The following is a 57,671-nucleotide window of genomic DNA, read 5'->3' as shown; positions in this document are numbered from 1 at the left end:
CGACACCGACATTGCGAACACTGCCTGTTCGCAGTCCCTCCATCGTATCCGACACCAAATCCCAGGGTGCCAAAGGAATTTGCGAGATGGCCTGACGCACAATATTGTAATCCCGCTCTCGGTCTAACCCCGCCAAGCCATATTGAGTAAACGCAATATCGGAATAAGTCAACTTCGCCGCTTGCAGCGCTAAATCAATCGACTCCTTGATATGCATGGCAGCTTTGTCGATGCCGATCACTTGATGATTGCATGACCCGGATATACCGCTGCCAATTTTGTCGCCATTGCTATTCACAATGACTGCATATGTTTTGGAACCACCGCCATCGACACCGAGAATGTAGGTATCGCTGCTCATTCTTTCACACCTCCGGCCGTTACGCCGCCGATAATATATTTGTATAGGAACAACGAAATAATGACGGGAGGCAATGAAGCTAGGAATCCTCCTGCTGTCATAGCACCCCAATCAATACTGTGCTTGCCGACAAATTCAGCGATCATGACTGGCAATGTTTTGGACGCATAGGTTTGGGTGAAGGCATTGGCAAAAAGGAATTCATCCCAAGCATTCAAAAAGGCAAAAATAGCTGTCGCCGCAATCCCCGGCATGGATAATGGCAAAATAATGCGAAACATCGTGCGAAGTCTATTACAGCCGTCCACATAAGAGGCCTCTTCCAGCTCCTTGGGGATCGTCTGAAAATATCCAGCCAGAAGCCATACGACGTAAGGCAAGCTGAACGATGTATAAGAGAAAACCAAAGCCCAGACGGAATCAAGCAGCGGCGGCGTTTGGAATAAGACAATTCCGGTGAAAGGAATATCGATCTTAATACCATCGCGAATGATGATGTAAAGCGGCGTAATAATACTAATGGATGGCATGATTTGCACAGCCAATACGACGAACAATCCCGTTTTGCGAAACGGAAATTTAATACGAGAGAACGCGTATGCCGCAAATACACCGACGAAGATAGAGATCAACGTAACCAACACGGATACGACAACGCTGTTTTTTAACGCACTGGCAAATACAACCGCATTGCTGCCTGTGAGCAAGCCGATATAGTTTTTCAACGTTGGCGCATGCGGGAAAATATGCCCGTTAATTAGCTCAATTTCTAAGGACAACGAGGATGAGAACAAGTATACGAAAGGGCCGAGCGTACAAATCGTCAATATAATCAAGCCAAGCCACAAATAAAACGGCGAAAATAAATCGGTACTGGAGGCCTTGAACAACTGCTTCCATTTCTTATTTTTCGGTTGCATGCTTTCACCTCCGAGCAGCTAGTCTTCTTTTTTATTCAGCAAACGTATATAAATGATAGCCAGTATGAGAATGACGATCGAAGTCATCCACGCCATGGCCGATGCCTTTCCGAGAAAGAAATAGCGAAATGCATTATTAAAGGTTAAGTAAGAAACGGAAGTGGTCGCATCTCCGGTGAAAACCGTCAGTACATCGTATACTTTAAAAGCACCCATTGTCCGCAGGACTAGAGCCATCATTAATGAAGGGATAAGTTGCGGAATAGTAATAGAACGAATTTTCTTCCAGAAGCCTGCTCCATCAAGCATTGCCGCTTCGTATAAATCAGAGGAAATAGACTGCAGTCCCGCTAGCAAAATAATCGTAATAAAAGGCGTCATTTTCCAAACGTCTGCAAGGACGACGAAATAAATCAGATGACTGGAATCTGCCAGCCAAACCGGATTCACATCCGGAGCAAGGAGATGAAGCTGATGCAAGATTACCGTTAAGCCCCCGTAATTAGGCGTTAGGATCCATTGCCACGTCAGACCGTTAACCAACGTCAACAATGCCCAAGGGATAATGATAATCGCTCTAAAAAACGATCTTCCCTTAAAAGTCTGATTCAGCAGCAGTGCGCTAACGAAGCCAAAAAACAGTTCCAACACAACGGACAATAATGTGAATATTAGCGTTCGATTCATCGAAATTTGGAAATCGGCGCTTTGCAGAACATCCAAATAGTTTTTGAACCCGACAAAATAAGAGCCTGTGCCGTCCATCGGATTGTAGTGATAGAAGCTCCAAACGACGGTTTGATAGACAGGAAAAACAAATGTTTTTACGAGTAAATACGCAGTAGGCAAAATGAATAAAAGCGCCAATAGCACGTTTTTCTGATCATGATTTAACGCCTTTTTTTTGCTGTTGAAGGTTTTATTCATAGATCCTCCCTATGGAGAATTGCACGGGCAGCCCTCTATCGGAGAGCACGCCCGCTCAATCTCGTTTATCATTTTGTAGATTCAGCAATCGCTTTCTCGATTTTCTGAGCAGCATCATTCAATGCGTCTTCCGGTGTCTTTTTGCCTAATAGTGCCTCATGCAGATCTGCTGCCAAAATGTCGGACCAGTTGACATAACCAGGTGCATTCGGACGATCGTGGCCGTATTTATATTGTTCGGAAATTTTTCCAATCGTTTTGGTCGAATCCGCCGCGATAAGCTCTGGATCTGTGTACAAGCTTTGCAGAACCGGATATTGCCCTTCGATTTTAAACTCGTCCAGTTGATATTCTTTTTCGCCAATCCATTTCAGGAAAGCCAAAGCTGCCTGTTTGTGCTTGCTGCTCTTCATTAGAGCCAAGCCCTCAGAGCCTGTTACAGCGGAAGAAACGACATTTCCTTGACCAGGCATTAATCCGACATCCGTCTTATCCACCACATTGGATTTCGCCGGGTCATTCAAATCCGGATAACGGCCCTCCCAAGCGCTGATCATCGCCAGCTTGCCAGCCGAGAATGCACGCGTAACATCTTCTTCCGACCACTGGAGACTTGCAGGATCAACGGTTTTATCTTTATTAAGGATATCAACCATATATTTAAGCGCGTCTAGAGCGCCGCCTTTATTGAAGGATGGCTTGCCGTCTTTATCGAAGAATTGACCGCCAAACGCATAGGCCAAGCTGACATAATCCGTAATTAAAGCCTCGGACTGTTTCCAAGACCAACCCGATGCATAGATGCCATTAGCCGTAAGTTTCTTGGAAGCCTCGCGGAACTCGTCATACGTTTTGGGAGCATGATCGATGCCTGCTTTGGTCAAAAGCTCCTTGTTCCAGTAGAAATGCTTCGTTCCGGAATACCAAGGCATCGCCACGAGATGTCCATCATAAGAAACTGAACTAAGGGACGATTGCGTAAATTGACTTTGTACTTCTTTAGGAACGACATTCGTTAAGTCTTCAGCCAGATTTCCTTTGAAAAATTGTCCCGCCCATATCGTATCCATTTCCACAACATCAAGATCTGCGGAGTTCGACATCGCGGAGATCGTGATTTTGGAATATAAGGAGTTATAGTCGACACCCATAATATTAACTTTAATTCCCGTCTTATCCGTGAATTTCTTCACCATATCGACACGTGGACTTTCTGCGCCCTTGGATACCGCCCAAAGTACATTAATCTCTTGACCCTTCAACGAAGCATCGCTCGTTTTGCTCCAATCCAGCACGTTCGCAGCCTGTGTGGCTCCGCCATTTCCTTTGTCTGTACTTTTGGCAGGAGTCCCAGCATCAGGTGTACCCGAACAACCAGCCAGCAGCACCAAACTCATCGCAGTAACCGTCAACACTTTCCATTCTTTCTTCATACGTACACCTCCGAATGTTATTATTGCCCATTTTGATTTCTAAACGGTAAATGACAAGGAAAAACACTAAACGGCGATGAGCACTTCCCTCGACCAACACAAATTCACTAAATTCATATTGTTGTTATTACAAATTTACCCAGTATGCTTCTCTAATTTTGAAGTTCCCCCCGAAATTTTTTCTTAGCAGCCTTGAAATCTTGATATAAATCGGTATAATTCATATCGTTGTAGTAACAAATTTAGATACAAATTTTCTTGTAATTTGGCTGCCTTGATAAATCGAGTATAGTATGGTTCGAAAAATGTGTCAACAATAATCACACAAAATATTTTATGAAAATGATGAAAACGGTGTCTTTACTGGTTTTTTTAAGTTTGTGTTATGTTTCATGACATTACTACCTCTTATTTCATGGAATATACCTAAACCACGATAAAAGATCCATTTTAACAAATTCTTTAAATCATATTGTTGTTGTAACAAATATCATGGTATGATATGAGCAATACGTTTATATTCGGAGGTTTTCTTCATCATGAAAAAAGATGGCATTGCGCTTTATTATACAGTCAAGGAAAAGCTTCACGAAATGATTGAAGATGGGAACTACGCGCCAGGGCAGCAACTGCCAACAGAATCAGATCTTTGCGAGAAATTCGGCGTCAGCCGCACGACGATTCGACTGGCATTAAATCAGCTCAAATTAGAAGGACACATTTATCAGATCCAAGGAAAAGGCACCTTTGTCTCTTTACCCAAAATCGAGCAATCGGTCGCTCCCTATCGCAGCTTCAAAGAGCATTTAAAAGGCCGCGGCCAACAAATTGAAACAAAGGTGGTCGAACTTACCGTCGTTTCTGCGGATAAGCGTCTCGCCAAAAAGCTGCAAATCTCTGAGCAGGATGCTGTCTTCCGGCTTGAGAGAATTCGCTATGCAGATGGTCTTCCCTTGCTGTTCTCCATCACCTATATTCCCTGGAAGGTTACCCCAGGACTTACGAAGGAAGAGTGCTCTGGTTCGCTGTATGAATTAATTAGAAACAAATTTTCCATTCAGCTGTCGCATTGCGCGGAATCCATCGAACCTATTTTACTCGATGAGACCATCTCAAAGCATTTGGATGCACCCATTGGCGCACCTACCTTTCTGCTAAATACAGTTACGTACTCGACGGATAATATACCCGTAGAATATTCACATGAAATATTCAGAGGAGACCGTGCGAAGTTTACCTTCGAGCGCAAGCTGTAATAAACAGGATTGCACGACAAAAAGCCCTTACACAGGGCTTTTTGTCGTATATCGGGGGCAGAGAGACGGCAGGCTCGGTTGGCATTTCACGTGGAATTGCCTCTTCCACCAGCTGAGACTGCCTCTTTCGCACGCTCGGAGCGGCTTGGACGGCTTTCACCCGTTGAGACTGCCTTTTTGGTAGGCTCGGCTGACTTTTCGTGGGGATTCCCCTCCTTCACGAGCTGAGACTGCTTTTTTCGCAGGCTCGGAGCGGCTTGGACGACTTTCACCCGTTGAGACTGCCTTTTTGGCAGGCTCGGCTGACATTTGCGGGAATATTGCCTGCGAACAAATATTTTTACAAATTCTCAACTTTCACATATAATCAAATGATTATATACTAATTTCACATTAAGCCTGATACAAACAATTTGAATCTGTTTAATAGAGGAGGAAAAAAGTTTGATAGATATCGAGAAGTTATCGGATGTATGCAAGCTGCTCGGGGATAAAATGAGACTCACGATCCTTTCCCTTCTGCGGGAACGCGAGCTATGCGTTTATGAGCTTGTTGAAATTCTGCAAACGAGTCAACCCAATGTGAGTCAGCATATGCGAAAGCTCAAAGATGGCGGTTTGGTGAAAGAAGCCAAGAAAGGCCAGTGGGTATTTTATTCGCTGAATATTAACGATAAACCATATTTGCATGAGTTATTTCAACATCTGCCTTCTCAGAAGAAGGAAGTGGATGCCGTTTCTTGTGAAAAGCTTAATTGTTGCGACTAGGAGGAAGTCATGGTTTTTTTAGCAATCAGTATTTTCTTGCTTACACTCTTTTTTGTCATCTGGCAGCCCAGAGGCTTAAGTATCGGATGGTCTGCTTCGGCAGGTGCCATTCTCGCCCTTCTTTGCCAGGTTGTTAGTCTTCAAGATGTTGTTACGGTAACAGGCATCGTTTGGAATGCTACCTTGGCTTTTGTGGGAATCATCCTAATCTCCCTCATCCTCGACAGCATAGGATTCTTCGAATGGGCAGCTTTGCATATGGCACGTGCGGCCAAAGGAAACGGTAAAGTCATGTTCGTCTATGTCATTCTGCTCGGAGCAGCCGTTTCAGCCCTTTTCGCGAATGATGGCGCCGCGCTGATTCTGACTCCCATCGTCCTAGCTATGGCAAGAGCTTTAAAATTGCCCAATCCGATGATCCTTCCGTTCATTATGGCTAGCGGATTTATTGCTGATACAGCGTCTCTTCCATTCACAGTGAGCAACTTGGTGAACATCGTATCGGCTGACTTTTTCGGGATTGATTTTACCACGTATGCGAGCCGAATGGTTGTTGCCAGTCTCTTCTCCCTCATTGCAAGCTTATTAGTTCTATTTGTCTATTTCAGGAAAGATATCCCTTCCCAGTTCGAAGTTTCTGAGCTGAAACGTCCAGCAGACGCCATCAAAGATGTGCAGCTTTTCCGCTTGTCATGGTTAATTCTGATTATCCTGTTAGCTGCGTATTTCATCAGTGGTTTTATTAAAATTCCGGTTTCATTCATTGCCTTAACCGCGGCCTTTTTCTTCATTCTCATCGCTCGCTCCAGCAAAGCCATTGAAACGAAAAAGATTATCAAAGATGCGCCTTGGACGGTCGTCATTTTCTCCATCGGCATGTACGTTGTTGTATACGGTTTGAAAAATGTCGGTTTAACGGACGTTCTCGGCGAATGGATTGGCTATATGTCTGGAAAAGGACTTTTTGCAGCCACCATCGGCATGGGCTTCATCGCGGCGATTCTCTCCTCGGTCATGAATAACCTACCGACTGTTTTAATTGATGCTTTAGCCATCCAAGGCACACAAACAGAAGGAGTTTTACGAGAAGCCCTCATTTATGCCAATGTCATCGGCTCGGATTTGGGACCCAAAATTACGCCGATCGGCTCGCTTGCGACCTTGCTATGGCTGCACGTTTTGTCCAAAAAAGGCTTGAAAATCACGTGGGGCGCTTATTTTAAAATGGGTATCGTGCTTACGGTTCCTACTTTGTTTATGACATTAGTCGGCTTGTATATATGGTTGCTGATGGTTTCATCATGATTCGATAAGGGGATGTTCATATGAACAAAAAAGTTGTCTATTTTCTTTGCACAGGAAATTCATGCCGCAGCCAAATAGCAGATGGGTATTTAAAAGCTTTGGGCAGTGATAAATACGAAGTGAAAAGTGCGGGTCTGGAAGCCCATGGTTTAAATCCCAGAGCTGTTGCCGCGATGAAGGAAGATGGCCTTGATATTTCGCACCATACTTCAGACGTCATTAACCCTGAGATTCTAAGCCAAGCCGATTACATCATTACGTTATGCGGTCATGCCAACGACAACTGTCCAGTTGTCCATAATGCCAAGGCAGAACGCTGGCACTGGGGCTTTGACGATCCTGCCAAGGCCGTGGGAACAGAAGAACAAATTACAGCACAGTTCAGAGAAGTCCGCGATGCCATTAAGCGGCGAATCGAACAATTTGTTAACTCAGGCAACTAGCTATTATTAGATGGAAGGCATATCGCCATGAGGCCCTTGATCGTTCACCCAAATCAAGGGCCTTGAGGTTTGTCTAACCTCATTACCGTTCAATCATTTGCTCCCGCTTAGGCCCTACGGAGATCCAACGAATAGGTGCTTGAATTAATTTTTCTATGGCGAGCACGTAATTCTGAGCGGCAATCGGGAGATTCTCAAACGTGCGAATATGAGAAATATCGCATTTCCAACCTGGCATGCTTTCATATACAGGCTCAGCCTGCTTTAACCGAGAGGTAGAAGAGAACTCTGTACTGAGCTCATTGTCGATACGATAAGCGATGCACATTGGAATTTCCTCCAAATATCCTAGTACATCCAAGTTTGTCAAAGCAACCTCAGTAGCCCCTTGTACCTGACACCCGTACTTGGTCGCAACAGCATCAAACCAGCCTACTCGCCTTGGCCTTCCGGTTGTTACTCCATATTCTCCCGCGTCCCCGCCACGTTTGCGAAGCTCCAAAGCTTCGTCTGTCATAATTTCAGATACAAATGGTCCCTCGCCAACACAACTGGAATACGCCTTCGTAACAGCTACAACTTTATTGATGGCGTACGGCGGTACACCAGCCCCAACTGCTGCGAACCCAGCTAATGTAGAGGATGAAGTAGTATACGGGTAAGTACCATGATCAGGGTCACGCAACGCTCCTAATTGTCCTTCAACTAGGATAGCTTGCCCTTTGGACAATGCTTCCTGCAACAGAACGGTTGTATCGCATACATAAGGTTTGATGAAGGCAGCCTGCTCCTGCAGCTCTTCCATTAACTGATCAACATGAAGAGGCGACTTGTTATACAGATGTGTCAATAGAATGTTTTTCGAATCCAATGCCATGTTTAATTTAGTTCTCAGCAGATTTTCATCAAATAATTCAGATACTTGAATCCCAAGCTTTGCATATTTATCCGCATAAAATGGAGCTATTCCCTGCTTCGTTGATCCAAACTTGCTGCTCCCTAAGCGCTCCTCCTCCAACTCATCAAATAGGATGTGATAAGGAAGTACGACTTGTGCCCGATCTGAGATGCATACTTTAGGCTCGTGTATCCCTCTTTTGACTAATTCCTGAAGCTCCATCTTGAATTTATTCATATTCAAAGCAACGCCAGGTCCAATGACGTTCGTGGTTTCTGGATAAAAAACGCCGGATGGCAGCAAGTGCAACGTAAACTTTCCAAACTCATTAATAATCGTATGGCCTGCATTGCTACCTCCCTGGTATCTAACAACAAACTGAGAATGAACAGCAAGCACATCTGTCAGCTTCCCTTTTCCTTCGTCTCCCCAATTTGCTCCTACAATAGCTGTAATCGTCATCATCAAGCACCATCCTCTGTTGAAATAACTTCCCATAACCAAGTATAATTACAACTAAATCATAAATAAAATTAATATTAGTAATATCATATATTATTTAAAATAATATCTTGGAGGCGGACTATGATTCACAATATGGAACTTTATCAAGTTTTCTATATCACCGCCAAAGCTGGAAGCCTCTCCAAAGCGGCCGAAGAACTCTTCGTTACACAGCCAGCTGTAACTCATTCCATCAAGCAGTTGGAAGCTAAACTTGGCGGCCAGCTATTTGTACGTACAGCCCGAGGGGTAACCTTAACAACAGAGGGACGCGAGCTTTTTACTTACATCGAACAGGCCTATCATTTCATTCAGAATGGCGAACGAATACTTACAGAGATGCATCAACTGACACATGGCGAAGTACGAATTGGCGCTGGCGATACCCTTTGCAAACATTTTCTGCTGCCACACCTCAAACAATTTCATGAAGCATTTCCGAAAATAAAAATACAAGTGACCAATCGAACGACCACCGAGACCATAGCTTTATTAAAAGAGGGGAAAATTGACCTCGGTATCGTGAATCTACCCTACTCGGACTCTCAAATCACGATCCAAGAAAGCGTAAGCATCCAGGATTGTTTCCTTGCCGGCGACATGTACAAGCATCTTGCGGAAAAACCGATTCCTCTTGAACAACTGCTTGAGCAGCCCTTGATTTTGCTTGAAAAAGGCAGCAGCACCCGAGCTTATTTGGATCATTTTGCCCAGCAGAATGGTTTATCCATCAAACCTGAAATTGAACTCGGCAGTGTTGATTTGCTGATCGAATTTGCCCGAAATGGATTCGGCATAGCCTGCGCAACCAAAGAATTCGTTAAACAAGAGCTACTGGATGGCGCTCTATACGAAATTCAATTAACAACGCCCTTGCCCGCCCGAAAAGTGGGGATTGTCACATTGAAAAGCACACCGCTTTCTGCTTCTGCCAATCATCTGTTTGAAACTTTGAAAGGGATACACACACGCTAGCGGATGTGCAGATCATTCAAAGACAAAAAGCCCTCGAATCCCCGCTTTGGGCGTATTCGAGGGCTTTCTATTATGGAGTGATGACTTGAAGCAGATTGAGGAGAACCTGCGCGCTTTCAGCACGGGTGGTGATACCTTCTGGAACAAACTCACGCTCACCGCGCCCTTGCATTAGCTTCAGTTCCAGCGCCAGCCGTACGAAACCTTCGGCCCACGGCGCGATTCCTGCTGCGTCATTCAAGTCCAATTGTCCGCCAGCTGCTGACGGGACGTTTTTGCCTGACTGCACACCATAAGCACGTACCACCATAGCCGCCATTTCTTGGCGGGTGATTGGGGAATCTGGCGCAAATGCTGCACTGTCGCGTCCGCCGACGATGCCGTTCGCATATGCAGCTGCTACGGCTGCCGCGTACCAGGCACTGCTTTCCACATCGGTGAATGGAAGCGCCGCTGCAGCTTTTGTCGGCAGCTTCAGCGCTCGTACGAGCATAGCGGAAAACTCCGCTCGCGTAACTTCCCGTTCAGGTGCGAACGAGGTAAGCGTAATGCCTTCCACAACCTGCTTCGCTGCCAGTTCTTTCACAGCGGCTGCCGCCCAGTGATGTAGAGGCAAGTCAGCAAAAGATTTGTTGTATGCCAATACGGCGTATTTGCTAAAGTGTGAGACTTTCGCCGTCAGTATACCGTTCTGCCAAGTACCGCCGATATAGTCAAGCTGACCTGCTTCACTCACGTTGTACACGCCGCTTAGTTGGAGGTTCGCTCCTTCTTGAACATGGAAGTTCAGTGTAATTGGCTGTTCAAAAGCAGACAACTTCAACACTTTCCCATCCTTCGTCACAGCAGACAGGCTGAAATCATACACATCGCTAACGGACTTGACGTCCGCGCCTGCGCTTGCCGCTCCTTGACGGATCAGCTTCTGACCAACCTCGGTTGCGAGGGTGTTCACAGTGATCGACAGCTTAGCGTCTTGCATAGCGTCTCCGGGAATCAATTTAGCCAGCGCTGCAAGCAATCCCGACGGAAATTGGAGGGTTACATTGCCTTGCTTAATTTCCAGAACGTTCGAGCCTAACAGTCCCGCAGCATTCGGGGGCAGCTGAATTTCACGCTCATCCGCTCTCAGTTCGATAACGACTTTGCCATCCTTGCCTTTCTTCAAAGCGGAATCATCTACTTGTTTCGGGGCAGATGGAATATCAGTTGTTACTGTACCGCCCGAGTTTGTGCCTTTATCCACGGTTGGCTCCGTGTTGCTTTCGCCACCTGAAGTACGCGTAATAGTAAGCGCAATCGTCTTCGTTGCCTGACCTGCGCGTCCCTTGTCTGTGTACCAAGGAAGGGCCAGCGTTGCAGGCGTCGGTTCAATGTGCATCTCGAACTTGTTCAAACCTGGTTTAAGTGGAATGGAGCTCAGCTCCACATTGCCTATGGCATCCATACTGCCCTCCGGCAAAGGCTGCCCATTCATGGTAAAGTTAACACCGTACGGGACAACTCCTTTAAGCTTGAAGCTGCTTTCCTCCGTCGAGTACGAGACATTGCTGCCGTAAGTAATACGCGGCATGGTCAAAATCATCGGCATATCGACCCAGCGCAGGACGTAATCGTTCACAACCATTTGGTTGCCACCCTGATTTTGGATGGTCAGCTTCATATTCGTATCTGTGGAGCTGTAAGCCCAGTTGCCATAATCAGCCCTATCTCCCGGAGTCCTGCTGTGGGACGTGAAGGCTTCCGTCTCCCAAGTGCCGCGGGTGTACTTGTATTCAATGCTCTTGCCAGCCATCATCTTGAAGCTGTATTCCACAACACCGCGGTCGGTTGCACCGCTCGGCACATGGAGCTTCGTGGAACTGGCATTCCAGCCGTTCAGACTGCCCGCAATGTTGATATCATCGCTAGTTGGCGTGTAATCCGGTAAGTGGAGACGCAGAAGCACATCCACCATAACAAGCTTCGGAGTGACCGATTGCTTTTCGGATAAAGATCGATTGTACGCTTGATCGAATGCTGCTACTTGGTACGTATACAGCGTATCGTTACTCACCGCGTAATCCGTAAAGCCTCTTGCCGTTGCTGCCAGCGTCGCAATTTTCTGATATGTGCTGTCGGTAACCGTCTGGCGGTATACTTCAAAGCCAGCAATGCTGTTATCATCGGAAGTCCATGTGAGCTGAGCCCTGTTCGATTCTACAGCAATGGTCGAGAGTGCCGGAGCAGACGGAGCTGTCTTATCGTTCGGGTCGCTATAGACCTCAAGCGTTACCGTGCTTGATTGGGTATAATTCTCCCCATTGTCCGTCGAAAATTTGGCATAATATTGATAAATTCCCGCTTCGGTCGGTTCAAAGGATCCCCAATACTGTTTGGTGCCTCCGGATTGATCGTTGTCATAACGCAGCTTCGTATCCTGAGCTAAGAGAGGATCAGAACCGTCTTTATAGTACGCGAGTCGTGCCAGCAAATTCGCAGCTTCTTTGCCAGTAAACGCTGGATCATCCGTCAGTCCCGGCACCCGCACATTCACCGTAATATGACCGGTAGTCTTGCCAACGCCTGCATAGACATTCTCCGTCACCGTGCTCGGTGTTCCTACCGATGCGATAGTGAACGCCGGTGTAGCAGCTGTCATGTCACTGAGGAAGCTTTCTCCAGCTCCGATTCGCGCCGTAACCGCGTAGTAATATTTCGTTCCGTTAACCACGTTCATGTCAACTTGATTTAAGTTGTTTGTCGATCCAACGAGCTGTACCGCCCCGCCTTCGATCACCGCACGGTATATTTGATAAGATTCGGCTCCGCTTACCGCATTCCAAGACAGCATCACTTGACCGTTGCCGCCTGCAGACCTTACACCGGTTACCTGTGGCACCGCTTGAAGCTCGCTGTCCGACACCATCATAAAGCCGGTAAGCGCTGGAATGGTCAAGGAGATTTTACCTGAAACTACAGTAGCCTTAGCACTGCCGTACAGCTGGTCGGTAAGTTTGAGGCCATCTGGCAAGAAGCCGGCAACATCCGCTTCCATCGTCAACGCCTCAGCACCGCGGTTGACGACGAGCAGAGCCCCACGGGAATCATTCTTGCGTGCATACGCGATGGCATTGCCTTTGGCATAGACCGCTTTCAGCTCCCCAGTGCGGAAGACTGCATTGTCCCCCCTGACTTTCACCGCTTTCTGATACACGTTCAAAAGGTTCTGGTAAGCGCCAGTGCCGCTGAACGAACCGTCCCCATTCGCTGTAACCCGCTCCCATGGGAAGAATCGCCGGGAATCCGGATCTTTCGTGCCTGTGAGGCCCACTTCATCCCCATAGTAGATGGTTGGAGCTCCCGGATAGCCCATTTGGAAAATAACGGTCAGCTCTTGCAGCTTCTTTGCACGTTCACTTGCCTCCGGCGCGATGATGAGGTGCTCCTCCTCCCACTCCGGATGATCATATTTTGTAATAGAACGCGTCGTATCGTGAGAATCCACAAGGTTCATCAGCGCTTCCCAGGCTTGCTTCGGGTAATCCTCGCGAATCGACTCCAAGGCCTGATTGAACGTATCCGCATTACCGCTCGAGAGGAAGCTCTGCAGCGCGCCACGGAACCGATAGTTCATAACGGAATCGAACTGGTCGCCTAACAAAAATTTCGTAGCGACACCCCACTCTTCGCCAATAATAACCGGCTCATCCATCACTGAGCCATTGACATTCGTTCGGCCTGTAGTTGACTTGACCGCCTCGCGGAATTTGCCCCAAGTGCCTGCCGATACATCTGGCGCCACATCGAGACGCCAGCCACTCGTCCCCATCCATAACCAGCGCTGTGAGTTTGCGAACTGCATCGCTTTCTGCGCGTCCGCCTCAGAAAGACCATTTAGTGAATGCCCGATTACATTATCGCGGTAATGGATATTGTTCCACTCGTGCTCTCCCGGAAGGGATAGAGTGTCTGCCGGCAGATACGCTGTAGGGGACATCTGCGGCTCTTTGGCATCCATTACTGGAAGCGAATCGTAACCCCACCAAGCATCATATTTGTAGTGCAGGTTGTCGTCGTCACGGTCTTTGACCTTCTCATTGCTTACCGTGAACCAAGAAACATAACGAAAATCCTCAGGCCACTTGTAGTTTATTCCCGTCATCGGGTTAGTCTGACTCGTAAAAGAAGCACGCACCTCGGACTCAGCCTGCTCCTGCGAGATATGTGTCTCGTTCATTTTGTCGAATACCGCCGCCCAATACTCGTAAGCACCGATCTCTGGATATTTGCTGTATCGGTCAAAATAAATTGAATCATCGCCGACATGATTAAACACGCCGTCGTTAATCACTTTGATACCGACTGCACGAGCAGCCTTCGTAAAGTTCTCGAACACGAGGTCCGATGCTTCGCGAGTCTTTACATAGTTCAATCCGGAAGCTGGATCCCCCGGCGTGTTGTACACCGGCTGCCCGAACATCGGATCAAGATGTTTGTAATCCGTCGCATCGTACTTGTGGTTCGAAGCCGCCCAAGAGACTGGATTGAGATATACGGCTGTAATTCCCAATGCTTTCAAATAATCCAACTTCTGCTGAATTCCTTGAACATCACCGCCGTAAAACTCGTTCGTCCAAGCTCCATCTGTCTTCGCATCCGGGTAGTAGGGTTTGTTCTCCGGCTTGGTGCGGTCCGGATTCTCCGGTACGGCTGAATTGCCGCCCCAAACCTGATCCGGTGTCGGGTCGTTCACGACGCCCCCGTCGAAATACTGCAGCTTCTGGCCGTTCTTGCTCGTCCCATACTTCGGATCTAGTACGCCGCGCGCCCCGTCCGCGGTCTTCGCCCGGTTGTTATCCTTCGATCCATCGAAGAACCGGTCGGGGAAGATTTGGTAGACTACCGCATTCTTCATCCAATCTGGTGTCTTGTAATCCGGGGCATAAACAGTCAGATCATAGGGAAGCGCACCTTCGTCAGCCACTGCCCCTATTCCACCCCGAGTATTGTCGTCCCCATATTCGACTTTGGTCGAACCGTCAACGAGGATGAATTTGTAGCCCCAGATGCCTACCTTCCCTGCAAAAGAAACCGCTGGCACTGTTACTTCCCAGTACTCCTTGTCACCTACGGTCGTGACTTTCTTCATCAGGTAGGCGTTCGACAAGCCATCCGGCCCGGTCAGCTCCGCCTTCGCTGTCTGAAGATCACCCTTCGCCGCCCCGATCCGCAGCGTCAGATCTTGACCTCCCGCCGGAATCGCGCCGAAAGGTTTCTTGTAGGTGATCGAGCGGCTGTCGAAGATGAGGCTCTCTTTTTTGATCAGACCATCAAAGTCTCCCTCCTTTGCCACATAATTATGTGTAAGCGCTTTATTTGGAGTGGAATTGTCAATCGTGAACGTCACTTCCGCCGCATCCAACGCAGCAAGCTTCAAGTTAGCCCCTGTATCTGTTCCATAATTCGGCATATTCCAATCCTTGCCGAAAACCACTTTAGCCTCATAGCTGCCTATTGGAATATGACGCTGCAGCTTGTATATAGTGTTATTGAAATTGTAATCCACGAACTGTTGATTCGCTCCTGCCGGCGACCATTCGGCTTCCCCAAACACAGGCTGGATGCTGCCCACCAAGCGAGGTTGCTGGTCTGCTCCAAGTACCGATATGTACTGCTGAATCCCTGCCACGCCTGGCAGCGAGATACGAGCCTGCCCCAGCTCATCGTTCAAATAGAACATGACCTTGGTCGTCTCTCCCAAGCTGAAAGCGAAATTATTACCGTTATTCGCGTATCCATCCCACGAACCGCTCTTAACGATCTTGAATTCGTAAGAACCCGCAGGGAGATCTCGGGAATAGGCATAGAACTCACCCGCCAAATGCTTCATGCGGCTATCCGCCGAGCCGTTGTCCCAACCTTGAAAACTGCCTACAACCACCCATTTATTGTTGCCTCCGGGCTGGTCAATGAACTCATCTGCAGCAGCCACCGCGTGGATTGAACCACTGAACCATCCAGCCAGCAGCTGAATAGTCAATAGGACTGCCGTGAACGCTGAAACAAAACGGAAGCCCTTCTTATTGTTCCATAAACGCATCCTTATGTAACCTCCTCACATAATGTAAAGCGCTTTCTTCGAACCATCATAGCACGAGCTCTCCACCCTCGTGAGTGTACAATATTGACTTCCTAGTCGTAACCATGTGACTTGTTCAAGTACGCAATTGAGCAGATACTGCCTTGTCTCACCAAAATCCATCTCACCAATACAAAGAGGCCTCGGCTTTTCCATGAGGAAAAGCCGAGACCTTTGTCACAATAATGCTTAAGAAACATCCTACGAGGTTCCCAAAATCTTTTTCCCACGAGGCTGCAAACCATTCGCATCCGGCTCAAGCGTCACGCCGAAGGAATCTATTTGAAAATCTTTTACTTTCACAGGGATACTGTACGTTAGCACGCCTGTGCCTTTCTCATCTACGCGGAGCGTACCGCAATTGTATCTTTTACCGCTTCGATTGAACCACACCTGATAGGTCCAATCCCCTTGTGTCTCCTTGAGACCTTGTAGATTAATGACCACATTGTGCGTATCGCCGTTTTGCAGCACATAAGCGGTGCCCCAGGCCGAAGGCATTGAACTTTCTACCGATTTCAGTTGGAAAGTATGTACGATCTCTGCAGGCTGCTGCAAGCCAGGATTAGCCAAATTGATCGTGTTTCTTTGCTGCTCGTTCCACCAAATACCTACGGCGAGCCCCAAAATCATGGCAGCAACCACACCATAGACCCATTTATATGAACGCGTTGCCTTCTGGATTGGCATCGGCTTGTTCTGCATGTTAAACTCATCATCTTCAGCCTCCGAATTCTGATCTTCAGAAGGGCTCTGAATAATGGATTGCATCACTTGCTGCTTCAAATCCAAAGGAACTTCCACTTCTTCCATTTCAAAAGGCAGTGCCTGCCAAACTTCCTGTAATTCACTCAGCTCTTCCCGGCACGTGACACAAGTTCGCAGATGCCGTTCGAAAGCCGCGCGTTCCAATTCTGTACAGTCGCCTGTCAAATAATTAATCAGGTAACTGCAGTCTACCGTCTCATGCTCCTTCATAACGTCATCCCTCCCTCACTGATGCCAGATGCTTCCGAAGTATTTTCAAACATTGATGCAGCCGGCTCTTAATTGTCCCCAGCGGTTCGTTCATCTGCGTCGCAATTTCGCTCAGCGAATAGCCCTGCCAATACATCATGTCGATTAATTGAATTTGGCTTTCCGAAAGATGCACATAAGCCTCATGAATTTGCTCCCCTATCCACTTACGTGACATGATTGATTCTGGATCAGGATCCTCGGAAACAAGTTCATTTTCCCACTCTTTGGGCTCAAAACGAATCACTTGCTCGAGCCTTCGCTTCTTCCGCAAATAATCAATCGTCATATTACGAGTCACCGTAATTATCCAATTCACAAAAGCGCCTTTGCCATCGTCGTAGCCTTTTTCCGTCGTCCACAGCCTCGTATAAACAAGCTGGACAATTTCTCTGGCAGCCTGCTCTTCCTTCATCGACTTCAACGCAAATGAATAGACGAGCTTGGCATAGCGGTCATAGAGTTCTTCCAAAGCCAGATGGTCTTTCCCCATGACGAGCTTCATCAGCTCTCCATCTGTTCGATTGCGCATAGTCGGCACACCCCGAGTCGAAATAAAGTTTATTACCTTCTACCTTATCTCTGGCAAGATGTCTTGGCAATAGATTTATATAAAAGAAACGCCCCAACACGGCTGAACGCATCAGCAGGTCGGGGCGCTATCCATTCAGTCAATGAGCTATGTCTTATCTCGCTGTAACTTGGGCTGGATCTAGGACGAACCAGACTTTCCCTACATTTTGCCCCGTGGTATCGCCAGGGTTATGATCTTTGATCCAGTAATAGAGCGGCCAGCCTTTGTAAGTATTTTGTTTAGTTCCATCATTTCGCGTGAGGACCCCAAAATCGCTAGCAGCAAGATCTCCCGAAACGGTAAGGTGCTCGTCGTAGAAGATTGGCCAGTTCACCAAACATGGACCCACGCAGGCATTGGGATCATTTTGATCTTTGGTAAACAAATACAAGGCCATTCCGTTCTCATCGACCAAATACGTGCCCAGCATATCGGATTTACTCGTTTTTACAGAAGAATTAACCGCTTTCGTTCCTGTAAATTTGGCTGGATCAACCACGTACCAAACATGACCAACATCCTGCCCTGTCGTATCTCCCATCTTCGTGTCATCCACCCAATAATAGAGAGTAAAACCTTTGTAAGTCGTTTGCAAGCTGCCGTCTGCACGTACGATCGTCCCAAAATCACTTGAATTAACACCAGTTGGAGCTGCAATCTCAGGAGAATAAAAGACAGGCCATTTCTCCAAGCATTTGCCGAAGCAACTGCTGACACCCTTCGTATCTTTATCATAATAATAGAGCGCTCTGCCGCTTGCATCCGTCAAGTAATTGCCTAAATCAGTTTTGGTGCCTATCGCCACACCGCCATTGGATGGTTTAATGACGAACCAGTTTTCACCTACGTTATCTCCTGTGGTATCACCGCTTTTTTGATCTTTGATGAAATAATACAAAGGCCAGCCTTTGTAAGTTACTTGCTGTTTGCCATCCGTACGTGTGAAAGCTTGGAAATCCGTTGAGCTGAAGCCCGCAGGAACCGTGAAATCAGTCGCATTATAAATCGGCCAGTTCGCCAAGCATTGCCCTGCACAAGAATTAGCATCCGCCACATCCTTGGTAAAATAGTAAAGCGTCATCCCTTTGTCATCGGCGAGATAGCTGCCCAGCGTCGTGCTTTGCAGCAGTTGAAGCGCCGGTTTTGCAAGAACATCCAGCTTGTTTGCACTGATTTTGCCCTTCTCCGATAGGTCGGCTGCCAGCGTCTTCGTCATCCCTTTGATCGGTGCTTTCAGAGCTTCCAGAGTTGCTGTTGCGATATGTAGATTCTTAAATTGTTTCACATCCGCAATTTTGGACAAACCATTCTTCGCGGCAAAAGAAACAACGCCGTCGTATTCGAAATCCTTACCTTGTGAGTAACCAAGCGTTTCCAACAAGACTTTGTAGTACTGTTGAGCTGTTATTGCAGCTAGTGGCTCGAACTTATCATCGCCAGCTCCCTGCCAGCCCAAAGCAGGATGTTCTTTCAGATAGCTAAGAATAGCCTGATTCCCGACGGACACGTTGCCCGCGTCCTTAAAATCAGTAGTTCCCTTGAAGGCTACGGCTTCAGATTCCAGCCCTTTTAACCTTAGAGACATTACAGCCGCCTGCAATCTGGTCGTTGGTTTGTTCAGATAATCCGCGGTCAGCCCGCTGCCATCGCCTTGGAGAATCCCCAAATCACCTGCAATATCCGTTTCAGATTTCACCTTCAAAGGTTCAGCTGCCATCGCAGAGAGCACCGTCACTCCAGTCATCACGCCTAATAAAACGAGGGAAGATACGATTACTTTTTTCACATTGACCATACTCGATTACTCCTCCTTACTTTTTATACTTAAGGAAACGACGAGGAGTGGCTAGCGGTTTGATGGTTAAATTTTTTCTTTTGGGGCTGGTTGAGATAGGAGCAGGACTGGTTGAGACGGCGGTTTTCGCTGGCTCGTGGGTTTTTCTTGGCGGCTTTAGCGGTTTCTGGCTTTGAGACTGCCTTTTTGGCAGGCTCGAGCAACGGAAGCTGCTTTTTCACCTCTGAGACGGCGTTTTCGGCAGGCTCGTGGTCTTTTCTTTGGGGTTTTCGCGGTTTCTGGCTTTGAGTCTGCCTTTTTGGCAGGCTCGGGCAGCGGAAGCTGCTTTTTCACCTCTGAGACGGCGTTTTCGGCAGGCTCGTGGTCTTTTCTTTGGGGTTTTCGCGGTTTCTGGCTTTGAGTCTGCCTTTTTGGCAGGCTCGTGCAGCGGAAACTGCTTTCCCACCTCTGAGACGGCGTTTTCGGCAGGCTCGCGGGCTTTTCTTGCAGGCTTCGCAGCTTTCCCACCCCGAGACTGCCTTTTTGGCAGGCTCAGGCAGCGGAAGCCGCTTCCCCACCCCCGAAGCCTATCCCAGCCTTTGGCTAAGCAAAAAAAGCCCCCCCAACGTCAATCGACGTTTGGAAAGGACTCTCTATAAGCTGATTGCAGCTTATTTTTTATTGAAAAAACTTCACGCGAGCTTCCAGTGGTTGGAACTCTTTGTCCCCTGGCGTAAAGGTTGGTTTGCCGAAAGGCATTTGGGCAATCAGCTTCCACTCACTTGGCAGGTTCCACGTTTGGGCAACTTCTTCATTGATTAGCGGATTGTAGTGCTGTAGCGATGCACCAAGACCCTCTTGCTCCAGCGCTGTCCAAATGACGAATTGCAGCATGCCTGAGGATTGGTTGGACCAGATCGGGAAGTTATCTGCATAAGCTGCGAACTGAGCTTGCAGCTGCTCAACAACGGTTTGATCTTCGAAGAACAGCACAGTACCGTAACCGCTGCCGAAGCTGTTGATTCTTTCTTCCGTTGGTGCGAAGTTGTCGGCAGGCACGATTTTTCTCAAAGTTTCTTTGGTGATGTTCCACAATTTATCGGATTGCTCGCCGAATAGCACGACCACTCGCGCGCTTTGTGAATTGAAGGATGAAGGGGTATATTTCACAGCCTCGTTCACAATCTCTTGAATGCGTTCATTCGAAACGACCACATCTTTGCTTAGTCCATAAAACGTACGTCTTTCTTTTACTGCTGATAAAAAGTTGCTCATATAAGTTCTCCTCCGCTTTCCACTGTGGAATGTAATTATATTACTAAAAAGCATTACCTCGCACTTGGTATGTTACTAACTATTTGTTATTAACTTTTATTATTATCGTATTAATTTTGCGATTTGTCAATCCATTTACACGAACAAAATATGTAAGATCTGATGTTTGGGAAATCGTCCGACAGGGAATAATCGGGAGAACATCACTATCAGGAGGAGATTCCCATGCCGGTCTCGACCAAAGGTACGCTGAACGTGGAAGGACACGAGCTGACCATCACCAATCCCAGCAAACTTTTGTGGCCTGAAATAGGGATCACCAAGGCGGATTATATCGCTAAATTAACCGAGCTCGCCCCCTACTTGCTGCGCTATTGCCGCGATCGTCACCTGACGACCATCCGATTCCCCAATGGCTACGATCAGAAATCTTTTTATCAGAAAAATGCCCCCAATCCCGTACCTGATTTCGTGAAGCTGGCACCGCTGGATGGCATCGATTATGTCAATCTGGATTCAATGTCTACACTCCTATGGTTGGGAAATTTGGCCTCTCTGGAGTTCCATCCTTCCTTTCACCGTATCGGCGAAACGTTGCCAGTGGAATGGCTCATTGATATTGACCCCACATTGGAAGAAGAGCCACGCATCATGGAGGCAGCGCATATCATTGGCGAGGTGTTGGATTCGCTGCGCATTCAATCAATTCCCAAAACATCAGGAGCCACTGGCGTCCAAATCTATATCCCCATTCAACACGGCTACACGTTCGAGCAGCTGCGGAAGATTGGCTATTTTATCGCTGCCTACGTGGTCAAGAGGTATCCGAACCTGTTCACCATCGAACGCTTCAAGAAGAATCGCGGGGATAAAATCTACATCGACTACCTTCAGCATTGGTATGGAAAAACACTTTCCGCCCCCTATACACCACGCGCCCGAAAAGACGCTCCCATCTCAACCCCGCTTCTATGGAAAGAGGTTGAGTTGCGCCCAAGTCCTCGTGAGTTTAATCTTTTAACGGTTTTAGACCGTTTGAGAACGTACGGCGACCTGATTGAACGGGTTCCTCCGCAAAATCTGGACGCGATTTTAAATCAATTAAACTAGTAGCTCTATATAGAACTACTCAAAATAAAGGGGAAAGTAAGCGCGCTATAATTTCTTTCCCCTTCTCCATGCGCGATCGTTGCTCGAACTCCGCCAACTTCAGCTCCTCGGAATCTTTCAAATCCATGAAAAAGTCATCTTCCAAACGCTCAATGACAGCTGTATCAAACATCACGGCATTGATTTCAAAATTACTAAAAAAGCTGCGCATGTCCACATTCGCGGTGCCTACCGTAGCCATTAGGTGATCAATGATCATGACCTTGGCATGAATGAATCCTTTTCGATACAAATAGAATTGAACCCCTGCTTGCATAAGCTCTAATAAATAAGAACGCGATGCATATTGAACAATCCGTGAGTCGGCCTTATACGGCAATATGATTCGAACATCCACGCCGCTGATGACGGCTGTTTTGAGTGCCATCGTGATGCTTGGATCTGGTATGAAATAAGGCGTCGTCATATACACCCGCTTCTTAGCCGCAACAATTCCCGCGAAAAACATCTCCTGAATCGCATCCCAATGCGCATCCGGGCCACTCGAAATCACCTGCGCCAGAGAAGCCTTAGGCTCATTATGCTCTGGGAACAATGTGTTATCCATCAAGCGCTCACTGCTGACAAACAACCAATCCGTCATAAAAGTTTGCTGCAAATAATAAACAGAATCCCCGTACAGCTTTAAATGCGTATCTCGCCAGAAGCCCAGCTTAGGGTCCGCTCCGACATATTCATTCCCGATATTGATGCCGCCAAGGAAACCAACTAAACCATCTATGACAATGATTTTACGATGATTCCGATAGTTCATTCGCTTGTCGAAGAAGGCAATTAGCGGCCGAAGAAAAGGGTGGATACTGACGCCAGCTTGTTTGAACTTGTTGATATAGGCCGCAGAAAGCGAGTAGCTTCCTACCCCGTCATAAATCACTCTGACTTGGACGCCTTGTTTGGCTTTGCGAATCAGGGCGTCTTGAAACTTCCTACCAATTTCATCATCTCTGATCGTATAAAATTCAAAATGAATGTGGTTTTGGGCCACTTCAATGGCCTGCAGCATAGCTTCGTAAGTAACATCCGCATTCGTTAAGACTTCAGTCCGATTATGCATCGTGATCGGTGAACCAGGGATGTTGTACAAAAGCCCGCAAAGCCGCGTATCCTCAAACAGCTCATATTTCCCCTTGCCAAACACCGCATCAGAACCATTAGAACCCATCCATTGATGCTTCATCTCGGACATTTTGCGGCGCCCTTTGCGGCGTACCATTTTACGCTGCGAATATTCCTTCGCCATAAAGTAATACATGATGAAGCCGATAATTGGAAAAATAAACAGGACGAGCAGCCATGCTACCGTCTTCGCCGGTCGTTTGTACTCACCGATCAGAATTGTCGCAGTTTGAAAGATGAAAAGCATAAGTATAATGACAACCCACACCATAACCCTTCATCCCTCCATCCATCTGCCCAAAAAACCAGCAAATTCCTTGTCCAGATAGCTTTTGCCAAGGGCTTCCCATCTATACCTTTCGCTTGATTCAAGGGCTATGCCTGAGGCGAATAATTAAAATTTTCCAACTTTCGTAATAAAATCCTTCATTTCGAGAAAAATAATAAACGCATTCCTATGATCTTCATCCGCTACCCGGCAGGAGGTGCCCATCGCATGGTCAAAACATCCCAACAATTGATGAAAAATATCCTGCGTAAACGCACATCAGACAAGCCCGATGAGACTGGAGAATCCTCTTCTCTTCGTGACTCGTTAGACTATCAGTTCATTGAAGAATTGAAAAAAACGAAATTATCACTCCTGCTCGATGAAAACCATGAGTTCATTAAAGCCATGTTTCAAGACTGCTCCGACGTCGTCGTTCGGGAATTTCAGATCGAGCCGAATATCCCGGCGCTGCTGCTCTTCGTTGACGGACTGACGAACACCCAGCTGCTCAACGATACTATGAAATCGTTGATGCTTCTGGGCGGCGGTGAAACCGCCATTGAGCGTATCGCTAACACGATACTGCCTGTATCGCAAACGCAGATCTCCGATAACTATGGAGATCTGCTCGTATCCGTTCTGGGCGGCGATGCCGCCCTGCTTGTGGAAGGCAACGCCAAAGCGATCCTGCTCGGCATCCGCGGAACAGAAAAACGCTCCGTCGGCGAGCCGGAGACGGAAACCGTTGTGCGCGGACCGAAGGAAGGGTTCGTGGAAAGCATTCGCACGAACACCTCGATGATCCGCCGCAAGCTGAAGACGCCTCGCCTGAAGATGAAGTCCATGAGCGTCGGCAAAGAGAGCAACACCAATCTCGTCATTTGTTATCTCGACGACCTGGCAATGCCCTCCTTGATTGAAGAAGTGGTCAAGCGGATTGAACTCATCAAGATCGATGCCATTCTGGAATCCGGCATGATTGAAGAGCTGATTCAGGACAATGCTTTCTCTCCTTTCCCGCAAATGCAATATACCGAACGTCCCGACGTTGTTGCTGGTGCGCTGCTGCAAGGGCGGGTCGCCATCCTGACGGACGGCACCCCATTTGCGCTCGTTGTCCCGTTCGTGTTTATACAAATCATGCAAACGAGCGAAGATTACTATGAACGGTTTCAAATCGGGACTCTGCTGCGCATGCTTCGTTACGTCTTCCTATTTCTATCGCTAACGACGCCCGCCTTATACGTAGCGATCACTACGTACCATCAAGATCTGCTGCCGACGACCTTGATGCTAAGCGTTGCCGCCTCAAGAGAAGCCATTCCATTTCCTGCCGCGGTCGAAGCCTTCATTATGGAAATCACCTTCGAAGCGCTGCGAGAAGCTGGCATTAGACTTCCCAAAGCTGTGGGGTCCGCCGTTTCCATCCTTGGCGCCCTTGTCGTTGGTCAAGCGGCTGTACAAGCGGGGATTGTTTCTGCACCGATGGTTATCGTCGTATCCATTACGGGTATCGCTTCTTTCACAATCCCACGCTTTAATGGGGCGATTGCCGTTCGGATGCTCCGTTTTCCAATTCTGTTGGCAGGTTCACTGTTTGGCTTCTATGGCATCTTTTTCTCCTTGATGATCTTGCTTGGACATATGGCGAATTTGCGCTCCTTCGGAGTGCCTTATCTATCACCGCTCGGACCGCTGTCAGCAGGAGATATGAAAGATGTTTTCATAAGAGCTCCATGGTGGCAAATGGAGAAGCGTCCCGAATTCATGGACACTCAAGACGTGCAGCGGATGGATAATAAGCTCCCTCAACAGATCAAGAAGGATGGAGGCTTAGACGGCAGCTCCATTATTCATGAGCACAAAGCCAGCGAGGAGGGCCAGCAGAATGGGAAGTCTTAAACATCAGCTGCCGCTCGCCTTAACCATAACCCTAATGAGCGTGTGCCTGACCGGATGCTGGGATCGAACAGAAACGAATGACATTGCATTCATCCTCACGTCATCCGTGGATATTGAAGATGACGGCAAGTATCGGCTTTCTTATATGCTTCCCCTTCCCGGCTCCATGGGCGGAGCTAGCGGAGGCGGGGGCGGGACGTCAGGAGGCAAAAGCTATTATATTGACTCCGAAGTTGGGACCACACTGCGCGAAGCGAGCAGTAGGCTGCAGATGCGCATGTCTCGTCGTATCTTCCTTTCTCATCGGCGAACCATCGTGATTGGTGAGAAATTTGCCAAGAAAGGCATCGGCATCTTGTTCGATTCGGTCCCCCGTTCTCCGGAAAGCCGGATGACTGCCTTCCTCGTAGTCACCAAGGGCAAGGGATATGATCTGCTCAATACGGAGCCGAAATTCGAACGATTTCCAGCTGAAGTCATTCGGGAGTTAACGAAATCAGACCAAGCTATCGGAACTTCGACCAAAGATATTGGCATGGCATTGAGCTTTGGCAGCGATCCTATTTTAAGCTATTTCGAACCCAAGGAAGGACAAGCCGCCAAAGAGCCTTCCCATGAGATGCAAATGATCGGCTATGGTCAATTCAAGGGTGATCGTTTGGTTGGCATCTACCGCAAACAGGAGGCTAATGGGCTTTTGTGGCTAAAAAATCAAGTGAAAGAACATTTGCTGACTTTCACGGTAGAGCAGGATAAAGACATCTCCATTCAGGTAACGAATGGGCACACGCATATCATGCCCAAGCTGAAAGGCGATCAAGTGACTTTCCAGATCGTTGTGGATGCCATCGGAATCGTTCGAGAGGATCACGCCAATTTGGATCTTAACAAAGCCGAAATCCTCCACAAGGTGGAGCGGAAATTCGCAGAGCAAGTCAAGCTGTCTATCCAAGACGCCATTAAGCAAATGCAAAAAGAAGGAACAGATTCCGCGCAGCTTGGTTTAATCGTATGGCGGAGTCAGCCCAATGTTTGGAGAAATCAGCTTGAAGCCAAATGGGAGGAGCTTTTTAAAGAAGCTGAATTTTCGATTACCGTTCATGCTTCCATACCCGATACCGGTTTGATTAACCAAAATGTGATTAAAGAAGGGATGTAAGATGACCTCATGAATAGCATTTTCATGCTCAGTTTTGTTTTCACCTTCGTAGCTTCCTTACTGATCGATCGCAGGATGCTAAAGCAAGAAAAGAAAAGTGTAACGATGACCTACGGGGTCTTTATGCTGCTAAGCGTCGTTCTGTTCGTCAGCAAATACATGCATTGGCCTATCCTGATGCCTTCCCGCTTCTTTATTCATACGGTTTCTCCCTGGTTCATTAGAATTATGGGCATCTAAGGAAAGAGGCGACATTCCCCATGGATAGAAAACAAGTGATCAATCAGCGTCAGCTTTCCTGGATAGCTTCTTCCGTTATCACAAGCGGAGGCATTCTTACCTTGCAAAATGTACTAATCCGCATCAGCCAAATGGATGCTTGGTACAGTTACTTGTTATCCGTGTTTTATGTCTTCGGAGTGGCCAGCTTCTTTGGTTATTTAACCAAAACATTTCCTGAAAGAAATATATTTGAAATCTCCAAGGAGCTGTTGGGCCAGTGGGGTGGAACCATCATCAATCTCATGATCTTGTTTCACTTTTGGCAAATTGTAACCCGGGACATCTCGGCGGTATCGAGGTTCAGCTCTACTCTGCTGCTGCATAACACGCCCTTAGAAGTATTAATCTTGCTTACCTGTTTCCTGCTCATTTATTTCGGCAAAAGCAGTGTAGAAGTCATAGCACGTGTGAACGACCTGTTCTATCCGCTTTTTGTCATTACCATCTTGATCATGCCGCTGCTGCTGTCCAATGAATTTTATTTCCGGCTTGTGACGCCTGCCATGACCATGCCCTTGCAGCACGTAGCTACAAGCAGTTTGCTGACCATCGGCAGCGCCGGCGATATCTTCATCCTTGGCGCATTTCTTCATATGATGTACAACGCCAATCAAGTCCGCTCGTCCATACGCCATGGCTCATTGCTCGGGATATTTCTGCTCACCTATCTCATTTTTGCCATACTCGTCGTTCTTGGACCCAAAATGCCGGGTAATTTCATCTACCCCACTTACAATTTAGTACAAATGATCCATGTCACCGACTTTCTCGATCGGGTTGATATCATTATGCTCATGGTTTGGTACCCAACGGTCACATGCAAAATTATCGCCATTTATATGGCGCTTCTCTTAGGCATCAGTTCTCTGCTAAATAAGCGCAACTACCCGACAATCAATAAGCCTGTCTCTCTGCTCATGGCACTCACCACTTACTTATCTTTCAAAAGCTCAACGGAGCTGCTGGACTTCTCCAACTACTGTTCGCCGATCATCGTACTCGCTTACCAGCCTTTGGTAATCGGCCTGCTGCTGTTGGCTTCTCTTAGAAAGCAGCGTCATAACCCAGCTAAAGTCTCCACTTCAGCAGAGGATACAAACCCAGTAACGAAGCCAACGCAAAAGGTGCCTAAACTTAGCCAGCGTCTCTCTTATCGGCAATGGCTTTGGAGCGGCAATGCATTAATGATTTTCTCTGCTGTTTGCCTGCTGTTCGGGCTAATGTTCAGCAAATACCACCCTGCAATCGGAACGATCTGCGCAATTGGTTTTGCCTGTGGTTTATTTCTAACCAGTTTGACAACTTATATGGAGGTGAGTCTACTGAAGCAAGCTGAAGCCGGCAAATGATGACCGAATGTCAGGTTTGCATAGGAATGCAAAAAGCACCCGTCATTGGACAGGTGCCATAATAAGTTGGAAGTTAGACAGACACAGTCTGACTTAGTCTGCTTTTGGCTACTTTCAGATAGCCATACATATTCAGGAATTCGCTTTCGCCCGCAAAACGCAGTTTCAGTGAACCTGCCGCTTCTTGAATATAAGGCTTCAACGCAGACGCGCCTCCACCAATTACATAGAAGCATTGAATATCCGGGTATTTGCGCCAGCGTTTCCTAATCATCTCGATCATGCGCAAAGCGGCGCGGCGGAAATGTTGATCAACGATGGGACGAATGTCGACTTGACCTTCTCCCAGCAGTTGAATCGCGAATTCCCGATTCTTGATCCGTTGCACCAGCTTGGCCCGGCTTGGGAATACATATCCGTAGGCATCTTCGACGTCGCGAATGACCGCATCCAGATACGTGGCAATGCCAATTTGCTCACCATGACTGAAATGATTGTCAATCGCCATCCGTTTGATAACCGGAAAATCTGTTGTCAGCGCACCGATTTCACAAACGCCGATGCAGCCGTTGTAAATCTCTTCATCCTTGACCAGCAAGCTGTCGTGCGTAGCTAGATGGAACATAGCGGCAGCACCTTCAATCGAGACAGCCACTTTGCGAATGGATACTTTGATTTTGCGGTTATGGAAATGAGGCGTGGACAAGAAGGTCACTTCATGCTCACCGAGAAGCCTTTGCTCGAATTGCTGACTGTACTTGGCGAATGCCCGTACCGGCAGACCGGTTCCTAACGTGTACTCCACTTCGTCCATGCTGCCATATCCCGTGTTAAAAGCTTGACCTGCCAGACCTTGATAAGCCAGCGCCGTAAGCGCCACGATTAAGGACTGATCAGAAATCGCCTTATTATCTGTATCTTCAAGCTCGAGGTTGTCTTCATGCTCCAAAGCCAGCTGTCCGACGAAATAACGCTGATTTCTTTGGGATAAAGAAGGGCTGTAAATCATAACATCCAATGCTTTCCAAGGAGAATCTTCTTCTTGCAAAATATGTCTTTCGTACCCAGGGGCAATAATATTCGGAATGACTAACGGTTCTCTAGACCCATCTAACACCAACTTAATACTATCGTTCCCAATATCAATTCCTGCAAGCTTAATCATGCATGCCTCCACTCCGAATCTGCGATTTCCTGTATATGTTAAGTAGATTCGATTATATCCGACAGGATTCCTTCCTACTTTCGACTCATTTTAACTAGGACTAGTAGGTATAAGGAAGGTTTTTATCACATAATGACGAATGTTGTAGATGAACTTTGCCAAATTCAACCATGACAGGAGATAAGTAAGCCTTTATGAAGCTCAAATGGAAAGCCAAAAAGCTGACGCTGGTGATCATACCAGATGCCAATCAATCGGTCGTCAGGTTTCGAATTCCCCATTTATTTGCTTACATTGCCGCAGCATGCTTTGCGCTGCTGCTGCTGATTACGACGATTACCTATGTTGTGCATTCACATACCCTGAAACAAGCCAGCGAGCTGCAATCCAAACTCACTGGAGCCAATCAACAATGGAGCGCAACGCTCACTTCCAAAGACAAGACGATCGAGCAGCTCCAAAATGAAGTGATCCAACTTTCTCAGCAAGCCGAGCAAATGAAAACGCAAGTCGAAGAAATGAAAAAGTTCGAAAATGATCTTAAGACCATTGCAGGTCTCGACGTGAATACAACAGGCAAAGCCGTTGCTAGCAGTGAGTCTGGGGCTATAGGCGGACCTCCGGATGAAACCGCTCTGAATGCGGTAAGCGGAATAGGCGGCGGCCCTAATCCAGCCACACAGGAAGACATTATCGAGCTCGGCGAGAGAACGCTTGCCTCTTTTACCGCTCTCAACAGTGAAGTAAAGGAACTGCAAACCAGTTTAACGGAAACCAAACAAAAGGTGGCGGACAAGCAGCATTTGCTCCAAATCACCCCAACCTTATGGCCCACAACAACGAAGCTTGTGACCTCGACGTTTGGTTACCGCACAGATCCGTTCACCCATCGTCCAAGCTTTCATTCCGGCATCGATTTTGGTGCTAAAGCGAACGACCCGGTTTATGCAACGGCGGACGGAAAGGTCGTCAGCACAGGTACCGATATTTATCACGGCAACAATATCGTCATCGAGCATTCCAAGGGACTCCGTACCTGGTATATGCATTTAAATAAAATTTTGGTGAACAAAGGCGATACCATTGTAAAAGGAAATCAAATCGGACTTGTCGGCTCTACCGGCCGCAGCACAGGTCCTCATCTACACTATGAAGTACTCAAAAATGGAGAAAGCATTGACCCCAAACCATATCTCAAAGCGATGCGAAAGGATGAATAATCACATGTTTAAAAACAAAAAAAACTTAATGAATCCGAATACGACCGATACCTTGATCGGTGAAGGAACCACCTTCGAAGGCCGCATTAAATCAGAAGCCAGCCTTCGCATTGAGGGTGGCATCACGGGCGATATAGATTGCGCCGGAGACGTTATTATCGGCGAGCGCGGCATCGTGAAATCGAATATTTCAGCTAGAGATGTTGTTCTTGCAGGCAATGTTCAAGGCAATGTCACCACCAAGGGCAAGCTGACGATAACCGCGACAGGATCACTCCATGGCAACATCAACGCAGCTTCCTTCATCATCGAAGAAGGCGGACTTTTCCAAGGAAACAGCAAAATGGAGACGAAAACAGTGACAGCTGCCCCACTCCAAAACGGCGATCAAGAGAACGGGATCAAGCCTGCTTCCGCAGCCAATGGCGCATTTAAAGGCAACACAGTTGCGATGTAAGCAAGCCCCCGCCCTAGGAGTTGTTTCCCAGGCGTGGTATAATAGTTGGAAATTCATTTTTAACTATGCAGGAGACTTGCCCTATGAGAGAACAAGCGATACTTTTTGATCTGGATGATACTTTGATACATTGCAATAAATATTTCGACTTCGTTATTGATCAGTTCGTCGATCTCATGCTCACTTGGTATTCCGGTCATGGGCTTCAAGCGCAGGATATCAAGCAAAAGCAGCTCCAAATTGATCTCGCCGGCATTCAAATCCATGGTTTTATGCCGGATCGTTTCCCCCAATCTTTCGTTGAAACGTACCACTGGTTCGCAGAGAAATATAACCGTCCAACTAGCGCCAAAGAAGAGTCGTGGCTCATGCAATTAGGCCATACGGTCTACGAATATACAGCGGAACCTTATCCGCTTATGAATGAAACGCTGGATCAGCTGAAGCACGCCGGTCATCGCTTATTTCTGTATACGGGAGGCGATGCCTCTATCCAAATGAAAAAAGTGAAGGATCTGAGTCTAGATACCTATTTTGAAGATCGCATCTTTGTCACTGTGCACAAAACGAAGGAATTCATGGAAACGATGCTGCAGGAGCAGCGTTTTGACCGCAATCACACCTGGATGATCGGCAACTCCGTCAAAACAGACGTCCTGCCGGCGCTGCACGCAGGCATTCACTCCATCCATATTCCCGCCCACAAGGATTGGGAATATAACACCGGAGCAATTGACGTCGCTCCTCGAGGTGCATTCTACCAGCTCAAATCGCTGGAGGAAGTTCCTGTGACGATTCAATCCTATATTTTGAAGTAAATAACATTAAAAAAGGGACAGCCTCAAGTAGATTAACTACTAGTGGGCTGCCCCTTTTTTGTATATGTTTCATGATCGAAAAAACTCTGCGAGCCTGTTAAGCCGCGACATCGCGTTTACGGAATATCACCCAAGTGAGGGCATTGAACAGCACGAAGTAGCAGATCAGCACCGTAATGGAGAAGCCCATTGTCATACCTTCAGCAACCGGTTGTTCCTCCAGATAAGGTGTAAGGTCGGTATTGGCGAACAAGAAATATTTGCCCCAGCTGTAGCGCATCAGCAGCATCGTTATTAGTTGTCCAGCAAACATAATGAAAATGCTGAGGCCTATCGCCAGTGATGAACTGCGGAATACCGTCGATATCATGAAAGCCAGCGTTACGATCATGACAAGCTCAATCAGCTTCAATCCGTACGTCGCGAAGACGAACATCAGCATGCTTTTCTCTTGTACTTGTCCAGCCGAATTGACGGCTAGATGCGGAAGGTTCAAACTCTCAAAACCATAGAGGAAGCCATTCGCAATCAGCGCGCTAAGAAACAACACGATAAGCAGGGTTGCTGCAAAAAGCAGCGTTGCCACATATTTTGCCAGCAGAATCTTCGCTCGGCTCGCAGGCCGTATCAGCAGCAGCTTGATGGTCCCCCAAGTGAACTCGCCTGCGACCATATCCCCCGCAATAATAACGGTAAATAGAGTAACCACCAAGATGAGGCTCGAAGCACCCAAGACCCCACCCCAAAGCGTATGGTCGGCAGGCGGATAATTATGATCCAGCATGTACTGCTGAGTCGCGATTTCATCTTTCATTGCCTGTTTGAATTTGGCGGGGATATCGGGATTCTCCAACTCTTTGGTATTATGTTCAATTGTTTCAGCAGCTCTGGTTTTCCATTTGTCATTGGCATCGCTGCTTGAATGAGAGAGTAGAGAGGCCATCACAACGATGACGATTAGCAATACGCCTAGAATCCAAGTGCGCAGCCTGCGATAAATTTTCATTTGTTCATTTTGAATTAAATTAAGCAATCGGATCACTTCCCGTCATTTCTAAGAATTGATCTTCCAGTGATTTCGTTGTGGTGCGAATACTGTATACGCTAATCCCCGCCTCTACAAAGCGTTTATTCCATGCTGCTGTTTCCTGTTTATCCAGGATCAGAATGAGGTCATTCCCCGCAACTTCGGCTGCTGCTGAATGCCCTGCCGTCAGCGCCAGAGCTTGATCGATAGAAGCTACCTCAAAAGCAACCCGCTGCTTTCCGCCGTCGTCTACAAGCTCTTTGATCAGCCTGACGTCCACCAGCTTCCCATTCTGAATAATAGCGACACGGTCGCACATCAGCTCCATTTCGGCTAGCAAATGGCTGGATACGATGACCGATATCCCTTCTTCCCTCGTAAGCTGGCGCAAATGGTCACGCAGCTCGCGAATACCCGCAGGGTCCAAGCCATTCGTAGGCTCATCCAAAATTAGAACATCTGGCTTATGCAGCAAAGCTTGCGCAATTCCCAGCCTTTGACGCATGCCCAGCGAGTAGGTTTTCACCTTGTCATGAATCCTATTTTCCATCCCTACGAGATCAATAACCTCTTGAATACGGTCTTTCCCGATGCCTGGAAACATTCTCGCATAATGAACCAGATTATGATAACCACTCATAAATTTATACATTTCGGGATTTTCTACAATAGCTCCGACGTGACGAATCGCTTGTTCAAAATGGGTGCGAATCGAGTAGCCTCCAATCCGAATATCCCCTTCCGTGATCGACATGAGTCCCACCATCATTCGGATGGTCGTCGTTTTACCCGCACCGTTTGGACCCAGGAATCCAAAAACCTCACCCCGAGGTACCACAAAACTCAATTTATCAATAATCGTTTTTGACCCGATCCGCTTCGTAATCTGATCAATTTGAACAATAGGGGTATTATCTGCCGATGTGACTGACATCATCTTCACTCCTCTCTTCTATACAAAGTCATACCTAGTCATACCGCAAGGCGACTTATTATTATGACTGCTCTCACTATGGTTTTCCCAAAATTTTATGTACAATAATCTCATCAGATCTCGTGCAAAGGAGTCCTTTTATGATTCAAAGAAGACCGTGGCATGGTGTCGAGTGGTCGTTATTTATTGTTTTGACCGGCTCTGTGCTGCTAGGCTTGCTCTATGCGCTTCTGCATATGTTTGAGCATGAGCTCGTATCCACCGTGCTGACAATAGCAGCCATTCTCCTTTCTTATGGGGTTCCCTTTCTATTCTGGAGACCCAATTACATTCATTCTACTTGCTATCCCATCGCCGTACTTCTAACAGGCATTCCTCTGCAAATCTACCTATCCTGGATGCAAGAGGATGCTTATCTTACTATTAATTGCCCATTAATGGTGATTGGATTCCTTACCGATCGAAAAAATGCTTGGTGGACCGCTCCCGTGTTCATGGTAGCTATGCCTGTGGTCTACTATTTCATCCTACACAATGGGATGGGAATTGGCCAATTATTCAGCATTATTCTCAATGCGGTACTTTTCTTTGCCATTGGTCTTAGCTTGCAGCGCGTGGTGACCTCGAATGAGAAAACCGAAAAACTCCTAGCTGAAAATCAACGGCAATACTTACTTATTCATGAGCAAAATAATGCCCTAGAGCAGTATGCCAACCAAATCGAGCAATTAACGCTGCTGGAAGAACGCAATCGGGTGGCCAGAGAATTGCACGATACCGTTGGTCACACTTTTACTTCCGTCATTATGGGAATGGACGCCGTTTCCTATTTGATTGAAACCGTGCCCGAGAAGGCCAAGGAAAAGCTTGATGTCCTGCGCAGTGTAACCCGCAACGGACTTGAAGAAGTGCGCCGCAGCATTCATCAAATGGTGCCCAAAGAAGGCGATATGCTGCTTTCCCAGCAATTAACCCGGCTTGCCAATGAATTCGCCCTTCATACGGGAACTCAAATCAAGTTTACGACTGTTGGTGACGAATACGATATTCCCAAACAAACCAAGCTCACCCTTATTCGCTGCTTGCAGGAGTCGCTCACCAATGCCAAACGACATGGCCGTGCTGCTTCCGTAGAAATTCAACTCACCTACACCGATGAGCAGGTCAGTATACGCATCGAAGATGATGGCGTTGGCTCCGAGCACCTGAAAGTGGGCTTTGGGATCAATGCTATGCAAGAACGTATATCCGCTCTGCAAGGGAACCTTCAGGTAAGTTCTTCCTTAAGTCAGGGCACCATCGTTCATTGCGCCATACCTGCCAAACGGGTACCTTCCTTCTAATTGATTTCCGGTTAGGAGTTCCTCATGTTACAATATGGATGATTGTCACATTACAGAGCCGTCTGTATGACCATTGACCAGAAATTTTAGGTGGAACAGGTAAGGGGCCGCATCTCCTTCAGGCGAGAGTCCCCAACAACACCTAGAATGCCATTAACCTTAGGAGGCGCCAAGCATGAACCCTAGCCCGCTCAAACTGCTTCTGGTCGATGATCAGGATTTAATTAGAGAAAGCTTGCACATTGTACTCGATATGGACCCGGATATTCAAGTCGTAGGCTTGGCCGAGAACGGACACGTTGCTTTAAAACAGTGTGAAGAGCAGCAGCCTGACGTTGTGCTGATGGACATTCACATGCCCGTCATGGACGGTGTAGAGGCAACCAAACAAATCAAAATTGCATGGCCTCATATTCGTGTTATCATCCTGACGACGTTTCAGGAAATCAGCTATGTCGTTGATGCCCTTGGCGCAGGAGCCGAAGGCTATCTGCTCAAAGCCATTCACCCCAAGGATCTCGCCGCTGGGATCAAATGGGTGCATCAAGGCGGTACACTCATCCCACAGGATATCGCCAAAATGCTCGTTCAGCAAGCAAGAGGCGCTGCCGATGGAACCGCACAAGATGCTGGCACCAAGCCCGCTTCCGATGAGCCTGCCCGAACTGATGCTTATGGGCTGAGCGATCGCGAAGTTCAAGTGCTGCACTGCATCGCCGATGGCCTGAACAATAAGGAAATCGCCGAAAAACTATATTTATCCGAAGGCACCGTGAAAAACTACATTTCCAGCATCTACTCCAAAATGGATGTCCGCGATCGTGTGCAGGCTTCGAAGAAAGCGCACGAGGAAGGGATGTTGTAGATTCGTGCATTGCCGGCACTGCGAACAGAAAAAATCTTTTCATCATCACAGTCGCTTGCGCTCTGGTCGCATTCGCCTGTGGAGCAAACGATAGCTCCGTCAAACCGTTGACAATATTAGCATCAATTGTTTGAGCTACGGCATTTTGGGCCCATTCGTGGCTCATCAATTTTGAAGAGCCTGCGAAAATGCAGGCTTTTTTGATGAAATCGTGAAAAAAAAGAGAAAGCCTGCGATTATGCAGGCTTTCTGAGCTTTTCCATCCGTAAATGGAAAAAAGGTCTCCAAAAGATGCATAATCTCAGGCTTTTCTCCATTTTGCTTATTCCCATGACGAAAAGCATGCATATTTGCAGGCTTTATCGGATGCTATTACTCGAAGAGTTTCTCCAGAAACCCTTTCTTTCTCTTTCGAATTTTGCTGTAGCTCCGCACTCTGGAGTAGGTTGGCTGCGTGTCCTCAACGACGGCTTGTTCCTCTGATTTTATAACTTCCAAAGAGAGCTCGGAGGAATCCTCTTCCACCAGGTTCTCTTCTTGAATCGCGGACTGCTGTTGTACCACAATGGTGCGGATCAAATCCTCATGGAGCTTGTTCTCGAGCTGGTGCTTGAATTGCCGCAGAAACTGCTCCTGCTGCCTGCTCTGGAGTTCAAAATGCTCATGAAGCTGCAGCTGAAGCTCCTCTACCTGCTTGGAAAGAAGCACAACTGCTTTTTGCAAAGAAGTCAGATGCTGTGCCCCGATCGGTTCATTGAACTCAAACTCTTCGGAATGCTCCCCATTCTCAGCTAGCAGGGCATGTAGTTCCGCTGGCGTAATGAGATCTTCTTCTTCTTTCTTCATGTGCTTCCTCCATTCCCGTACATCATGCAGCTGAACCTAATCTGCTTCTTCATCTTATTGTACATGAAGTTCGGGAAATGTTCACGTTTATTCATCATACACATTCAACTGATACACCATGATTGTCCTGTTGTTGTATGTAGATGAAACGCCTAAGCAGCATATTATAATACTTATAGAGACAGATAATTCCTCGGAATTTTATTATATTGAAATTCTGAAGTTTTAGTGTGCTATGTAAAATAGTACTTTTCCGAAATATGATCCTAACTTATAAATGTTAAACACTGTTAGCAAAATAAATAAAATTATCAGAAGATCACCTAGTAGTGAATTTCTCTCAAACATGCCCTATTTCCTTACAACCCGTGTTCCAGCCATTCGATCATGCAAGGCGCGTTTCTCCGAATCAATTCCAGCCATGATGTAACCAATACAAAGAATGATCGCCGAAACTATCTTCCCTATAATTTCTCGCAACAATATGGAAGCCCACGTATTGGGTAATCCATCTTTACGTACGACGCGAATTCCCATTATCATCTTCCCGAGTGTTTGACCAAGAAGAACTGTCAAGATGACAGAATAAGACCAGCTAATCGCGTACTGCAGTACAGACATGCCTAAAGAAGGCTTTAACGGACTTGAATTCGTAATAAAGCTAAGAATTAGAAAGACAGCCTGAATTGCAATCCCATCTATTAAAACCGCCACAAAACGAATCCAAAAGCCCGCATACTGCAGCTCCGTGTTGGTCCTAATTTCTGAACTCACGCTTCCATCCTTACCTTGATTTACTTCTATGTTGTGTTCCATATTACTTCCTCCTCTATTATGGTTGAAATAAATATAACAAGCGGGGTCCCGCAGTAGATGCAGCCGGCAGTATCTGCTCCATCACCTGTGCCGCTGGAGACTTCATCTTTTGGCTAAGCCCGTCCAACACAGAGAACAAAGATAACTTCTGCGAATATTTAATAACTTTCACATCTTCCAATCCTAACTTTTGTTTCGCATACTCCCTCGCATCTTCCAATGTACCAAATTCATCAATAAGCCCCAATGTTTTAGCTTGTTGACCCGAATATATTCGCCCATCTGCCACTTTCAAGACCTCTTCACGAGATAATTTGCGACCTTTTTCAATAACCGATACGAATTGTTGGTAGCTCTCATTTACCAAAGATTGAAAGATATCCTTTTCCTTTGATGTTAACTCACGAAGAGGACTTCCAATGTCCTTAAATTCGCCGCTTTTGATAATGTTTTGCTTATACCCGAGCAACTCTGCAGTTTTCTCATAATTAGGCAGCGCAAAGATAACGCCAAGACTTCCTGTAAGCGTTGATCGATTGGCAAAAATATAATCCGCTGGCGCGGATATATAATATCCTCCGGAAGCGGCTACGGCTCCCATGCTGATAACTACGGTTTTCCCAGCTTTCTTCACATGCTCTATGCGCTGGTGAATTTCATCCGATGCAACCACTTCGCCTCCAGGACTATCAACTCTTATTACCAGTGCCTTTACGTTGGGATCTTTGCTAACTTGATCTAATTGGGAGAGAAAAGCACCAGTACTGAAGCTGCTAGAAAAACTAGGCTTTCCAGCAATAACACCCTCCACATCTAATTGAACAAGCTTATTTTTCCCCTTGCCTGAGATAACTTCTTCTTGCCATTTGTTCTTTTCCGAACTAACCGCTTCATTCCAATCTTTTGTTTTAAAAACCAGAATAAGAACCATAACTATTAGCAGAGCACCTACAATTATCAAAGCCCAACCCCTCTTACCCATAAAGCCCCTCCTGTAAACTGCACATTCATTACGTGCCTTCAAATAAACTTTACTACAGTATACTTTCACCTCATTAAATCCAGTAGTTCCAAATTTTATAGTACCTATTGAATTGAAAAGGTTACTTATTCAAAAAACCTTCTACTCTTTACCTTTTCAATAGCTTCCTTAGAACTGCGCACATTAAACTTCTTCAAAATTCGGTTGACTTGATTCTTTATCGTGCTGCCCGATTTATAGAGCTTTTTTTCAATTTGAGACTGTGTGAACCCTTGTTCGATAAGTCCGAAAACCTCTTTTTCAGCATGAGTAAGCGCCGCTAGTTGCTCTTCCTTCCTCAATCGCAAATAATCACTCATCAAGGTTTGAATTGGCGTTATCTCACACATCGCAGCTCTAATTACGCTTGGCAATTTTTTGTAATCACTCTTTGCCACATAGTTCACTGCACCAGCGGCGAATGAATTTATAATCATTTCTTTTTCAGTAAAAGAAGTGAGCATAATAATCTTCGTTTCCATGATCGTTTTTATTTCAAACACGGCATCAATACCGTCAAACTTTCCATCAGAAAGATGAATATCCATAAGAACAACATCAGGACATACTTCCCTGCATATTTGAATGGCTTCTTCTTTGCTAGAAGCTCTGTGACACCCCTTCATATCAGTCTCTCTCTCCAAATAATCAGAGATGCACATGAGCCATATTGGATCATCTTCCACAATTAAAATTTTCAGACTTGCCATGATTTCCCCTTTTCTTGCATTCAAAATATTAAGATACAGGAAGGCTTACCTTCACTGTTGTCCCTTTTTCAAGTTCACTGAATACTTCAATCTTCCCACCGTGTTTGCGAATGACATTAAAGCAATAAGATAATCCTAGTCCAAAATTATTCTTATTCATTTTAGTGGTGAAAAATGGATCGAAAATATGTTCAAGGTGGCTTTTAGAGATGCCTATTCCACTATCCTTAACTAGGATATATACCTGATTTCTTAATTCAAAAGCTTCAACTCTCATCAGTCCACCAGAATTCATTGCATCAATTGCATTTGCTAACAAATTATTGATGACTTCCTTCAAATGAAAGCTGTCATATTCAATTGTCCTCGAAAGAGCATAATGCTCTTCGATGTTGATCCTTTTTTTGTTCAGAAGTGTTTGATTCAAGGCTACACATTCATGCAAAAGATCAGATAAGTTATTTCTTTCTTTTCTCAAAAAAATATCCTGAATTTGGTGTTGAATGCGATTTATCATTTCTAGCAAATGATCCGCGGACGCAAGAATATGAGACACATTGTCGCTAACTTCCTTGTTTTTAACATCGGAAGTTAGATGCTGAATGTTTTCGGCTAATATGCTGATTTTTCCAACTTCATTCTTAATTGCATGGTTGAGAAAACTCGTTCCAGAAGTCACTGCTTTCAGAGTGCTGTCTATTCTGCGTCGTTCAAATCTAAGTTTCACCCCAAAGAAATCGAATTTTATCATCAAAACTATAAACAGTACGAGTAAGAAAAACATCATTATTGCATTGAGTCTCCATACCTCGTCAAAGCTGAACAAACGCAGGGTGTAATTGGATACTAATTGAAAGAGTACGGGGGGGAGGGCGATTAGATTCGTAAATAGTCTGCTTTTTTTCAGAAGAGGATTCGTTTCTTTATAATAACTGAATATCAACAACCCACTTCCAATAAGTATGTAGGGAGCTACCCATAGGATGGTGATGGGGTAATTGTGAATGATCTCAGGCAGCAGGGGAGTAATATAGAACATTAGGATGACGGGTCCAAACATGATAGCTTTCAAAATTGCTTTTTTTCTTCTTCCAAACAATTCCGAATAACAAAGACAAAATATTAGATAGCCATAAGGCAAGCCGTAGGTATTGATAAACGATCCTATATTATAAATACTATGTAATATGGATTCGAGTTCCGTATCCATCAACTGATGCAGCGATATAACGGGTGAAAAATCCTCGATTAATGCTCGCGCGAATCCACCAGCGCCCCCACAAAATGCTACAAAAGCCGCCCAACGAGTTGACTCATTATGAGGATTATTGATGATAAGAATAATGGCAATTAGCCATAGTACAATGAAGGTAAATATCACTGGTGCTCGAATCTCCTTTCTACTTCAAATCTTCACCCCTTGTTCGATAATCATGTTGAGCTATTGAATTGTAAACACAGTACGTGCTTTTTAGTTTACAAGTATTGTACAATCAAAATTTGGGAATAACCGTCGAATTATGTCGAAGAATTGTAAAAATTACCTAAAAAATAGATCAATTCTCACTAAGAGATCAAAAAAAATAAAAGAACCCCGAGAGGTTCCTTTATTTTTTTCGATTCCTATGGTAAATTCGACGATCCCATCAAGTAGCGGTCAACTTCTCGTGCCGCAGCGCGGCCTTCGTTGATTGCCCACACAACAAGGCTTTGCCCACGACGCATATCGCCAGCGGAGAAGACACCTTCTACGTTGGTGGCAAACTTGCCGTAATCGGCTTTGGCATTGGAGCGCTCGTCTTTGGCTACGCCAAGCTGATCCAGCACCGTGTTCTCCGGTCCGGTAAACCCCATCGCGATGAGCACCAGCTGAGCTGGGTAGATTTTCTCGCTGCCAGGTACTTCAACTGGCACGAACTGGCCCTTCTCGTTTTTCTGCCACTCAATTAGAACGGTGTGCAGCTCTTTCAGGTTGCCATGCTCATCACCCACGAATTTCTTCGTGTTGATCAAATAGGTGCGTGGATCTTCCCCCTGAAGGGCAGCGGCTTCCTGTTGACCGTAGTCCACTTTGTGGACTTTGGGCCATTCCGGCCAAGGATTGTTGGCTGGACGTGTATCCGGCGATTTGGGCATAATCTCGAATTGCGTGACACTCTTGCACTTGTGGCGCAAGGAGGTGCCTACGCAGTCGGTTCCCGTGTCCCCGCCGCCGATAACAATAACGTCTTTGCCTTCAGCGGAAATATAAGCCCCGTCCGCATGCTCAGAATCCAGCAAGCTTCTCGTATTCTTGCCGAGGAATTCCATCGCCAAGTGAACCCCGTTCAGCTCGCGTCCTTCAATCGGAAGATCCCGGCCCTTGGTTGCTCCGCCGCAAAGCACGATGGCATCGAACTCTTCTTGCAGCTTCTCGATCGGATAGTTCACACCAACATGAGCATTCGTTATGAACGTCACACCTTCAGCTTCAAGCAGATCTACACGACGCTGAACGTATTTCTTATCCAGCTTCATGTTCGGAATACCATACATCAGCAGTCCGCCCACACGATCTGCCCGTTCAAATACGGTGACCCAGTGTCCGGCTTTATTCAGCTGGGCAGCAGCCGCGAGTCCGGATGGACCCGAGCCGACCACTGCAACCTTTTTACCTGTGCGAGCCTCTGGGGTTTGCGGCGTAATCCAGCCTTCCTCGAAGCCTTTATCGATGATCGCTTTCTCAATACTTTTGATCGTAACCGGCGTATCCTTCAAACCTACCGTACAAGAACCCTCGCACGGCGCCGGACATACCCGGCCGGTAAACTCAGGGAAGTTGTTCGTCTTATGCAGACGATCCAGCGCTTCCCGCCATTGCCCACGGTAGACCAAATCATTCCATTCCGGAATCAAATTGTTCACCGGGCAGCCCGCCGCCATTCCGCTAATCAGCGAACCCGTGTGGCAGAATGGAATCCCGCAGTCCATACATCTGGAGCCTTGTGTCTGCAATTTATCTTCTGTCAGCGGCGTCGCGAACTCTTTCCAATGGCCGATTCGGACCAGCGGGGAAGCTTCAGACGCGACCTCACGACGATGTTCTATAAAACCAGTTGGTTTACCCATGACGGATTAATTCCTCCTAAGAGTTTTGCTTCAGCAATACTTACTTCGTAAGCATCTACGCTAATTTGTTAGTTTCCACCGACACGTGAAACATCTTTCATATTTGCCTCAAAAGCGACCATAATGGCTTCCTGTTGGCTTAATCCAGATCGTTTTACTTGCTCGATGGCATCAAACATCCGTTTGTAGTCCTTCGGTATTACCTTCACGAACTTCCAAACGTACTCATCCCAGTGCTGAATAACCCGGTGGGCAACGCTGCTATCCGTAAATGTAGCATGATGCTGAATCATCGTTTTCAGTTCGTTCATTTCAAACGTTTCCTCAACCTGCTCGAGATACACCATTTCTTGGTTCACTTTGCTGGCGAACTCGCCTGACTCATCAAGCACGTAGGCGATCCCGCCAGACATCCCAGCGGCGAAGTTGCGGCCTGTAGGACCAAGTACGACAACACGGCCACCCGTCATATATTCACAGCCGTGATCACCAACCCCCTCGACGACAGCACGCACGCCGCTGTTTCTTACGCAGAAACGCTCGCCTGCCCTACCACGAATGTAAGCATCCCCGTCTGTTGCGCCATAGAAAGCGGTATTTCCGATAATCACGTTCTTCTCTGGTTCAAAACTGGACTTGCCGGAAGGGAAAATCGCCAGCTTGCCGCCGGACAATCCTTTCCCCACATAATCGTTGGCGTCGCCTTCTAATGAAAGCGTAATGCCTTTGGGCACGAATGCGCCAAAGCTTTGACCGGCGGAGCCGTTAAAGTGCAGCCGAATCGTATCGTGCGGCAAGCCGTCCACACCATGACGGCGGGTTACTTCGCTGCCAACAATCGTGCCAACAACACGATTCACGTTTCTAATCGGCAGGATCGCATGCACATGCTCTTTGCGTTCGATAGCCGGCTCGCAGATTTCGAGCAGCTTCGTAACGTCCAAAGAGCGGTCTAAGCCATGATCCTGCGGCATTTGGCAGAAGCGGCCTACGTCTTCGCCCATGCCCGGTTGATGCAGCAGCGGCGTTAAATCGACGCCTTTGGCTTTCCAATGGTCGACGGCTTGCTTCGACTCGAGAATATCTGTGCGACCGACCATCTCTTCGATGGTGCGGAAGCCAAGCTCTGCCATCATCTCACGCACATCTTGCGCGATGAAGGTCATGAAGTTGACCACATGCTGCGGGTCCCCGGCAAATTTCTTGCGAAGCTCCGGATTTTGCGTAGCAACCCCAACCGGGCACGTATCCAGATGGCAGACGCGCATCATGACGCAGCCGATCGTAATCAGCGGCGTTGTCGCGAAGCCGAACTCTTCGGCGCCAAGCAGCGCAGCTACGACAACGTCGCGCCCTGTCATCAGCTTGCCGTCCGTTTCGACGACGATACGGCTGCGCAGGTTGTTCAGCACAAGCGTCTGATGCGTCTCCGCCAGACCAAGCTCCCACGGCAGTCCCGCGTGACGAATACTCGTCTGCGGCGACGCGCCCGTTCCTCCGTCGTAGCCGGAGATGAGGACAACGTCCGCTTTCCCTTTGGCTACGCCGGCAGCGATCGTGCCAACCCCAACTTCGGATACCAGCTTCACGCTGATCCGGGCCCGTGGGTTGGCATTCTTGAGATCGTGGATCAGCTCAGCCAGATCCTCGATCGAATAAATATCATGATGCGGCGGCGGCGAAATCAAGCCTACGCCTGGCGTCACACCGCGAACCTCGGCTACCCAAGGGTACACCTTGGTTCCCGGAAGCTGACCGCCCTCGCCAGGCTTCGCCCCCTGCGCCATCTTGATCTGGATCTCGTCAGCATTGACGAGATAGTGGCTCGTCACGCCGAAGCGGCCGGAGGCTACCTGCTTGATCGCGCTGCGGCGAAGATCGCCGTTGGCATCCGGCGTGAAACGCTCCGGATGCTCGCCGCCCTCGCCGGTATTGCTCTTCCCGCCGATGCGGTTCATTGCAATCGCAATCGTCTCATGCGCTTCTTTGCTGATGGAGCCATAGGACATGGCTCCAGTCTTGAAGCGCTTAAAGATGGACTCGATCGGCTCCACCTCTTCGATCGGGATCGGCTGGCGGCCTGCTTTGAAGCTTAGAAGCCCGCGCAGCGCCATATATTTCTCATCTTCCCGTTTGATGAGCTTCGAGAAGTTCTTATACATCGCATAGCTGTTCGTGCGTACGGCTGATTGCAGAGCATGCACCGTCTCCGGCGTGTAGAGGTGGTCCTCCCCATCCCGGCGCCACTGCAGATCACCGCCGGTATCAAGCACCTTGTCGCGCCCCTCTTGTTCAGAGAACGCACGGTTGTGGCGCATTAGCGCTTCTTTGGCCACGATATCAATGCCAATGCCGCCAACTGGCGTATGCGTCCAAGTAAAATACGTATCAACAAGCTCTTGGCTAAGCCCAATCGCTTCGAAAATTTGCGCCCCACGATAACTTTGGATCGTTGAGATGCCCATTTTCGCCAGAACTTTAACTACGCCCTTCGTTACTGCCTTGATGTAGTTGTACGTCGCTTTCTCGCTATTCACACCAACAAGCTGATTTCGCCGGATCATATCATCTAGCGTCTCCAATGCAAGGTACGGATTGATAGCACCCGCCCCGTAACCAAGCAGCAGCGCGAAGTGATGCACTTCACGAGGTTCGCCGGACTCAACGAGCAAGCTGACTTTCGTGCGCGTGCCTTCGCGAATCAGATGATGATGAAGCCCGGAAGTGGCAAGCAGTGCCGGAATCGGCGCTTTGCGTTCGTCTACGCCACGATCGGAAAGGATGAGCAGCGAAGCGCCTTCTGCAATCGCTTGATCAGCGGCTGCATAGAGAGCATGCATCGCGCTTTGCAAGCCTTCCGTTCCTTTGGAAGCTTCGAACAAGGTAGGCAATGTAACGGTTTTAAAGCCTTCACGCTGAATATGACGCAGCTTAGCCAGCTCTTCATTCGTTAAAAAAGGTGACTTCAAACGAATCTGACGGCAGCTTTCCGGTTCAGGGTTAATCAAATTGCGCTCAGGCCCAATGGTCGTGCCTTGCGCCGTAATAATTTCTTCAAAGTTCGCATCGATGGGTGGATTGGTTACCTGTGCGAACAATTGTTTGAAATAGTTATATAACAGCTGTGGACGATCGGAAAGCACAGCAAGCGGAGCATCCGTACCCATGGAACCAATCGGATCCACACCCGTTTTGCCCATCGGCTCCAGTGTTTTACGCAGCTGCTCAAAGGTGTACCCGAATGCCTGCTGACGCTGAAGAACGGTGTCATAATCCGATCCAAGCACGATTGGCGCATCTTCCAGATCTTCCAGGGACACCAGATGCTCATTCAGCCAGTCGCGGTAAGGCTGTTCTCCTGCTATGCTTCTTTTGATCTCTTCGTCAGCCACAATGCGGCCCTCGACAGTGTCCACGAGCAGCATGCGGCCTGGTCTTAGCCGATTTTTGTACAGAATTCGCTCAGGCTCGATGTCCAGAACGCCAACCTCCGAAGCCAGAACGATGAAATCATCCGTCGTCACATAGTAACGTGAAGGACGCAAGCCATTGCGGTCAAGAATCGCCCCAATTTGACTGCCGTCCGTGAAAGCAATCGCAGCAGGTCCATCCCATGGCTCCATCAATGTGCTGTGATATTCGTAGAAAGCTTTCTTCTCATCATCCATCGTCTCATGCTTCGACCAAGGCTCAGGAACCATCATCATGGCGGCGTGAGGCAGGGAGCGTCCAGAAAGCATCAGGAACTCAAGCGTATTATCGAACATTTGCGAGTCGGAACCATCTGTATCAATAATAGGCAGAATCCGTTTGAAATCCTCGCCAAATAAATCAGAATCGCACATCGCCTGCCGTGCATGCATCCAGTTCACATTCCCGCGAAGCGTATTGATTTCCCCGTTGTGAATTAAATAGCGGTAAGGATGCGCACGCTCCCAACTTGGGAATGTATTCGTACTGAACCTGGAGTGAACAAGCGCAAGCGCAGAATCCACTTTCTCATCCTGAAGCTCAAGATAATAAGCATCTACCTGCTCAGGCGTCAGCATGCCTTTATAAACAATCGTTCTGCTGGAAAGACTTGAATAATAAAATTGCGACTCGCTTCGCGCATTTTTGACAGCGTTTTCAGAAATCCTGCGAATGATGTATAATTTCCGTTCAAAATCGAGATTGCTTGTCACGTTGGCACTTTGTCCGATAAATACTTGGCGTACGAAAGGTTCCGCTGACTTCGCTGAGTCTCCCAGTGAGCTGTTATCCGTTGGGACGGTTCGCCAGCCTAAGAATTGCTGACCTTCCTCGCTGACAATGCGCTCGATGATGTTCTCACATGCTTGACGCGCCTCCAAATCCTGAGGCAAGTAGACCATCCCTACACCATACTGTCCAGCTGCAGGAAGCTTGATATTGTCGGCAGCACAAGCGTCTTGCAGGTACGCATTGGGAATTTGCATTAAAATCCCTGCTCCGTCTCCCGTATTCTGCTCACAGCCTTGACCTCCGCGATGGTCTAAATTGCAAAGCACACGCAGCGCTTGCTTGACGATGTCATGCGATTTAACACCTTTGATATTCGCTACAAAGCCAATACCGCAGGCGTCGCGCTCGAACTGAGGATCGTACAATCCTTGCTTGGGAGGTAACCCTTTTTTGGTCATGTTGTGCAACCTTTCTTTTCTGGTTTTTGGATACACTTTTTTCGAGGTACGCTTTAAAGTATTAAATTGTCGAAACGTAGCAACGCGTATTCCGCTCATTGAAGAAGAATACAAATTGACCAAATAGTCTCAATATTTGTTATATTATATTAACACTTGAATTCGCATTGTTCAATTGAAATTATTGTAAGGAATAGGTTTTCATTTTAATAGGAAACTGCGTGGCGAGCAGCCCTACTATTGGAACCCGCAGCACCGGCAACAACAAGGCATAGATTAGGGGTCTCATGGCAATATTTCCAAGTAAAGTTAACTTCCCAGTGTGATCAAAGCTCTGTTTGGAGTTTCTTTTTCAATTGCGCATGATAGCAAACTTTCTATGTTTCATGCTATGATAGCTAATGCGCTGCAATGTAACATACACCCAGATTCCACAGCCTAGGAGGAACTCTGCTTTGAGTCTACAGCATACTTTTTCGAGTGGGATGATTTGGGAGCCTTTGTACCAGTGGCATATACAGGCCCAACCGGTTGAAGCCGAGCTTTTCAGATCGCAGCCGGTCCGCCGCTTGAAGTTTCTGCACCACTTTGGCGCATCGGCACTATTCTCGCCAATGACCCACTCCAGGTTAGAGCACACAATTGGCGTGTGGTCCCTGATGGCCCATTTTTTCCCGAACGATCTTCATCTTCGCCTTGCTGCACTATTGCATGATATTGGGCACTTGCCCTTTTCGCATGCCGTCGAGAATACACTTGGATACGATCATCATCGACATACAGAGCAATTGATCCTGCATGGAACGGTTGCCGATATTTTAACCAAGCATGGCATTGCGCCAGCTGCGATCGTCGCTATTTTAAACCAAGACAGCCCTTTAACGAACAAAACGTCCATCATGGGATTGGATCATCTGGACAGCTTCCTGCGAGATACGTATTATGCCGGGCAGCAGCTGATGCCGCCTTCCGAGCTTGTCAGAAAGCTTCGCCTGCGCGGTCACTATTTAGAAACGGATGAGGAAACAGCTGCTGCGCTTGTGCACGCGGTTGTAGAAGATCATCGCATCTTCCTTGCACCTTCCTTTCTATCCATGGATGCTCTTCTAGCCAAAGCGGCTGCGCATCACTGCGAATCGACCCCGGGAATGAAGGAGCGTCTTCCTTCTCTTCTCGATCACGAGCTCATTCAGGAGCTGCTACAGAGCAAGAATCCAACGTCAAGCAGCATTATGCACGTCTTAATGTACGAGCCTCACCGCATCCAAGTTACCGATGAACCGCTGCCCGGCAGTATTGAAGTCAATATTCGTAAAATTTATAAAAAACAGCCGCTTATCGGTGATAAGCCCGCTTCCGAAACAAGCTTCCAAGCCGCTGTCAAATTAGCGGAATTAGATGCCCTGACTGCTACGTATTTTTTTACCATATAAGAGAGATTACGTTTTGCGTAACCGAAAACACTTTCTTATTCGCGCTGAAACCTATATCTAAACGGGGTCGCTTATCTTCGCATGGCCTCGATTGGGGTTTTCTCAATATATAGATATCTTGATTCGATCTTACAACTTCAGAGGGGACTGGCCCAGTTTGGCAAAATTATATTTCCGTTACGGCACAATGAATAGTGGTAAATCCATTGAAGTCCTGCGCGTCGCACACAATTATGAGGAGCAAGGCAAGAAAGCTCTGCTGCTGACATCCGTTGTCGATGACCGTTTTGGGGTGGGCAAAGTCGTCTCCAGAATTGGCATGCAAAAGAACGCGCTCGTCGTAGACGATAAGCTGGATATGGTTGAACTGGCGAAAACCGAGCAGCCCAACTGTATTCTGGTGGACGAAGCCCAGTTTCTAAGCAAAGAACAAGTCGCGCAATTAATCGAGATTGTCGATGATTTGAACATTCCCGTCATTGCCTACGGCCTGCGGGCTGATTTCATGGGACAATTATTCGAGGGAAGCAACGCACTGATTGCCGCCGCGGACACGATCGAAGAAATCAAAACGGTTTGCTGGTACTGCGACAAGAAAGCAATTATGAACATGCGCTGCAAGGACGGAGAGCCTATTTTCCATGGTGAACAGATCCAAATCGGCGGCAATGAAAGCTATGTGCCGGTCTGCCGCAAGTGTTATGCTTCAAAGCGAAAATCTTCTTTGAATGCCTGATGCAGGATTTTATGGTGAATAACGTCTAATCTATCGAGATGGTTACAAAAGAAAGGTGAGTTCCTTGCGAAAAAAACGGATTCTGCTCTTATCCGAGGGCTTTGGGAAAGGTCATACACAAGCTGCTCATGCACTCTCCGTAGAGCTTCGTCAAAGCTCATCGGAAGTCATTACACGTGTTATTGAACTCGGCGCATTCTTGCATCCTACCATTGCACCTTGGATCTTCTCGGCATACCGCCGCACGGTTACATCACAACCCAAACTTTATGGTATGCTTTACCGCAATCAATATGAAAAATCTTTAAATCGCTTTGCGGGGCTTTTCCTGCATCGGATGTTCTACTCGCAAACCAAAGCGATTATCAAGCAGTTGAAACCGGATATTATCATCTGTACGCATCCTTTTCCGAGCATTATTGTTTCTCGGTTGAAACGCGCGGGACTCGCAGTCCCCCTTTTCACCGTGATCACCGATTATGATGTGCATGGCACCTGGATTGATTCTGCTGTGGACAAATATTTGGTCTCCACCCCTTTGGTCAGGGAACGCTTACTGGGGCGCGGGGTGCCGGAGGCGAATGTGGAGGTCACAGGAATTCCTGTGCATCCTAATTTCCGTTTGGAACACAGCAAAGAACAAACCCGCCAGCAGTTCGGGCTTAACGCCATGCCTACGGTGATGGTCATGGGCGGCGGCTGGGGTGTTTTTAAAAAGGAAGAAAAGGAAGAGCTCCTAACTTACCTAGCCAGCTGGAGCAAAGATATTCAGCTTCTCATCTGTTTGGGTACGAATGAGAAAGCACGTCATCAACTGCTTGAGGAAGAAGTTTTCCGGCGGCCAAATGTGCATCTGATCGGCTATACGAATGAGATTAACAAGCTCATGGATATCTCTGACCTGCTGATCACCAAGCCAGGCGGGATGACCTGTACGGAAGCGATGGCCAAAGGCATTCCCATGCTGTTTTACAGTCCCATTCCAGGACAAGAAGAGCGGAACTGCGAATATTTTCAGGAGCAAGGCTACGGTCAAAAGATTACCTCTATTGCAATGATTGATCATTGGTTCAAGCTGCTGCTTGAGCAGTATCCCGAGCTGTCGAAGCGTCGAACGACGATTCGCAACCATCAGCAATACAGTGCTCAGGCCTGTTCCACAACCATTATGCAATATTTGAAGTTATCCGCCAAACGCCCGTACATACAGGCATCAACAACTGCACCGCTCATACAATGGTATTAACCATGTATAGGGCGGTGTTTTATTTATGGACCCCATTAACCGATTTGGCAAACAGTTCATTTTTGTGTACTTACTCATCTGGTTCGTTGGCAGTCTGTGGATGATGGCGCTGCTCGGCAGCGGGACGATTCAAGGAAAGCTGCTAGGTGTCGACGTAACTCTGTATCATGAGTATGCTTGCTTCGGATTTGCCGGGGCCTTAGGCGGCGCGCTTTACGGATTGCGGATGTTTCACGAGCATTATCATGATCTCACCACGCAGTGGGTGTACTGGCATCTCATGCGGCCCGTGCTCTGCTTTGGCTCAGCCATTATTACTATTATCCTGTTCCAAAGCGGCATTCTGCTGCTGCAGGTGGGGGATTCAATGGCGGCGCGTATCAGCGTTGCGTTCTTGACTGGCTTTGGCTACGGCAAATTTATGGAGAAGATTCGTGCGTTAACGACGACCTTTTTCAATGGCAGCGGCAGTGGGAACGGAGATAAACCACAACCTTGACCGCATTTTTTCATGGACATCCAGGTTTATCCTGAATTGGTTTTTCATAATTGGAGACCCTAATTTTGCAGTCACAACATCCAAGGAGACCCCATGAAAATTTTTGCAGCTTTGTGTTTAAGTTTACTTTTGATGCAGCCGAGCACGAGTGTCAGTGCAGCCCCGAAAAAAGACCGTGCCTATTATGAAGCACGCGGTGAAATCGTTTGGGAAATAAGGACGGATGAGAAAGTGCTTGCCCTCACATTCGATGATGGCCCTCATCCCGCATACACGGATCAAATACTAGAGCTTCTCAAACAGTATGAGGCGAAAGCAACCTTTTTCGTTGTAGGCAATAAAATCAAGCTGTATCCTGACGTCCTGAGCCGAACACTCAGTGAAGGCCACGAGATCGCCAACCACACTTACAGCCATGCTTATCTCAGCCAAAAAAACGATATCAAAAAAGAACTTAAGGATACGGAAGCTCTCATATATGCCACGACAGGCCAGAGATCCCAGCTTTTCCGCCCACCTGGAGGTTTCTATAATGAAAGGCTTGTTCATATCGTTCGAGATGAAGGCTACAAAATGATCATGTGGAGCTGGCAATTGGATACGAAGGATTGGGATACACCTGGGGTTAATAAGATTGTAGATCGTGTCCTGAAAAATGCGAATAACGGCAACATCGTCCTTTTTCATGACTATATTGAGGGCCCTACACAGACGATTGCTGCTTTGAAAATCATTTTACCGGAGCTGAAAAATCGCGGCTATCGGTTGGTCACGGTGTCGGAACTACTCAATTATAATAAGGCTATTCCGGCGAAAATTAATTAGAGAGGCACGTTTTGGTTTGGCACGGCTGGGGGTTACATCTTAGTCCCCTAATGAGCTAGGCTCCGAGTGTTATTGCATTTTAGCGAGCTTGTCCGCTTGTGAGCCAGACTTGTTTGGATACCTGGGGCTGGAGCGGCTGAAATCCACTAAGATCCGGAAATGCCTACCATTGTGCAGGCTTTTTCTGTAAAATCACCTGAAAACAGGAAATTCCTGTGATTGTGCAGGCTTTTTCTGTAAAATCACCTGAAAACAGGAAATTCCTGCGATTGTGCAGGCTTTTTCTGCTTTTCCCTCGTAAAATCCGATTTGCTGGCAAAAAGCCTGCACTTTTGCAGGCATATATCAGATGAAGAGGATTCGAGGTAGAAAAAGATGCACAATCGCAGGTTTTCCCTTGGGCGACTGCCTTTAGGCAACAACGCTCGGACTTTAGGTTTCACCACCGCCATGCGTCGGCGCAACATTGCGCGCTCAGGACTCGCGCGAGTAGTAACTGTCGTGCCTCCAGATTTCTCCTGACTTTCATCGTCAGGAGCGGCTGATTCCCCTAAGGATTCGGATAAGCCTGCGATTGTGCAGGCTTTTTGTGATAAATCACCTGAAAACAGGAAATGCCTGCGATTGTGCAGGCTTTTTCTGCTTTTCCCCCGTAAAATCCGATTTACTGCCAAAAAGCCTGCACTTTTGCAGGCTTTTTGGCAGTAAATCGGATGAGGGGGATTCGAGGTTGAAAAAGATGCACAATTGCAGGCTTTCTCTGTCGCGCGACGGACTTTAAGCAGCCACCTCGGATTGTCGGGCTTCCCTGTCACGCAACGGACTCGAGGCAGCAACTCCGATTGCCGGGTTTCACCGCCGCCCTGCGTCGGCGCAAACAAGCGCGCGCTCAGGATTCGCGCGTACAGAAACCCCAGATCCTGACTCTCATCGTCAGGTCAGCTCCAACACCCGTTCACTCCTCGATGCCGAGTGAACAGAACGAGAAAAAAGCGCCCCACCGGGGCGCTCAGTTTTCATTTCGGTGCATCGAAGGTATGCACCTTGTTCCAGTTCACACCACCGTTTGCGGTGGTGTACATCACACTCGGCTGCTCGCTGTCATTCGTCAGCAGCCAGCCTTGGCTGCCGTCTGCCATAGCCAGCAGCAGGTCGCCATAACCAGTGAACGTTTCCTTCCCGTTCACCCAGGTTTTGCCGCCGTCCTTCGTTGAGCCAACGGAGTTCGGCTTGTCGCAGCTCGGGCACTGCCCGCCCATGAAAGCTACGTCGGGGCTGACGACGTAGAGAGGTCCGGGCTTCGTGCCCGTATTTTTGGGCCCTGTGTTATCGCCCACTGGGAAACCAGGAGCAGGTCCCCCACCGGCGGTGCTGTTCGCCAGCACCGTCTGCCAGTTCTTCCCGCCATCCTTGGTGTGGAACAAGGAATAGGAGGTCTGGGTCATCCCTGACTCGCCAATCAGCTCAACCCAGGCATCGTTAGCGCCTGCTGAGCGAATCACAGCGCCAGTTGGCACTACGGCAGATTTACGCGACATGACGCTTTTCCATGTTTTGCCGCCGTCTTGCGTACGATCCACTTCGACGGAATCTTTCTCCCCTTTGACAACCCAGCCATTATTCGCATCGTGGAAATAAGCATCTCCTACGATACCTTTGGGTACCGGCAAGATCGTCCATTTGATGCCGCCATCTACGGTATGGGCATTGCCGCTAAAGGCTTCCTGCTTCGTTGTGAAATGCAAGAAAGCAGCATTCGGCACTTGCCCAACAGAAGTCCAATGCTGGCCGCCATCCTTGGTATTCAGCAGCTTGGCGTCATCCCCAACCGTTGCCCACGCTTCTTGCCCGTTCAAGGCAAATATTTGCTTGACGTCACCCGCGGCTTTATATTGAACTTGCCATTTGGCCCCGCCATCGTTGGTATGAGCGATGAAGCCTTGGCCACCGATCCAGCCTGATTTGGCATCTGCTAGACGAACAGCGGTTACCCCTTTCATCGGCACGTTAGCAGGTGCATTCGCATTCGTATTAGGCGCAGTCGTGGCAGCAGCAGTTGGTGTGCCTGTAGGAATTGTCGGCTCTGCGGAAACCACTGGAGACGAGGCAGGCGTTGCCGTAGCATTCGCAGCCCCGCTTGTCCCTTCCGAGGCCCCGCAACCTGTAAGCGCAAAAACGGAAATCGCCAAAATGGGCATATATTTTTTGAACATCATCTTAACTCCTTTCAAATCTGCACTATCTGCAAGTATTCGTTCTATCCTTTAGACGTTGGCATCCGAGCAAAAGTTGACTCAGCGGAAATTTGGGCTTTTGGCAAAATTAGTATGTCCCACAATCAGGGAAGACTATTTAACTTATTTGGCGAACGAGAAAATAGGCATGACTCATCCCAATCGTGAATACAATCCAATCAAGGAGGGGCACTTTGTTACGGAAAGGAAGAGGATCGGTTGAAATTCATCTGGGGTAAAAAAGAGTTCACCTTAATGATCATTCCGGGCGCCAACCGCCGTACCGTAAGATTCAAGCTTCCGCACAGTAGTATTTATATTGTGCCCAGCGTGATCCTGCTCGTGCTGATTGGTTTTTTTGTCACGATTTACTTAATGAATACCCACTCCCATCGAACGAGAAACAACATGCAGCAAGCTTTCGATGGACAAGAGCGTCAACTGGTCGATCAAATTACTCTTAAAAATAGTGAACTGGAACAGCTTCAAGCCAATTTGATTGACTTATCCCAGCAAGCCAATGATTTTAAAGTGAAGTTGGAAGAAATTAAGAAAATCGATCACGTGATCGAATTGATGAGCGAAACAGATGGCACAAAGGGTACAAAAGGGACAAGCAAAAAAACCTCAGCGCTAAACACTCAGCAGCCTAACGGGAAAAACTCAGATATCGGAGGCAGCGATGTTTCTGTTACTTCACAAGATGTCTCTCTTTTGGTGAACAGCACCAAAGAAGGACTTTTTTCGTTAGTCGGAGATATTAACGCCCTCCTCCTGCATTTGAATGAATCGGAAGCCAAGTTGAAAGAAGCTCAATATTTGCGCAGCATCACCCCTACTCTATGGCCCACGGTAACACACAGCATCACATCCGGCTTCGGCGTGCGCATAGACCCATTCACCTCTAAACCGTCGATGCACACAGGCTTTGATCTTGATGGCGAGATGAATGATGACGTTTATGCGACTGCGGACGGCAAGGTCATTGAAGCCAGCTTTGACAACGAACATGGCAATCATCTCATTATCGATCATACCCGTGGCATTCAAACCGAGTACATGCATCTGAATAAAATGCTGGTCAAACGCGGAGAATCAGTAACGAAAGGTCAAAAAATCGGCCTCATCGGCACGACCGGACGAAGCACAGGCTCTCATCTGCATTACGAAGTCCAGAAAAATGGCAAACCGATTGACCCCGCTCCTTACCTGATTACCGATAGAAAGGATGAGCTCAAATGATTGGAAGCTCCAAAACAAGGCGCATTGACGCTAAAACAACGGATACCTTGATCGGTGCAAGTACGATCTGTGAAGGCAAAATTATGTCTGAGGCCAGCCTCCGCATCGAAGGCCAACTCAATGGCGACATTGAATGCGCCGGCGATATCACCATTGGCGAGAATGCCGTGGTGCAGTCCAACATCTATGCCCGTGATGTCATCGTTGCCGGCAAGGTCAAAGGCAACATCCATACCAAGGGCAAGCTCATCGTCACCAGCTCAGGCGTGCTGGTGGGGAATATTGATGTGCGCTCCTTTATTATTCAGGAGGGTGGCATTTTTCAAGGCAGCAGCGCGATGAACATCGCTGCTGGGGGTGAGAAAGGCAGCGCCAAGGTCATCGACGCCAAAGCACACAAGCAGCAGAAAAGCGAGCAGCAAGCTGCTTCCGGCGGAAACTAGACGATGCCCTTCACGTAAGCGGCATCCAGTTCAAACAAAAACTGCCTATTATCTGGACTTGTCGGCCAGGTAATAGGCAGTTTTTATTGGTTTTGACCCATGGGCGACGTCCGGGTACGTACAAGCTGCGCAAGCAAGCGTGCCCCGTAGCCAGTCGCACCTATCGAATGCCAGCCTTGTGCAGACGACACATCCTTCAATGAAGCCATATCGATATGCGCCCAACGAAGGGAGGAATCGACGAACTTGCGCAGAAATAAAGCAGCGGTCGTAGCGCCTGCTTCTCCTACCCTGCTGATGTTGCATAAATCTGCAAAGTCACTGTGCAGGTAAGCTTCATACTCATCAACAAGCGGAAGCTGCCACACTTTCTCATCGACCAGCTTCCCAGCTTGTGTGATCTCAGCCACCAATACGTCCTGTCCCCATATTCCGGCATACTTGGAACCTAGCGCAGCCCCGCAGGAATAGGTCAAGGTCGCAATATCAATAGCTTCCGCAGCCCCGAGACGATGCGCATGAATCAGCGCATCCGCCAGCACCAAGCGGCCTTCCGAATCCGTATTGCCTACCTGCACAGATACGCCGTTCGGGTATTGCAGCAGCTCCCCAGGCAGCAGTGCCCCTCCGTCCGGCATATTCTCGGCAGCAGCGATAAGCCCAACGACATTCGCCTGCACGTTCCCAGCTGCGAGAATATCAAGTGCGCCGATCACGGCTGCCGCCCCCGCCATATCCATTCGCATATCGCTAATATCGAAATCCTTTTTCAAACTGATTCCACCTGTGTCAAAAGTGATGCCTTTGCCAATGAAGGCCGTAAGCGGCAACGTATCATCCGTGCAATACCGCAGCTCTAGAAGTGCTGGAGGATACTTGCTGCCTTTGCCCACGGCGATCAAGCCAACCATGCTGTTCCGCTCCAGTCGCTCCCCTTCATAAACGATAGCCTCGACCTGCGTACCTGCAAAATGATCGACTGCCCGTTCGATGAGCATTAGAGGACGCAGCCTATTGGGTGGTTCATTCGCCAAGTTGCGGGCGAAAATGGCCCCATCGGCATAAATGCGTCCCCATCGTATCGCATCGTTCAGCGCAACATCTGCTTCGGCTTTCTCCTCTGCTTCAGTTCCGATGAGAAACTGCAAGCTTGCTTCAATTGGCTTAGTCTGTTTCGCTCGGTATATCTCGAACGCATAGCTCCCCAGCAGCCAGCCCTCCACCCAAGCGCTGACTGCTTTCTCTTCGCTAATCGGAGGCGCATGCACACAGCGCCTCAGCAGTTCACCCACGTTTATGCCTACTTGCTCTTTCTTGTGCTTGTTCGCCGCGCGCCCAGCACTGCCGGCCGCTTCGCGAATTCGTTCCGTACTCAGCCGCGAAGCCTCCCCACAACCGACTAGCAGCGCATCCCTCTCTCCAATACGGCCATGAAGCCAAGTCAGCGCCCCTGGCTCTCCCATATGGGGTAGGAGTGAATACGCTTGCAGCCATGCGGGGAGCTGAGCGCCTCCCGTCCCTCCGATATCGTCCAAGCAGATGGGGAAGATGAGAGTTTCAATCGCGCTTTCTCCTCCAACCGTGAACATCATCGTAAGATACTCCCATCTTCCAGACGCTGCCAAGTCTCAAAGCTGCGCTCTCCTTCTTGCAGACGAATGACACGAGCCCCTCGCGGCAAGCCTCCATAGGTGTTATAGCCTGTCACTCGGCCAAAACAAAGCCGAATCTCATGCAGTGTTCCACAGAAATCATTGTCGTGATCATGACCGACAAAGGTCCCCATAACATCGCCCATTTCCGCCATTGCCGCAAACAGTCCGCTGTTGAGCTTGGGGCAGCATACATCTTCGTTCTTGATGCCGCTTACTTTCCCCACCTTCCATACGTCGTTATACTCTGGCAGCGGAATATGAAAAAAAGCGAGGCCGGGAAGAATGGCATCACTGCGCTCACGAAGTGCAAGTGATTGCTGCTTATACCAATGAATCTGATCAGCCTGAATCCACGCATAGCCGCCGATTGAATCCGGCGCCATAGCCCCGGAATCGAGAAAATAAAGTATAGCTGCCGAATTCCCAGACTGCGTGCCTTGAATGGTGAGCGTGTAATTGCCAACCCCACTAAGCTCTTCTGGTCCTGCTTGCGAATAGCAAGCGCTATGCTTAAGCGCAGCCGCCATTAATTCTTCGCGCGTCACAGTCTCCTCCGCATCGTGATTG

47 protein-coding genes and 1 pseudogene (2 of these 48 cut by a window edge) are annotated in these 57,671 nt (G+C 47.8%); 22 read left to right on the top strand and 26 right to left on the bottom strand.

Annotation, left to right across the window (positions count from 1 at the left end):
* The 4 genes from HQN90_RS10745 to HQN90_RS10730 all read right to left on the bottom strand — a co-directional run.
* Positions 1–361 carry the beginning of an N-acetylglucosamine kinase gene (locus tag HQN90_RS10745; RefSeq protein ID WP_173218069.1) on the bottom strand. 632 nt of this gene lie to the left of the window's left edge, so the window shows 361 of its 993 coding nt (coding positions 1–361); it begins with the start codon at positions 359–361; its stop codon lies off the left edge, out of view.
* The gene (locus tag HQN90_RS10740) at positions 358–1,281 is read right to left on the bottom strand and encodes a carbohydrate ABC transporter permease (RefSeq protein ID WP_173218067.1); all 924 of its coding nucleotides are present in this window, start codon (positions 1,279–1,281) and stop codon (positions 358–360) included. The genes HQN90_RS10745 and HQN90_RS10740 overlap by 4 nt, the downstream gene beginning before the upstream one ends.
* Before the next feature lie 18 nt (positions 1,282–1,299).
* Positions 1,300–2,208 carry a carbohydrate ABC transporter permease gene (locus HQN90_RS10735; protein WP_173218065.1) on the bottom strand — a complete coding sequence of 303 codons (909 nt, stop codon included), beginning with the start codon at positions 2,206–2,208 and terminating at the stop codon, positions 1,300–1,302.
* 68 nt (positions 2,209–2,276) lie between these two features.
* Positions 2,277–3,641: an ABC transporter substrate-binding protein gene (locus tag HQN90_RS10730; protein WP_173218063.1), complete on the bottom strand. Its 1,365-nt coding sequence runs from the start codon at positions 3,639–3,641 to the stop codon at positions 2,277–2,279.
* A gap of 539 nt (positions 3,642–4,180) precedes the next feature.
* Here HQN90_RS10730 and HQN90_RS10725 point away from each other — a divergent pair.
* From HQN90_RS10725 to arsC, 4 genes are all read left to right on the top strand, one after another.
* Positions 4,181–4,897, top strand: coding sequence for a GntR family transcriptional regulator (locus HQN90_RS10725; protein ID WP_079416053.1), 717 nt, complete (start codon positions 4,181–4,183; stop codon positions 4,895–4,897).
* A gap of 444 nt (positions 4,898–5,341) precedes the next feature.
* A complete protein-coding gene (locus HQN90_RS10720) occupies positions 5,342–5,665 on the top strand; it encodes an ArsR/SmtB family transcription factor (protein ID WP_173218061.1) in 324 nt (107 codons plus the stop codon).
* Between the two features lie 9 nt (positions 5,666–5,674).
* On the top strand, positions 5,675–6,970 hold the full coding sequence (locus tag HQN90_RS10715) for an arsenic transporter (protein ID WP_173218059.1): 1,296 nt from the start codon (positions 5,675–5,677) through the stop codon (positions 6,968–6,970).
* Between the two features lie 20 nt (positions 6,971–6,990).
* Positions 6,991–7,413, top strand: coding sequence for an arsenate reductase (thioredoxin) (gene arsC / locus HQN90_RS10710; RefSeq protein ID WP_173218057.1), 423 nt, complete (start codon positions 6,991–6,993; stop codon positions 7,411–7,413).
* Positions 7,414–7,495: 82 nt separating this feature from the next.
* On the opposite strand, the gene HQN90_RS10705 is transcribed toward arsC, so the two are convergent.
* Complete coding sequence (locus tag HQN90_RS10705) at positions 7,496–8,773, bottom strand: adenylosuccinate synthase (protein WP_173218456.1); 1,278 nt, start codon at positions 8,771–8,773, stop codon at positions 7,496–7,498.
* A 123-nt stretch (positions 8,774–8,896) separates the two neighbouring features.
* Between HQN90_RS10705 and HQN90_RS10700 the strand changes: the two genes are divergently transcribed.
* A complete protein-coding gene (locus tag HQN90_RS10700; protein ID WP_173218055.1) occupies positions 8,897–9,790 on the top strand; it encodes a LysR family transcriptional regulator in 894 nt (297 codons plus the stop codon).
* Positions 9,791–9,860: 70 nt separating this feature from the next.
* On the opposite strand, the gene HQN90_RS10695 is transcribed toward HQN90_RS10700, so the two are convergent.
* The 5 genes from HQN90_RS10695 to HQN90_RS10675 form a co-directional block, all read right to left on the bottom strand.
* The gene (locus HQN90_RS10695) at positions 9,861–15,872 is read right to left on the bottom strand and encodes an alpha-amylase family glycosyl hydrolase (RefSeq protein WP_173218053.1); all 6,012 of its coding nucleotides are present in this window, start codon (positions 15,870–15,872) and stop codon (positions 9,861–9,863) included.
* A gap of 240 nt (positions 15,873–16,112) precedes the next feature.
* On the bottom strand, positions 16,113–16,889 hold the full coding sequence (locus tag HQN90_RS10690) for an anti-sigma factor (RefSeq protein WP_173218051.1): 777 nt from the start codon (positions 16,887–16,889) through the stop codon (positions 16,113–16,115).
* 4 nt (positions 16,890–16,893) lie between these two features.
* The gene (locus tag HQN90_RS10685) at positions 16,894–17,460 is read right to left on the bottom strand and encodes an RNA polymerase sigma factor (RefSeq protein ID WP_173218049.1); all 567 of its coding nucleotides are present in this window, start codon (positions 17,458–17,460) and stop codon (positions 16,894–16,896) included.
* Between the two features lie 154 nt (positions 17,461–17,614).
* Positions 17,615–19,297, bottom strand: a complete 1,683-nt coding sequence (locus HQN90_RS10680; protein WP_173218047.1) for a hypothetical protein — start codon at positions 19,295–19,297, stop codon at positions 17,615–17,617.
* Positions 19,298–19,954: 657 nt separating this feature from the next.
* Positions 19,955–20,551: a nitroreductase family protein gene (locus tag HQN90_RS10675; protein WP_173218045.1), complete on the bottom strand. Its 597-nt coding sequence runs from the start codon at positions 20,549–20,551 to the stop codon at positions 19,955–19,957.
* Between the two features lie 225 nt (positions 20,552–20,776).
* Between HQN90_RS10675 and ligD the strand changes: the two genes are divergently transcribed.
* On the top strand, positions 20,777–21,661 hold the full coding sequence (gene ligD / locus HQN90_RS10670) for a non-homologous end-joining DNA ligase (protein ID WP_173218043.1): 885 nt from the start codon (positions 20,777–20,779) through the stop codon (positions 21,659–21,661).
* A gap of 19 nt (positions 21,662–21,680) precedes the next feature.
* On the opposite strand, the gene cls is transcribed toward ligD, so the two are convergent.
* Complete coding sequence (cls, locus tag HQN90_RS10665) at positions 21,681–23,108, bottom strand: cardiolipin synthase (protein ID WP_173218041.1); 1,428 nt, start codon at positions 23,106–23,108, stop codon at positions 21,681–21,683.
* 225 nt (positions 23,109–23,333) lie between these two features.
* Between cls and HQN90_RS10660 the strand changes: the two genes are divergently transcribed.
* The 4 genes from HQN90_RS10660 to HQN90_RS10645 are packed head-to-tail and all read left to right on the top strand — an operon-like array spanning position 23,334 to position 27,800.
* Positions 23,334–25,010 (top strand): spore germination protein, encoded by a 1,677-nt coding sequence (locus HQN90_RS10660; RefSeq protein WP_246362216.1) that lies wholly within the window; start codon positions 23,334–23,336, stop codon positions 25,008–25,010.
* The gene (locus HQN90_RS10655; RefSeq protein ID WP_173218039.1) at positions 24,997–26,169 is read left to right on the top strand and encodes a Ger(x)C family spore germination protein; all 1,173 of its coding nucleotides are present in this window, start codon (positions 24,997–24,999) and stop codon (positions 26,167–26,169) included. The genes HQN90_RS10660 and HQN90_RS10655 overlap by 14 nt, the downstream gene beginning before the upstream one ends.
* Positions 26,170–26,178: 9 nt before the next feature.
* Positions 26,179–26,409, top strand: a complete 231-nt coding sequence (locus HQN90_RS10650) for a hypothetical protein (RefSeq protein WP_173218037.1) — start codon at positions 26,179–26,181, stop codon at positions 26,407–26,409.
* Between the two features lie 20 nt (positions 26,410–26,429).
* Positions 26,430–27,800, top strand: a complete 1,371-nt coding sequence (locus tag HQN90_RS10645) for a GerAB/ArcD/ProY family transporter (protein WP_173218035.1) — start codon at positions 26,430–26,432, stop codon at positions 27,798–27,800.
* A gap of 73 nt (positions 27,801–27,873) precedes the next feature.
* On the opposite strand, the gene HQN90_RS10640 is transcribed toward HQN90_RS10645, so the two are convergent.
* Positions 27,874–28,965 carry a ParM/StbA family protein gene (locus HQN90_RS10640; protein ID WP_173218033.1) on the bottom strand — a complete coding sequence of 364 codons (1,092 nt, stop codon included), beginning with the start codon at positions 28,963–28,965 and terminating at the stop codon, positions 27,874–27,876.
* 194 nt (positions 28,966–29,159) lie between these two features.
* On the opposite strand from HQN90_RS10640, the gene HQN90_RS10635 reads away from it, so the two are divergent.
* The 3 genes from HQN90_RS10635 (at position 29,160) to HQN90_RS10625 (ending at position 31,460) form a co-directional block, all read left to right on the top strand.
* The gene (locus HQN90_RS10635; RefSeq protein WP_173218031.1) at positions 29,160–30,185 is read left to right on the top strand and encodes a M23 family metallopeptidase; all 1,026 of its coding nucleotides are present in this window, start codon (positions 29,160–29,162) and stop codon (positions 30,183–30,185) included.
* 4 nt (positions 30,186–30,189) lie between these two features.
* Positions 30,190–30,642: a bactofilin family protein gene (locus HQN90_RS10630; protein WP_173218029.1), complete on the top strand. Its 453-nt coding sequence runs from the start codon at positions 30,190–30,192 to the stop codon at positions 30,640–30,642.
* Positions 30,643–30,725: 83 nt separating this feature from the next.
* On the top strand, positions 30,726–31,460 hold the full coding sequence (locus HQN90_RS10625) for an HAD family hydrolase (RefSeq protein ID WP_173218027.1): 735 nt from the start codon (positions 30,726–30,728) through the stop codon (positions 31,458–31,460).
* Between the two features lie 97 nt (positions 31,461–31,557).
* On the opposite strand, the gene HQN90_RS10620 is transcribed toward HQN90_RS10625, so the two are convergent.
* Positions 31,558–32,493 (bottom strand): ABC transporter permease subunit, encoded by a 936-nt coding sequence (locus HQN90_RS10620; protein ID WP_173218025.1) that lies wholly within the window; start codon positions 32,491–32,493, stop codon positions 31,558–31,560.
* Positions 32,486–33,424 carry an ABC transporter ATP-binding protein gene (locus HQN90_RS10615; RefSeq protein ID WP_246362215.1) on the bottom strand — a complete coding sequence of 313 codons (939 nt, stop codon included), beginning with the start codon at positions 33,422–33,424 and terminating at the stop codon, positions 32,486–32,488. Before HQN90_RS10615 ends, HQN90_RS10620 begins: the two co-directional genes overlap by 8 nt.
* Before the next feature lie 137 nt (positions 33,425–33,561).
* Here HQN90_RS10615 and HQN90_RS10610 point away from each other — a divergent pair, with 137 nt between their 5' ends.
* Together HQN90_RS10610 and HQN90_RS10605 are read left to right on the top strand one after the other, a co-directional pair.
* Positions 33,562–34,764, top strand: coding sequence for a sensor histidine kinase (locus tag HQN90_RS10610; protein ID WP_173218023.1), 1,203 nt, complete (start codon positions 33,562–33,564; stop codon positions 34,762–34,764).
* A gap of 175 nt (positions 34,765–34,939) precedes the next feature.
* Positions 34,940–35,629, top strand: coding sequence for a response regulator (locus HQN90_RS10605; RefSeq protein WP_173218021.1), 690 nt, complete (start codon positions 34,940–34,942; stop codon positions 35,627–35,629).
* A 64-nt stretch (positions 35,630–35,693) separates the two neighbouring features.
* Here the strand turns inward: HQN90_RS10605 and HQN90_RS39920 are convergent.
* From HQN90_RS39920 to gltB, 8 genes and pseudogenes are all read right to left on the bottom strand, one after another.
* Positions 35,694–35,795 (bottom strand): annotated as a pseudogene (locus HQN90_RS39920) (hypothetical protein); the annotation flags it as partial.
* A 206-nt stretch (positions 35,796–36,001) separates the two neighbouring features.
* The gene (locus tag HQN90_RS10595) at positions 36,002–36,475 is read right to left on the bottom strand and encodes a hypothetical protein (RefSeq protein WP_173218020.1); all 474 of its coding nucleotides are present in this window, start codon (positions 36,473–36,475) and stop codon (positions 36,002–36,004) included.
* 351 nt (positions 36,476–36,826) lie between these two features.
* Complete coding sequence (locus HQN90_RS10590; protein WP_173218018.1) at positions 36,827–37,291, bottom strand: RDD family protein; 465 nt, start codon at positions 37,289–37,291, stop codon at positions 36,827–36,829.
* A 16-nt stretch (positions 37,292–37,307) separates the two neighbouring features.
* The gene (gene sppA, locus HQN90_RS10585) at positions 37,308–38,315 is read right to left on the bottom strand and encodes a signal peptide peptidase SppA (RefSeq protein WP_173218015.1); all 1,008 of its coding nucleotides are present in this window, start codon (positions 38,313–38,315) and stop codon (positions 37,308–37,310) included.
* 83 nt (positions 38,316–38,398) lie between these two features.
* The gene (locus tag HQN90_RS10580) at positions 38,399–39,022 is read right to left on the bottom strand and encodes a response regulator transcription factor (protein WP_173218013.1); all 624 of its coding nucleotides are present in this window, start codon (positions 39,020–39,022) and stop codon (positions 38,399–38,401) included.
* Positions 39,023–39,050: 28 nt separating this feature from the next.
* A complete protein-coding gene (locus HQN90_RS39570) occupies positions 39,051–40,403 on the bottom strand; it encodes an ATP-binding protein (protein WP_173218011.1) in 1,353 nt (450 codons plus the stop codon).
* Positions 40,404–40,645: 242 nt separating this feature from the next.
* Positions 40,646–42,130: a glutamate synthase subunit beta gene (locus tag HQN90_RS10570; RefSeq protein ID WP_173218009.1), complete on the bottom strand. Its 1,485-nt coding sequence runs from the start codon at positions 42,128–42,130 to the stop codon at positions 40,646–40,648.
* A 68-nt stretch (positions 42,131–42,198) separates the two neighbouring features.
* A complete protein-coding gene (gene gltB / locus HQN90_RS10565; RefSeq protein ID WP_173218007.1) occupies positions 42,199–46,791 on the bottom strand; it encodes a glutamate synthase large subunit in 4,593 nt (1,530 codons plus the stop codon).
* A gap of 455 nt (positions 46,792–47,246) precedes the next feature.
* Here gltB and HQN90_RS10560 point away from each other — a divergent pair, with 455 nt between their 5' ends.
* From HQN90_RS10560 to HQN90_RS10540, 5 genes are all read left to right on the top strand, one after another.
* Positions 47,247–48,224, top strand: coding sequence for an HD domain-containing protein (locus HQN90_RS10560; protein ID WP_173218005.1), 978 nt, complete (start codon positions 47,247–47,249; stop codon positions 48,222–48,224).
* Between the two features lie 157 nt (positions 48,225–48,381).
* Positions 48,382–48,960 (top strand): thymidine kinase, encoded by a 579-nt coding sequence (locus HQN90_RS10555; protein ID WP_173218003.1) that lies wholly within the window; start codon positions 48,382–48,384, stop codon positions 48,958–48,960.
* A 64-nt stretch (positions 48,961–49,024) separates the two neighbouring features.
* Positions 49,025–50,206 carry an MGDG synthase family glycosyltransferase gene (locus HQN90_RS10550; RefSeq protein ID WP_173218001.1) on the top strand — a complete coding sequence of 394 codons (1,182 nt, stop codon included), beginning with the start codon at positions 49,025–49,027 and terminating at the stop codon, positions 50,204–50,206.
* A gap of 25 nt (positions 50,207–50,231) precedes the next feature.
* Positions 50,232–50,705 (top strand): hypothetical protein, encoded by a 474-nt coding sequence (locus HQN90_RS10545; protein ID WP_173217999.1) that lies wholly within the window; start codon positions 50,232–50,234, stop codon positions 50,703–50,705.
* Between the two features lie 93 nt (positions 50,706–50,798).
* Positions 50,799–51,530 (top strand): polysaccharide deacetylase family protein, encoded by a 732-nt coding sequence (locus tag HQN90_RS10540; RefSeq protein ID WP_173217997.1) that lies wholly within the window; start codon positions 50,799–50,801, stop codon positions 51,528–51,530.
* A 242-nt stretch (positions 51,531–51,772) separates the two neighbouring features.
* Here HQN90_RS10540 and HQN90_RS10535 read toward each other — a convergent pair whose 3' ends face one another.
* Together HQN90_RS10535 and HQN90_RS10530 are read right to left on the bottom strand one after the other, a co-directional pair.
* Positions 51,773–52,204: a hypothetical protein gene (locus HQN90_RS10535; RefSeq protein ID WP_173217995.1), complete on the bottom strand. Its 432-nt coding sequence runs from the start codon at positions 52,202–52,204 to the stop codon at positions 51,773–51,775.
* A 342-nt stretch (positions 52,205–52,546) separates the two neighbouring features.
* The gene (locus HQN90_RS10530) at positions 52,547–53,746 is read right to left on the bottom strand and encodes a YCF48-related protein (RefSeq protein ID WP_173217993.1); all 1,200 of its coding nucleotides are present in this window, start codon (positions 53,744–53,746) and stop codon (positions 52,547–52,549) included.
* A gap of 237 nt (positions 53,747–53,983) precedes the next feature.
* Here HQN90_RS10530 and HQN90_RS10525 point away from each other — a divergent pair, with 237 nt between their 5' ends.
* Together HQN90_RS10525 and HQN90_RS10520 are read left to right on the top strand one after the other, a co-directional pair.
* Complete coding sequence (locus tag HQN90_RS10525) at positions 53,984–55,006, top strand: M23 family metallopeptidase (protein ID WP_246362214.1); 1,023 nt, start codon at positions 53,984–53,986, stop codon at positions 55,004–55,006.
* Positions 55,003–55,449 (top strand): bactofilin family protein, encoded by a 447-nt coding sequence (locus HQN90_RS10520; protein WP_173217991.1) that lies wholly within the window; start codon positions 55,003–55,005, stop codon positions 55,447–55,449. Before HQN90_RS10525 ends, HQN90_RS10520 begins: the two co-directional genes overlap by 4 nt.
* A gap of 83 nt (positions 55,450–55,532) precedes the next feature.
* On the opposite strand, the gene HQN90_RS10515 is transcribed toward HQN90_RS10520, so the two are convergent.
* On the bottom strand, positions 55,533–57,041 hold the full coding sequence (locus HQN90_RS10515; RefSeq protein ID WP_173217989.1) for a leucyl aminopeptidase family protein: 1,509 nt from the start codon (positions 57,039–57,041) through the stop codon (positions 55,533–55,535).
* On the bottom strand, positions 57,038–57,671 hold the 3' portion of the coding sequence (locus HQN90_RS10510; RefSeq protein WP_173217987.1) for a metallophosphoesterase family protein. Its footprint extends 266 nt past the window's final position; 634 of the gene's 900 nt are visible here — the last part of the coding sequence; the start codon falls outside the window, past its right edge; it ends in the stop codon at positions 57,038–57,040. The genes HQN90_RS10515 and HQN90_RS10510 overlap by 4 nt, the downstream gene beginning before the upstream one ends.

The sequence above is a fragment of the Paenibacillus alba genome, assembly GCF_013204855.1.
Lineage (GTDB): Bacteria > Bacillota > Bacilli > Paenibacillales > NBRC-103111 > Paenibacillus_E > Paenibacillus_E alba.
Note: the sequence above shows the minus strand (reverse complement) of the source record. Positions and strands in the feature narration are given on the sequence as shown.

Bases quoted from the DNA above. Each gene is read 5' to 3' on its own strand.
- HQN90_RS10740 (WP_173218067.1), bottom strand. From the start codon at position 1,281: ATGCAACCGAAAAATAAGAAATGGAAGCAGTTGTTCAAGGCCTCCAGT.
- HQN90_RS10735 (WP_173218065.1), bottom strand. From the start codon at position 2,208: ATGAATAAAACCTTCAACAGCAAAAAAAAGGCGTTAAATCATGATCAG.
- HQN90_RS10730 (WP_173218063.1), bottom strand. From the start codon at position 3,641: ATGAAGAAAGAATGGAAAGTGTTGACGGTTACTGCGATGAGTTTGGTG.
- HQN90_RS10725 (WP_079416053.1), top strand. From the start codon at position 4,181: ATGAAAAAAGATGGCATTGCGCTTTATTATACAGTCAAGGAAAAGCTT.
- HQN90_RS10715 (WP_173218059.1), top strand. From the start codon at position 5,675: ATGGTTTTTTTAGCAATCAGTATTTTCTTGCTTACACTCTTTTTTGTC.
- arsC (WP_173218057.1), top strand. From the start codon at position 6,991: ATGAACAAAAAAGTTGTCTATTTTCTTTGCACAGGAAATTCATGCCGC.
- HQN90_RS10705 (WP_173218456.1), bottom strand. From the start codon at position 8,773: ATGACGATTACAGCTATTGTAGGAGCAAATTGGGGAGACGAAGGAAAA.
- HQN90_RS10700 (WP_173218055.1), top strand. From the start codon at position 8,897: ATGATTCACAATATGGAACTTTATCAAGTTTTCTATATCACCGCCAAA.
- HQN90_RS10695 (WP_173218053.1), bottom strand. From the start codon at position 15,872: ATGCGTTTATGGAACAATAAGAAGGGCTTCCGTTTTGTTTCAGCGTTC.
- HQN90_RS10690 (WP_173218051.1), bottom strand. From the start codon at position 16,889: ATGAAGGAGCATGAGACGGTAGACTGCAGTTACCTGATTAATTATTTG.
- HQN90_RS10685 (WP_173218049.1), bottom strand. From the start codon at position 17,460: ATGCGCAATCGAACAGATGGAGAGCTGATGAAGCTCGTCATGGGGAAA.
- HQN90_RS10680 (WP_173218047.1), bottom strand. From the start codon at position 19,297: ATGGTCAATGTGAAAAAAGTAATCGTATCTTCCCTCGTTTTATTAGGC.
- HQN90_RS10675 (WP_173218045.1), bottom strand. From the start codon at position 20,551: ATGAGCAACTTTTTATCAGCAGTAAAAGAAAGACGTACGTTTTATGGA.
- ligD (WP_173218043.1), top strand. From the start codon at position 20,777: ATGCCGGTCTCGACCAAAGGTACGCTGAACGTGGAAGGACACGAGCTG.
- cls (WP_173218041.1), bottom strand. From the start codon at position 23,108: ATGGTGTGGGTTGTCATTATACTTATGCTTTTCATCTTTCAAACTGCG.
- HQN90_RS10660 (WP_246362216.1), top strand. From the start codon at position 23,334: ATGGTCAAAACATCCCAACAATTGATGAAAAATATCCTGCGTAAACGC.
- HQN90_RS10655 (WP_173218039.1), top strand. From the start codon at position 24,997: ATGGGAAGTCTTAAACATCAGCTGCCGCTCGCCTTAACCATAACCCTA.
- HQN90_RS10650 (WP_173218037.1), top strand. From the start codon at position 26,179: ATGAATAGCATTTTCATGCTCAGTTTTGTTTTCACCTTCGTAGCTTCC.
- HQN90_RS10645 (WP_173218035.1), top strand. From the start codon at position 26,430: ATGGATAGAAAACAAGTGATCAATCAGCGTCAGCTTTCCTGGATAGCT.
- HQN90_RS10640 (WP_173218033.1), bottom strand. From the start codon at position 28,965: ATGATTAAGCTTGCAGGAATTGATATTGGGAACGATAGTATTAAGTTG.
- HQN90_RS10635 (WP_173218031.1), top strand. From the start codon at position 29,160: ATGAAGCTCAAATGGAAAGCCAAAAAGCTGACGCTGGTGATCATACCA.
- HQN90_RS10630 (WP_173218029.1), top strand. From the start codon at position 30,190: ATGTTTAAAAACAAAAAAAACTTAATGAATCCGAATACGACCGATACC.
- HQN90_RS10625 (WP_173218027.1), top strand. From the start codon at position 30,726: ATGAGAGAACAAGCGATACTTTTTGATCTGGATGATACTTTGATACAT.
- HQN90_RS10615 (WP_246362215.1), bottom strand. From the start codon at position 33,424: ATGATGTCAGTCACATCGGCAGATAATACCCCTATTGTTCAAATTGAT.
- HQN90_RS10610 (WP_173218023.1), top strand. From the start codon at position 33,562: ATGATTCAAAGAAGACCGTGGCATGGTGTCGAGTGGTCGTTATTTATT.
- HQN90_RS10605 (WP_173218021.1), top strand. From the start codon at position 34,940: ATGAACCCTAGCCCGCTCAAACTGCTTCTGGTCGATGATCAGGATTTA.
- HQN90_RS10595 (WP_173218020.1), bottom strand. From the start codon at position 36,475: ATGAAGAAAGAAGAAGAAGATCTCATTACGCCAGCGGAACTACATGCC.
- HQN90_RS10590 (WP_173218018.1), bottom strand. From the start codon at position 37,291: ATGGAACACAACATAGAAGTAAATCAAGGTAAGGATGGAAGCGTGAGT.
- HQN90_RS10580 (WP_173218013.1), bottom strand. From the start codon at position 39,022: ATGGCAAGTCTGAAAATTTTAATTGTGGAAGATGATCCAATATGGCTC.
- HQN90_RS10570 (WP_173218009.1), bottom strand. From the start codon at position 42,130: ATGGGTAAACCAACTGGTTTTATAGAACATCGTCGTGAGGTCGCGTCT.
- gltB (WP_173218007.1), bottom strand. From the start codon at position 46,791: ATGACCAAAAAAGGGTTACCTCCCAAGCAAGGATTGTACGATCCTCAG.
- HQN90_RS10545 (WP_173217999.1), top strand. From the start codon at position 50,232: ATGGACCCCATTAACCGATTTGGCAAACAGTTCATTTTTGTGTACTTA.
- HQN90_RS10540 (WP_173217997.1), top strand. From the start codon at position 50,799: ATGAAAATTTTTGCAGCTTTGTGTTTAAGTTTACTTTTGATGCAGCCG.
- HQN90_RS10530 (WP_173217993.1), bottom strand. From the start codon at position 53,746: ATGATGTTCAAAAAATATATGCCCATTTTGGCGATTTCCGTTTTTGCG.
- HQN90_RS10520 (WP_173217991.1), top strand. From the start codon at position 55,003: ATGATTGGAAGCTCCAAAACAAGGCGCATTGACGCTAAAACAACGGAT.
- HQN90_RS10515 (WP_173217989.1), bottom strand. From the start codon at position 57,041: ATGATGTTCACGGTTGGAGGAGAAAGCGCGATTGAAACTCTCATCTTC.